General features: G+C 67.6%; 52 protein-coding genes and 1 pseudogene (1 of these 53 running past the window's edge). 23 read left to right on the forward strand and 30 right to left on the reverse strand.

Annotated features, from left to right (window positions below; translation table 11 throughout):
• A protein-coding gene (locus tag MVF96_RS22565; protein ID WP_068971451.1) for a hypothetical protein crosses the window boundary here: on the forward strand, positions 1–123 show its final stretch. 576 nt of this gene lie to the left of the window's left edge; the window shows 123 of its 699 coding nt (coding positions 577–699); its start codon lies beyond the left edge, outside the window; its stop codon occupies positions 121–123.
• A 14-nt stretch (positions 124–137) separates the two neighbouring features.
• Here MVF96_RS22565 and MVF96_RS22570 read toward each other — a convergent pair whose 3' ends face one another.
• The 3 genes from MVF96_RS22570 to rnhA form a co-directional block, all read right to left on the reverse strand.
• Complete coding sequence (locus tag MVF96_RS22570; protein WP_068971452.1) at positions 138–929, reverse strand: SDR family oxidoreductase; 792 nt, start codon at positions 927–929, stop codon at positions 138–140.
• Positions 930–1,006: 77 nt separating this feature from the next.
• Positions 1,007–1,918 (reverse strand): D-isomer specific 2-hydroxyacid dehydrogenase family protein, encoded by a 912-nt coding sequence (locus MVF96_RS22575; RefSeq protein WP_068971453.1) that lies wholly within the window; start codon positions 1,916–1,918, stop codon positions 1,007–1,009.
• Complete coding sequence (rnhA, locus tag MVF96_RS22580; protein WP_165629395.1) at positions 1,915–2,409, reverse strand: ribonuclease HI; 495 nt, start codon at positions 2,407–2,409, stop codon at positions 1,915–1,917. Before rnhA ends, MVF96_RS22575 begins: the two co-directional genes overlap by 4 nt.
• A gap of 59 nt (positions 2,410–2,468) precedes the next feature.
• Between rnhA and MVF96_RS22585 the strand changes: the two genes are divergently transcribed.
• From MVF96_RS22585 to MVF96_RS22600, 4 genes are all read left to right on the forward strand, one after another.
• Positions 2,469–3,236 (forward strand): methyltransferase domain-containing protein, encoded by a 768-nt coding sequence (locus MVF96_RS22585; RefSeq protein ID WP_065629432.1) that lies wholly within the window; start codon positions 2,469–2,471, stop codon positions 3,234–3,236.
• 116 nt (positions 3,237–3,352) lie between these two features.
• A complete protein-coding gene (locus tag MVF96_RS22590) occupies positions 3,353–4,642 on the forward strand; it encodes a DUF4185 domain-containing protein (RefSeq protein ID WP_247450574.1) in 1,290 nt (429 codons plus the stop codon).
• Positions 4,639–5,166 (forward strand): DUF1697 domain-containing protein, encoded by a 528-nt coding sequence (locus MVF96_RS22595; protein WP_247450575.1) that lies wholly within the window; start codon positions 4,639–4,641, stop codon positions 5,164–5,166. The genes MVF96_RS22590 and MVF96_RS22595 overlap by 4 nt, the downstream gene beginning before the upstream one ends.
• Before the next feature lie 107 nt (positions 5,167–5,273).
• Positions 5,274–5,447 carry a hypothetical protein gene (locus tag MVF96_RS22600; RefSeq protein ID WP_156036616.1) on the forward strand — a complete coding sequence of 58 codons (174 nt, stop codon included), beginning with the start codon at positions 5,274–5,276 and terminating at the stop codon, positions 5,445–5,447.
• 3 nt (positions 5,448–5,450) lie between these two features.
• Here MVF96_RS22600 and MVF96_RS22605 read toward each other — a convergent pair whose 3' ends face one another.
• From MVF96_RS22605 to MVF96_RS22620, 4 genes and pseudogenes are all read right to left on the reverse strand, one after another.
• Positions 5,451–5,927: a hypothetical protein gene (locus MVF96_RS22605; protein WP_065629435.1), complete on the reverse strand. Its 477-nt coding sequence runs from the start codon at positions 5,925–5,927 to the stop codon at positions 5,451–5,453.
• Positions 5,928–5,940: 13 nt separating this feature from the next.
• Positions 5,941–7,212: an acyl-CoA dehydrogenase family protein gene (locus MVF96_RS22610; RefSeq protein WP_058252783.1), complete on the reverse strand. Its 1,272-nt coding sequence runs from the start codon at positions 7,210–7,212 to the stop codon at positions 5,941–5,943.
• Between the two features lie 37 nt (positions 7,213–7,249).
• Positions 7,250–8,650, reverse strand: coding sequence for a phosphotransferase family protein (locus MVF96_RS22615; RefSeq protein WP_137811004.1), 1,401 nt, complete (start codon positions 8,648–8,650; stop codon positions 7,250–7,252).
• A 103-nt stretch (positions 8,651–8,753) separates the two neighbouring features.
• Positions 8,754–8,993: pseudogene (locus MVF96_RS22620) on the reverse strand (Cif family virulence factor); the annotation flags it as partial.
• On the opposite strand from MVF96_RS22620, the gene MVF96_RS22625 reads away from it, so the two are divergent.
• Positions 8,983–9,357: a LysR family transcriptional regulator substrate-binding protein gene (locus tag MVF96_RS22625; RefSeq protein ID WP_336280817.1), complete on the forward strand. Its 375-nt coding sequence runs from the start codon at positions 8,983–8,985 to the stop codon at positions 9,355–9,357. The pseudogene MVF96_RS22620 and the gene MVF96_RS22625 overlap by 11 nt on opposite strands.
• Positions 9,358–9,393: 36 nt before the next feature.
• Here MVF96_RS22625 and MVF96_RS22630 read toward each other — a convergent pair whose 3' ends face one another.
• Genes MVF96_RS22630 through MVF96_RS22640 form a run of 3 tightly spaced genes read right to left on the reverse strand, consistent with a single transcriptional unit; the run spans position 9,394 to position 11,249 of the window.
• Positions 9,394–10,191, reverse strand: coding sequence for a hypothetical protein (locus MVF96_RS22630; RefSeq protein WP_247450577.1), 798 nt, complete (start codon positions 10,189–10,191; stop codon positions 9,394–9,396).
• Positions 10,192–10,207: 16 nt separating this feature from the next.
• Entirely contained in the window at positions 10,208–10,633 is a 426-nt protein-coding gene (locus MVF96_RS22635) for a CoA-binding protein (RefSeq protein ID WP_058252786.1), read from the reverse strand.
• Between the two features lie 28 nt (positions 10,634–10,661).
• The gene (locus MVF96_RS22640) at positions 10,662–11,249 is read right to left on the reverse strand and encodes a TetR/AcrR family transcriptional regulator (RefSeq protein ID WP_247450578.1); all 588 of its coding nucleotides are present in this window, start codon (positions 11,247–11,249) and stop codon (positions 10,662–10,664) included.
• A 116-nt stretch (positions 11,250–11,365) separates the two neighbouring features.
• Here MVF96_RS22640 and MVF96_RS22645 point away from each other — a divergent pair, with 116 nt between their 5' ends.
• Together MVF96_RS22645 and MVF96_RS22650 are read left to right on the forward strand one after the other, a co-directional pair.
• Positions 11,366–12,499 carry a phosphotransferase family protein gene (locus MVF96_RS22645; RefSeq protein WP_247450580.1) on the forward strand — a complete coding sequence of 378 codons (1,134 nt, stop codon included), beginning with the start codon at positions 11,366–11,368 and terminating at the stop codon, positions 12,497–12,499.
• Between the two features lie 4 nt (positions 12,500–12,503).
• Positions 12,504–13,649: an Rv3169 family protein gene (locus MVF96_RS22650; RefSeq protein ID WP_068971667.1), complete on the forward strand. Its 1,146-nt coding sequence runs from the start codon at positions 12,504–12,506 to the stop codon at positions 13,647–13,649.
• A 7-nt stretch (positions 13,650–13,656) separates the two neighbouring features.
• Here MVF96_RS22650 and MVF96_RS22655 read toward each other — a convergent pair whose 3' ends face one another.
• The 4 genes from MVF96_RS22655 to MVF96_RS22670 are packed head-to-tail and all read right to left on the reverse strand — an operon-like array spanning position 13,657 to position 17,424.
• Positions 13,657–14,325, reverse strand: a complete 669-nt coding sequence (locus MVF96_RS22655) for a response regulator transcription factor (RefSeq protein ID WP_065629444.1) — start codon at positions 14,323–14,325, stop codon at positions 13,657–13,659.
• Positions 14,322–15,875 (reverse strand): sensor histidine kinase, encoded by a 1,554-nt coding sequence (locus tag MVF96_RS22660; RefSeq protein ID WP_418930409.1) that lies wholly within the window; start codon positions 15,873–15,875, stop codon positions 14,322–14,324. Before MVF96_RS22660 ends, MVF96_RS22655 begins: the two co-directional genes overlap by 4 nt.
• On the reverse strand, positions 15,856–16,263 hold the full coding sequence (locus MVF96_RS22665) for a hypothetical protein (protein WP_223258983.1): 408 nt from the start codon (positions 16,261–16,263) through the stop codon (positions 15,856–15,858). Before MVF96_RS22665 ends, MVF96_RS22660 begins: the two co-directional genes overlap by 20 nt.
• A gap of 57 nt (positions 16,264–16,320) precedes the next feature.
• Positions 16,321–17,424, reverse strand: coding sequence for an alpha/beta hydrolase (locus tag MVF96_RS22670; protein WP_137810262.1), 1,104 nt, complete (start codon positions 17,422–17,424; stop codon positions 16,321–16,323).
• A 153-nt stretch (positions 17,425–17,577) separates the two neighbouring features.
• Between MVF96_RS22670 and MVF96_RS22675 the strand changes: the two genes are divergently transcribed.
• Positions 17,578–18,147: a type 1 glutamine amidotransferase domain-containing protein gene (locus MVF96_RS22675; RefSeq protein WP_058252794.1), complete on the forward strand. Its 570-nt coding sequence runs from the start codon at positions 17,578–17,580 to the stop codon at positions 18,145–18,147.
• 17 nt (positions 18,148–18,164) lie between these two features.
• On the opposite strand, the gene MVF96_RS22680 is transcribed toward MVF96_RS22675, so the two are convergent.
• On the reverse strand, positions 18,165–18,776 hold the full coding sequence (locus MVF96_RS22680; protein WP_058252795.1) for a maleylpyruvate isomerase family mycothiol-dependent enzyme: 612 nt from the start codon (positions 18,774–18,776) through the stop codon (positions 18,165–18,167).
• A 1-nt stretch (position 18,777) separates the two neighbouring features.
• Positions 18,778–20,772 (reverse strand): OPT family oligopeptide transporter, encoded by a 1,995-nt coding sequence (locus tag MVF96_RS22685; protein WP_247450583.1) that lies wholly within the window; start codon positions 20,770–20,772, stop codon positions 18,778–18,780.
• 247 nt (positions 20,773–21,019) lie between these two features.
• On the opposite strand from MVF96_RS22685, the gene MVF96_RS22690 reads away from it, so the two are divergent.
• A complete protein-coding gene (locus MVF96_RS22690) occupies positions 21,020–21,658 on the forward strand; it encodes a TetR/AcrR family transcriptional regulator (RefSeq protein WP_247450584.1) in 639 nt (212 codons plus the stop codon).
• Here MVF96_RS22690 and MVF96_RS22695 read toward each other — a convergent pair whose 3' ends face one another.
• Positions 21,659–23,260 (reverse strand): GMC oxidoreductase, encoded by a 1,602-nt coding sequence (locus tag MVF96_RS22695; RefSeq protein WP_247450586.1) that lies wholly within the window; start codon positions 23,258–23,260, stop codon positions 21,659–21,661. It abuts the gene before it with no gap.
• Between the two features lie 433 nt (positions 23,261–23,693).
• Between MVF96_RS22695 and MVF96_RS22700 the strand changes: the two genes are divergently transcribed.
• Positions 23,694–24,530, forward strand: coding sequence for an SDR family oxidoreductase (locus MVF96_RS22700; protein WP_247450587.1), 837 nt, complete (start codon positions 23,694–23,696; stop codon positions 24,528–24,530).
• A gap of 19 nt (positions 24,531–24,549) precedes the next feature.
• On the opposite strand, the gene MVF96_RS22705 is transcribed toward MVF96_RS22700, so the two are convergent.
• Positions 24,550–24,972, reverse strand: a complete 423-nt coding sequence (locus tag MVF96_RS22705) for a DUF5313 domain-containing protein (protein WP_418930410.1) — start codon at positions 24,970–24,972, stop codon at positions 24,550–24,552.
• 55 nt (positions 24,973–25,027) lie between these two features.
• Between MVF96_RS22705 and MVF96_RS22710 the strand changes: the two genes are divergently transcribed.
• The 6 genes from MVF96_RS22710 (at position 25,028) to MVF96_RS22735 (ending at position 33,776) form a co-directional block, all read left to right on the forward strand.
• Entirely contained in the window at positions 25,028–25,522 is a 495-nt protein-coding gene (locus MVF96_RS22710; protein ID WP_065629451.1) for a MarR family winged helix-turn-helix transcriptional regulator, read from the forward strand.
• A 32-nt stretch (positions 25,523–25,554) separates the two neighbouring features.
• On the forward strand, positions 25,555–26,733 hold the full coding sequence (locus tag MVF96_RS22715) for a CaiB/BaiF CoA transferase family protein (RefSeq protein ID WP_247450589.1): 1,179 nt from the start codon (positions 25,555–25,557) through the stop codon (positions 26,731–26,733).
• Between the two features lie 73 nt (positions 26,734–26,806).
• Positions 26,807–28,339, forward strand: a complete 1,533-nt coding sequence (locus MVF96_RS22720; protein ID WP_247450590.1) for a catalase — start codon at positions 26,807–26,809, stop codon at positions 28,337–28,339.
• Between the two features lie 87 nt (positions 28,340–28,426).
• Positions 28,427–29,707, forward strand: a complete 1,281-nt coding sequence (locus tag MVF96_RS22725) for a competence/damage-inducible protein A (RefSeq protein ID WP_247450591.1) — start codon at positions 28,427–28,429, stop codon at positions 29,705–29,707.
• A gap of 164 nt (positions 29,708–29,871) precedes the next feature.
• Complete coding sequence (locus MVF96_RS22730) at positions 29,872–31,284, forward strand: 3' terminal RNA ribose 2'-O-methyltransferase Hen1 (RefSeq protein ID WP_247450592.1); 1,413 nt, start codon at positions 29,872–29,874, stop codon at positions 31,282–31,284.
• A complete protein-coding gene (locus MVF96_RS22735; RefSeq protein ID WP_058252805.1) occupies positions 31,281–33,776 on the forward strand; it encodes a polynucleotide kinase-phosphatase in 2,496 nt (831 codons plus the stop codon). The genes MVF96_RS22730 and MVF96_RS22735 overlap by 4 nt, the downstream gene beginning before the upstream one ends.
• Positions 33,777–33,786: 10 nt before the next feature.
• On the opposite strand, the gene MVF96_RS22740 is transcribed toward MVF96_RS22735, so the two are convergent.
• The 5 genes from MVF96_RS22740 to MVF96_RS22760 all read right to left on the reverse strand — a co-directional run bounded on the left by MVF96_RS22740 (position 33,787) and on the right by MVF96_RS22760 (position 41,856).
• On the reverse strand, positions 33,787–35,433 hold the full coding sequence (locus tag MVF96_RS22740) for an acyl-CoA synthetase (RefSeq protein WP_058252868.1): 1,647 nt from the start codon (positions 35,431–35,433) through the stop codon (positions 33,787–33,789).
• Between the two features lie 295 nt (positions 35,434–35,728).
• A complete protein-coding gene (locus MVF96_RS22745) occupies positions 35,729–37,426 on the reverse strand; it encodes an HNH endonuclease signature motif containing protein (protein WP_247450593.1) in 1,698 nt (565 codons plus the stop codon).
• 416 nt (positions 37,427–37,842) lie between these two features.
• The gene (locus MVF96_RS22750) at positions 37,843–38,919 is read right to left on the reverse strand and encodes an acyl-CoA dehydrogenase family protein (protein WP_078112575.1); all 1,077 of its coding nucleotides are present in this window, start codon (positions 38,917–38,919) and stop codon (positions 37,843–37,845) included.
• Positions 38,920–38,927: 8 nt separating this feature from the next.
• Positions 38,928–40,133: an acyl-CoA dehydrogenase family protein gene (locus tag MVF96_RS22755; RefSeq protein ID WP_078112574.1), complete on the reverse strand. Its 1,206-nt coding sequence runs from the start codon at positions 40,131–40,133 to the stop codon at positions 38,928–38,930.
• A gap of 46 nt (positions 40,134–40,179) precedes the next feature.
• Positions 40,180–41,856 (reverse strand): AMP-binding protein, encoded by a 1,677-nt coding sequence (locus tag MVF96_RS22760; protein ID WP_078112573.1) that lies wholly within the window; start codon positions 41,854–41,856, stop codon positions 40,180–40,182.
• A gap of 115 nt (positions 41,857–41,971) precedes the next feature.
• Between MVF96_RS22760 and MVF96_RS22765 the strand changes: the two genes are divergently transcribed.
• Entirely contained in the window at positions 41,972–43,291 is a 1,320-nt protein-coding gene (locus MVF96_RS22765) for an MFS transporter (RefSeq protein WP_247450594.1), read from the forward strand.
• A gap of 133 nt (positions 43,292–43,424) precedes the next feature.
• Positions 43,425–44,378: a DUF808 domain-containing protein gene (locus MVF96_RS22770; RefSeq protein ID WP_058252869.1), complete on the forward strand. Its 954-nt coding sequence runs from the start codon at positions 43,425–43,427 to the stop codon at positions 44,376–44,378.
• A 51-nt stretch (positions 44,379–44,429) separates the two neighbouring features.
• Here the strand turns inward: MVF96_RS22770 and MVF96_RS22775 are convergent, their stop codons facing one another.
• The 6 genes from MVF96_RS22775 to MVF96_RS22800 form a co-directional block, all read right to left on the reverse strand.
• The gene (locus tag MVF96_RS22775; RefSeq protein WP_247450595.1) at positions 44,430–45,212 is read right to left on the reverse strand and encodes a sulfite exporter TauE/SafE family protein; all 783 of its coding nucleotides are present in this window, start codon (positions 45,210–45,212) and stop codon (positions 44,430–44,432) included.
• A 175-nt stretch (positions 45,213–45,387) separates the two neighbouring features.
• Positions 45,388–46,494 (reverse strand): ABC transporter ATP-binding protein, encoded by a 1,107-nt coding sequence (locus MVF96_RS22780; protein WP_247450596.1) that lies wholly within the window; start codon positions 46,492–46,494, stop codon positions 45,388–45,390.
• Between the two features lie 40 nt (positions 46,495–46,534).
• Complete coding sequence (locus MVF96_RS22785) at positions 46,535–47,422, reverse strand: carbohydrate ABC transporter permease (RefSeq protein WP_247450597.1); 888 nt, start codon at positions 47,420–47,422, stop codon at positions 46,535–46,537.
• Positions 47,422–48,375 carry a carbohydrate ABC transporter permease gene (locus MVF96_RS22790; protein WP_058252870.1) on the reverse strand — a complete coding sequence of 318 codons (954 nt, stop codon included), beginning with the start codon at positions 48,373–48,375 and terminating at the stop codon, positions 47,422–47,424. The genes MVF96_RS22785 and MVF96_RS22790 overlap by 1 nt, the downstream gene beginning before the upstream one ends.
• 2 nt (positions 48,376–48,377) lie before the next feature.
• Positions 48,378–49,736 carry an ABC transporter substrate-binding protein gene (locus MVF96_RS22795; protein WP_247450599.1) on the reverse strand — a complete coding sequence of 453 codons (1,359 nt, stop codon included), beginning with the start codon at positions 49,734–49,736 and terminating at the stop codon, positions 48,378–48,380.
• Positions 49,733–50,773, reverse strand: coding sequence for a sugar-binding transcriptional regulator (locus tag MVF96_RS22800; protein WP_159371669.1), 1,041 nt, complete (start codon positions 50,771–50,773; stop codon positions 49,733–49,735). Before MVF96_RS22800 ends, MVF96_RS22795 begins: the two co-directional genes overlap by 4 nt.
• Before the next feature lie 150 nt (positions 50,774–50,923).
• Between MVF96_RS22800 and MVF96_RS22805 the strand changes: the two genes are divergently transcribed.
• The 4 genes from MVF96_RS22805 to MVF96_RS22820 all read left to right on the forward strand — a co-directional run bounded on the left by MVF96_RS22805 (position 50,924) and on the right by MVF96_RS22820 (position 55,736).
• The gene (locus MVF96_RS22805; RefSeq protein ID WP_247452161.1) at positions 50,924–51,979 is read left to right on the forward strand and encodes an NAD(P)-dependent alcohol dehydrogenase; all 1,056 of its coding nucleotides are present in this window, start codon (positions 50,924–50,926) and stop codon (positions 51,977–51,979) included.
• Positions 51,976–53,451, forward strand: a complete 1,476-nt coding sequence (locus MVF96_RS22810; RefSeq protein ID WP_247450600.1) for a mannitol dehydrogenase family protein — start codon at positions 51,976–51,978, stop codon at positions 53,449–53,451. The genes MVF96_RS22805 and MVF96_RS22810 overlap by 4 nt, the downstream gene beginning before the upstream one ends.
• Entirely contained in the window at positions 53,448–54,848 is a 1,401-nt protein-coding gene (gene xylB, locus MVF96_RS22815; RefSeq protein ID WP_247450602.1) for a xylulokinase, read from the forward strand. Before MVF96_RS22810 ends, xylB begins: the two co-directional genes overlap by 4 nt.
• A 93-nt stretch (positions 54,849–54,941) precedes the next feature.
• Positions 54,942–55,736, forward strand: coding sequence for a class I SAM-dependent methyltransferase (locus tag MVF96_RS22820; RefSeq protein WP_247450603.1), 795 nt, complete (start codon positions 54,942–54,944; stop codon positions 55,734–55,736).
• 438 nt (positions 55,737–56,174) lie between these two features.
• Here MVF96_RS22820 and MVF96_RS22825 read toward each other — a convergent pair whose 3' ends face one another.
• Positions 56,175–57,008, reverse strand: coding sequence for an aldo/keto reductase (locus tag MVF96_RS22825; RefSeq protein WP_068972157.1), 834 nt, complete (start codon positions 57,006–57,008; stop codon positions 56,175–56,177).
• Positions 57,009–57,027 lie beyond the last annotated feature (19 nt).

Genomic DNA, 57,027 nt, shown 5'->3' on the forward strand with positions numbered 1-57,027 from the left:
GAGAGGCAGGCCGCCTACAAGAAGGTCCGTGCCGAGCTCGACGGCATCATCGACGTTCCCCGGGTGGCGGCCGCACATCTCGAACAGCAGATCGCCGGCGCGCTGGAGCGCGGCTCGGACTGAACGTTCCGGGCCGATCAGAGGTCCGGGATCGGGAGATCCAGGTTGGGCGCGATGATCCCGCCGTCGACCTCGAGGATCTTGCCGGTGACATACGCACCGGCGGGCGACGCCAGGTAGAGCGCCGCCGCGGCGATGTCCTCCGGATCACCGAGGCGGTGCAACGGCGTGGAGGTCTCGACCTCGGTGCGCATCCCTTCGTCGCCGGCGACGATCTCCAGCGCCGAGGTCAGGATGGCGCCGGGAGCGATGCCGTTGACCCGGATCTTCGGGTTCAGATCCATCGCCGCGATGCGGGTGTAGTGCGCGAGAGCGGCTTTCGCGGTGCCGTAGGCGGCATAGGCGCGTCCGGGCACGCGGCCGACCGCGGAGGTGATGTTGATGATCGACCCCTGGCCCGTGGTCGCGAGGATCTGTTTGGCGCCGGCGACGACCAGCGCGTGCGCGTTGCCGACGTTGAAGTCGAAGGCGTCCCGCAGGTGCTTGGGACTGGTGTCGAACAACGGCCGCGGCATCGCACCGCCGACGTTGTTGACCACGGTGTCGAGGCGACCGAACTCATCGACCGCGGTCTGAGCGAGTGCCGCCGCGGCGTCGGGATCGGCGAGATCCACGGCGACGGCGTGCGCCCGTCGGCCGGCCGCACGGATGCGCTCGGCGACCTGAGCGAGGTCGGACTCACTGCGGGCCGCGATCACCACGTCGCCGCCTGCCTCGGCGAAGGCGACCGCGATCGCCGCCCCGAGTCCCCGGCTCGCGCCGGTCACGATGGCCACCTGGTCGTCTATCCGGAATCTGTCGAGAATCACCCGTCGACCATGCCACGGCGAGGCACAAAACGAGAACGTGTTCTAGAAATCGGCCGAAACCGGCAGGTCACCCGGGCTCAGTAGTCGCGGTTCGTGGTCACCACGGACAGGAGTTCCTCATCCGCGACGAATCGGCGCAGGTTTTCGGCGACCCACGGCGCGAGCTCACGCGTCAGACCCGACGCCGGGTTGGCGACGTGCGGGGTGATGATCACGTTCGGAAGCGACCAGAGCGGATGGTCGTCGGCGGGCGGTTCCGGATCGGTCACGTCGAGCGCCGCCCCCGCGATCTGCCCGTCGACCAGCGCGCGGTGCAGCGCCTCCTCGTCGACAAGGGGCCCGCGCGCGACGTTCACCACCCACGCGTGTGCGGGTAGTGCGGCGAGGCTCTCGGCGTTGATCATGTGCCGCGTCTCCGGCGTCGACGGCGCGGCCAGCACAACGTGGTCGAACGTCCCCCACAGCTGATCCAACTCATCCGACCGTCGGACCTCGTGCGCGCCGGGCACCTCGCGCCCGGACCGGTTCACCGCGACGACGCGAGCGCCACATGCCCGAAGACGCGGAGCGAGGGAGGCGCCGATCCCGCCGGCTCCGACGATGGCGACCGTGGAACCGTGCAGCGACCGGACCGCGGTGTCGATCCGCTCCTTGTCCCAGTGGCGCAGGACGGCGGTGTTGATCTGCCGGAGCCCGGCGAGGAGCAGAGCCAGTGCGTGTTCGGCGACGTTCTCGGCATAGAAGCCGGACGCATTGGTCCAGATCCGACGGTCGTCGAGTACGTCGGCGGCGACGAAATCCTCGATCCCCGCGGTCTTGAGGGCCACCCATTCGACGGCGTCCGGCAGTTCCGGGAACTCCCCGGGCGGCCCGATCCACACCAGCACCCGGGCGTCGTCGAGACCGACGATCCGGCCGCCCGCACCTTCGATCGCGGCGACCAGATGCTCGTCGCGGACGGGTTCGACGGCCACCGCCACCGGCGTCATCGGGCCACCGATCGAGCCGCGGTGGTCGCGAGTTCGTCGGCGATCTCGTTGAAGTGATCGCCGGCATGCCCCTTGACCCAGCGCCACTCCACCTGATGTCGCTTCTCCTCCTCGACCAGACGACGCCAGAGATCCGCGTTCTTGACCGGCTTGCGATCCTTGGTCTTCCAGCCGTTCGCCTGCCAACCGTTGACCCACTTCATGATGCCGTTGCGCACGTAGGTCGAATCGGTGTAGATGATGACGGTCGACGGCCTGGTCAGTGCCGCCAGGCCTTCGATGGCGGCCGTGAGCTCCATCTTGTTGTTCGTCGTATCCGGCTCCGACCCGGAGATCCGCTTCTCGGTGCCCTTGTATCGAAGCACCGCGCCCCAGCCACCCGGGCCCGGGTTGCCCAGGCAGGCACCGTCGGTCGAGATCTCGACGACGGCCGAGCCGGCCGCCGGATCTGCGGAGGAGCCGTCGATTGCCTGGTTCGCGGAAGCTGTCACGCAGGGAAGCCTACGGCAGCCGCGACCCCCGATCGCAGGCTCACGGTTAGGGTGGAGTCATGGTTGTGTGGGACCCGACACGCTATCTGCAGTTCGCTGACGTCCGTGCGCGTCCGTTTCTCGACCTCATCGCACAGATCCCGACCAACCCGCTGTCGGTGATCGACCTGGGTTGCGGACCGGGTCATCTCACCAAGCACCTTCGGGCACGCTGGCCGTCGGCGGAGATCCTGGGCATCGACGATTCGGCGGAGATGGTCGATCGCGCGATCCGCGACAACACGGATCCGCATGCCAACTACGACGCCGCCGACGTCTCGCAGTGGACGCCTCACCGGCCGGTCGACCTGATGATCTCCAACGCGATGTTCCAGTGGGTGCCCGACCACCTCGACGTCATCGACCGACTGCTCGACCACCTCACCGACGGAGGCGCGTTCGCTCTGCAGGTACCCAACAACACGGACTCCCCCACCCACTCCGCCCTCGCCGATCTCGCCGCGACCGAGCCGTACCTGGGGGCCTTCGGCGACCTGCGGGCGCTCCCTCGACTCGACGCCGAGATGTACCTCGAGTTCTTCGCCGACCGCGGTTACCACGCCGACGCCTGGGAAACGACCTACTTCCACGTGCTCGACGGCCAGGACCCGGTGTTCGACTGGATGTCGGGCACCGGCGCCCGCCCGTACATGCAGGCGCTGTCCGACGAACTCCGGGTGCAGTTCGTCGCCGATCTCAAGCAACGCCTCGCCGAGGCCTATCCCCGACGCGAATGGGGCACGGTCCTGCCCTTCCGCCGTACGTTCGCGGTGGCCACCCGCCGCTGATCCGCACCCCGTCGCCCCGAAGGGTCACGCACCAGCTTCGGTTCGGCATCGACGCTTCTCCCAGCTGACACTTCTGCAACACTGACACCACCTGTCATCTCCCAGGGGGTACATCCATGCGTCGACGCAGCCGGATTCGTCTGCGCCCGGTCCGCCGCGTGCTCGCAGCCGTCGCGATCGCCGCCCTCACGGGCGGCCTGCTCGCCGCTGGGTCCGCACCCGCCGAAGCCGCGGTCTGCAACGCCACCGGCATCACCGGGGGCGATGTCGGCAGCACCGGCAGTTCGGGCTCCAGCGAGCTCGGCTGGGGCAGTCTCGACTTCGGCAGCTATCGGGCGGATGGGAAGAAGCCGCAGGGACCGCTCCCGAAGCTCACCGGCGCCAGCAAGGCCATCTCCTGGGTGACCGGTCCCCGAAGTCCCGCCCGCACCGACACCCGTTTCGGCATCACCGCGACCGACGTCGGCGTGCCGTGGGACAACGGCTCCGGTCAGATCCTGATGGCCTTCGGTGACACCTGGGGCAGATGCGCGGGACAGATGGCCTGGAAGCACAACACGATGTTGCGCAGCGACGCGACTTCCGACCTCGCCAAAGGAATCCGTTTCCCGAACGCCGTACCCGGATCGGTCCGGTCGGGCGCCTCGGTGACACCGGCCCACCCGACGTGGGCGCAACCCATGTTCAACGCGGTCGGGGTGCGCAACATCGAGGTCGGGCGGATTCCCACCGGCGGGATCTCTATCAACGGCACGCAGTTCGTCAGTTTCATGTCGATCCACCGGTGGCTTGGCCCAGGCCGCTGGAACACCAACTATTCGGGAATCGCCGTGTCGCACAACAACGGTCAGACCTGGGCCGTCGACAACAACACCCTTCGCTGGAATGCCGACCTGACGATCCCGGGCGTCCCCCAGGTGACGCGTGGCCACAACCGGTTCCAGATGGGCGCCTTCCTTCGGAGTGGCGAGTACATCTATCAGTACGGCACCCCGAATGGGCGTTTCGGCTCTGCTCACGTGGCCCGTTTCCGCCCCGCCGACATCCTGAACCTCGACCGGTACCAGTACTTTCGCGGCGGCACGGGCTGGTCGTCGAATCCGGCCGAGGCCACGCCGATCGTCGCCGGCCCGGTCAGCGAGATGTCCGTGGCGTACAACGCATTCCTCGGCCGGTTCATCATGCTGACCGAGCGGTCGGGGACGATCGTGATGCGCACGTCGCCGTCACCCGTGGGTCCGTGGAGCGGCGAGCGGGTGCTCGTCTCGCACAAGCAGTCCAGCGGTCTGTACACGCCCTACATCCACCCTCGATCGTCGGGCAAGGACCTCTACTTCGTCGCCTCCCGGTGGGACGACTACAACGTGATGCTGGTTCGGACCGACCTGTCGAAGGTACGTTCGTGAGCCGGCGCATCGTGCTGATCCGCGCGGTGAACGTCGGCGGCGCGAAACTACCCATGGCCGAATTACGCGAGCTGGCAGCCGATCTCGGGGCAACGGAGGTCTCCACCTACATCGCGTCGGGGAACCTGATCTGTTCGCCGCCCGCCGACCCCGAGCGGTTCGACCGCGCGCTCGAGACCGCGCTGCAGGATCGCTACGGCTGGTTCCGGGAGGTCATCAGCCGCTCGCCCGAACAGGTCCGGGCCGCGCTCGAGGCGCATCCGTTCGACGTCGTCGACGACAAATACTCCTACGTCTACTTCCTGACCGGCGAACCGGCGCGCGACAAGGTGGCCGCGTTCCAACGCAAGGACTTCGGCGACGATGTGGTCCGCGTCCTCGGGTCCGACCTGCACATCCGCTACGCCGACGGGGCCGGACGATCGACCCTGACCGCACCGGTCATCGCGCGCGGCCTGGGTGTACAGGGCACCGGCCGCAACCTGCGGACCGTGCGCACACTGCTGGAACTCGCCGGCCCCTGAGTGTCGCCCGCTGGCCGGTCTTCCGACACGGGCGTAGCGCCGGAGAAGGAATCAGGACGAACCAAGCGAACCGCGAACGACACATTCGCGTCGAGAGGAGTCCGCACATGAGTCAACCGGTCCCGCCGCCCCCACCTCCGCCCGAGCCCGTGCCGGCGCCCGAGCCCATCCCGGAGCCGCCACCGGAGCCGCCGATTCCCGTTCCCACCCCGCCGCCGGCTCCCGACCCACAGCCGGCTCCCCCGCAGCCGGACCCGCCGCCACGGCCGACGGTGATCTGACCGTCAGCCGCGCGACAGCACTCGGGCGACACGGTCGAGGTCGGCGAGCTGTTCCTCGCGAGGTGCCTCCCACAGCTTCTTCGGCAGCTTCTCGAGGTCCTTGATCCCGGCTTCGGCTCGGTCGAGGGTTTCGGTCGCCTCCTCGCCACCGAGGTCCACCGATGCGATGAGCCGGTCGTCGAGTTCGAAGACCGCGTCGTCGAGGCGGTTGCGTGCCGCGACGAGTTCGTCGTCGTGCGGGATCGCCGGGTTGGCATGCACGTCGGCGATCGCGTATCGAATGCGCCGATGCAGCAGTGCTTCCCGGGTGTTGTCGGTGGCCCAGCTCTCCGGCGCCCGACCCGGTCGGCCGGGAATCAGGTCGGTGGATCGGGCGAAGGTGCGCACCCGTTTGTCCGAGTCGTACGCGAACCAGGCGGCGCCGCCGAGGATGAACAGGGCAACCACCACAGTGGCCACGATGATGATGACCGCGATCATGTGGTCAGCCTACTCAGGACGACTGCACTCCCTTGGGCGCCTTTCCCGACATGAAACCGAACAGGTATCCGGCGACGCGTCGCATCTGGATCTCGTCGGCACCTTCGGTGATCCGGTAGCGCCGATGGTGCCGGTAGATGTGCTCGAACGGCTCGTGCCGCGAGTATCCGCGTCCGCCGAACACCTGCATCGCCTGGTCGGCGGCATCGCAGCACAGCCGGTTCGCCTGGTAGTTGCACATGGAGACCTCGGCCGACGCGGCGAACGGCCCGTAGGTGTCCATCTTCCAGGCGGTTTCGCGGATCAGCGCCCGGATCATCGCGCACCGGGTGTGCAGGTCGACGAGCGGGAACTGGATAGCCTGGTTCGTCGAGAGCTTCTTGCCGAACGGCGCGCGCTCGTTGGCGTAGGCCACCGCACGGTCGACGCAGTACTGGGCGGCACCGAGACTGGAGGCCGCCTGCCGGATGCGGTTCTCGTTGAAGAAGTGCTGCACGACCTGCAGGCCGGCTCCCTCCGCCCCGAACACCGCGGAGTTCGGCACCCGGACGTCCCGCAGCGTGATGTGCGCGTGGTCGGTGGGCATGTTGAACGTCCAGAGATATTCCTCCACGGCGAAACCCGGATCCTGCGGGTCGACGAGGAACGCCGTGATGCCGCGGGCCTCGCCCGGTTCGCCGCTGGTGCGCGCGAAGATGATGTCGCGATGGGCGGCGTGGATACCGGTGTTCCACGTCTTCTCGCCGTTGATGATCCAGTCGTCGCCGTCGCGGACGGCGGTCGTCTCCATCCACGTGGCGTCGGAGCCGTGGTCGGGTTCGGTGATGCCGAAGGCGAAGAACTTCGTACCCGCGGCCAGGCCCTCCACCCATTCCTCCCGCTGCTCGGGGGTGCCGTACTCGAGCATGAGGAGCAGCCCGATGTTGTTGCCGACGATGGCGTGCTCGTTCTGCAGATCGCAGTGCAGCCCCAGACCTTTCGACGCCAGGTGCTCGCGGATGATCGCCATCGCCAGGTTCGATCCGTCCCGACCACCGAACTCGGACGGGAAGGGGTAGCGGAAGTGGCCGGCCGCATCCGCGCGTCGTCTCGCCTCTCCCAGAAGAGCTTCCCACTCCTTGTTCGGCAAACCACCACGCTCCCAGTCTGTTCGGGAGTCCTCGCGCCGATGGTCGAAGAAGCGGATGTTGTCGTCGGTCTGCTCGAGGGGAATGATCTCCGCCTCGATGAAGGCATCGAGTTCGGCAAGATAGTCGGTCAGCGACTCGGGCAGTGCGAAGTCCACGATGAACCCCTCTCGGTTGGGATCGGATGTCCGGCGGTCACGGGTGAGGGACCGCGAAGTACTTGGGGTTGGCGACCAGGAGTCGCGCCCGCACGTCGGCGACAACGGCGTCACGGACCTTCGGGTCGGTGCCGTCGAGTTCGCCGGAACGCAGGGCCTCGCACAGCGCGTGCTGATCAGTGACCCCGAGCGCACTCAGACGTTGCGCGCTCGCTTCGGCGTCCCGTGCACCGGTGAGCATCTGTCGACGCACGACGTCGACGACGTTGCCGGCCACTCTCGTATGGAAACGCACCTGCGGCGACAGGTCTGCCTGTACCGCGTCGGACCGCAGGAATTCGGTGAGCGCCTCGAGTAGTTCGACTGCAGTCGGTGAACCGTAGAGATCGTTGTCCGGTTCCTCGCCCGGCGCCTCGGCCAGCGGATCGGGTACCGGTCCCGGCGACACGAGACCCAGGTCGAGCAGTGCGTCGAACTCCTGCTCGGCACTTCGGCGTCCGATCGCGGCCAGTTCGACGGATCGTTCGACGCCATCGAGGTGCCGGGCGGCCTGCACCGCGCAGATCAGTCCCCACTTGACGGTGGCGTAGAGCTCCCACCAGCGCAGGGCTTGTTCGGTGGGACGCCAACCCGCCTCGCGCGCATAGGCGTCGAGGAGCGAGGTCCGGTCACCCATCCCGGCCACGGGCGTCGACCCTCCGAAACGCCACGCCTTCGCACATAGCCAACCGAGGTCCTCGACGGGATCGCCGAGGTGCACCAGTTCCCAATCCAGAACCGCAGCAACTCCTTCGGCGTCGACGAGCAGATTTCCCAGCCGGAAGTCGCCATGCACGAGCGTGTGCCGTGGTGACGGTTCGGGCCGGTTGTCCGTGAGCCACTGGGTGGCCAGCACCAGGCCGGCCGGCATCGCATCGAACTCGCGTGGGAACAGGTCCCGCAAACCGTCGATCGGATCGCCGAGATCACCGAGACCGGGCGTCTGTGCGACGTCTATCCGGTGGATACGTGCGAGGATCTCGCCGCACTGATCGACGAATCCGGCGCGCGCACCCTCGTAGGCATCGTCTCGCAGAATGCGCCGCGGGATGGATTCTCCGTCGATGAAATTCATTGCCAGATAGGGGAATCCCAGCGCGTTGTCGTCCTCGTCGAATCCGGCGTCGAGGATCTCCGGCACCGGCACCCCGGCGTCGGCGGCGGCACGCAGGACCTGCGCCTCGGCCCGCAGTCCGCCGTCGTCGGTTGCAGCGGGAACCGCGCGGATGATGATCGGCTCGACCTGCCCGGTTCCGTCGACGAGGGTGGCCGCGTACGTCGCCCTGCTCGCGCCCGCCGGCAGGAGTCTCGCGCCCTCGACCGAGAGCGTGCCGCCACGCTTGTCGGCGAGGCGGGACGCGATCTTCGCGGCGACACCGTCCGCTTCCGGTACTCCCACGCCCGATCCGTCCCTTCGCACCGTCGCCCGGCGGATGTAACCGCCACCACAGCGAAGCTAGCACGGGATCTGAATCCGGCCTCAGAAATCCAGGCCCGGAGTCTCAGGACTTCGGTGCCTGGAACTCCGGTTGGTCGATGATCCGCACCCACGATCCGTCGGCCTGCCGCGCCACCACCTGCGCGCGGGCGCCTGCACCATCACGGGGTGGAGTCGACGTGAGTGCGAGATCGTCCCCGAATACCAGGGTCGGCAACGGCGGTTCCGGCGCGAAGGTCGGCCGGTGCGCCAAGACCGATGCCCAGAGATCCCGGATCGCGGCCCGTCCGCGCGTGACCTCACCGCGCCGGCCCCGGGGCCGCACCGTCGATCTCGCCTCGCTGCGCGACCGATCGCTCATCTGCCTGCCCCGCGGCGCGGGTATCCGAAGCGTGTTCGACGCGGCGGCCTCGGTCGCCGGAGGAGCCATCCGACCCGCGATCGAGGCCTCGTCGCCGGACGCCATCATCGAGTTGGTCTGCAGCGGAATGGGAGTCGGCATTCTCAGCGAGTCGATCGCCGCGGCCGACGACCGCGTGGTCGGGGTGCCGATCCGGGATGTCGATGCCACCGCACATCTGGGATTGCTCTGGAGGCCGGGAAACTCCGCTGCTGCAGCACGGTTCGTCGAAATTGCCCGAGACGCGTTCGCGGTCGGTGACCGATGAACTCGAACTCGACCGATGGACTTCGATCGAAGTCCATCAGTCGAGTTGACGTTCGTCGGTCGGGTGGATCGGCCCGGGATCGGCGGGAGCCGAGGCCTCCAGCGACGGGGCGACCACGCTCGCGGGGTCGGTGGGCTTGCCCGCGATGAGGTCGCCGATGCTCAGACCCCAACGGCCCCAACGGTCGTCGAATCTCTTCGCGCGGGCCCGCGCTTTCTCCGTCTTCGCCGGTGCGTACCGCCGGCGCGCCCACGCCGAGTGCGGTCGGGCCAGCCGGATGGCACCGGCCCAGGCGAACACCGGGATGAAGACGCCGACGATGGCGGTGGAGAACTTGCCCTTGAGCACGCACAGGATCGCGCAGGCGACATTGATCGGCACGGTGGCCACCAGCGCGACGGGACCGATCTCCACGTCCGCGTCGTCGAGCGGGTTGAACCCGAGGACCGCCATGCCCAGCGCGGCCACAGTCAGCGCCACCACCTGAACCGAGAGCTGGCCCTCCGGTGACCAATACACGTCCTGAAGGCGCAGGATCAGTGCGAACTCGTCGAGCACCAGTGAGGCGCCGACACCGATCAACACCGCACTGATCTCCGCACCGGGCGACACCCCGTTGACACCCACCGAGAGGAAGGCGCCGACGATCGTCAGGATCAGACCGGGCACCATGTGGTGCACGTGCACGCCGTCTGAGACGTTGTTGCGGAAGGGCCCCTTGCCCGCCCGGATGAGTCGGGTGATCACCCGCGTGACGATGAACGTGATGACGAACGACGCGAACAGCAGGAACAGCGGCAGTCGCTGGTGCGTGAGCTCGTCGAGGAAGTTCACCGGGTCACCGTCGGCGTCAGCCGGGGACGATACCGGTGCGGCGCTGCTCGATGATCAGGCAGCGGTCCTCGACGTACAGCAGACCCGCATCCTCGGCGATCGCCCGCGCCTCCGCCGAGATGATCCCGAGCTGCAGCCAGAGCGCGGTCGCGCCGGCGGCGACGGCCGCCCGGGCGACGTCGGCGCACTCGGGTCCCGGGCGGAACACGTCGACGAGGCCGACCTGTTCCGGGATGTCGGCCAGGGTGCGGTACACCTTCTCCCCGACGATCTCGTCGGCCGCGGGATTCACCGGGATGATCCGCCAGCCACGGTTCTTCATGTACGCCGGCACCTCGTTGGCGGCCTTCGACGGATTGGCGCTGGCACCGACCACGGTGATCGCGTCGTAGGTGGACAGGATCTGCTCGACGACATCGTCGGTGTTGCTGGGGGCGGTCATCCCACGAGTGTAGGTGGATGCGGGCGAGTCATCGGAGAACTCCGTGCACGACGATCGCGCTCAGCTGATCGGCCCACGCGGTCTCGAAGTCGCGATTGTCGAGCAACAGCGCATGCAGCATCGCCGCCCCGCCGACTGCTTCGATGAGTCGGTCCGGGTCCACGTCGGGATGCACCTCGCCCCGGTCGACCGCGATCACGAGGCGGTCGCGCAGGGCGCCGAACACTTCCGCGAACCCGGCGTGCACACGTGCCGCCAGCTCGGGATCGGCGGCCATGTCCGAGATCAGCCCGGGTAACGCCGCGCGGGTCACAGGGCTCGCGAAGAGGTCGCGCGCCGCTCCGACCATCGTGCGGATGTCGGCGCCCACCTCTCCGCTGGACGGCGGGAGTCGTGTCATGCGGGCGAACGCCAGATCGTGCACCAACTCCGCCTTCCCCGACCAGCGGCGGTAGAGCGCGGTCTTCGTCGTCCCCGCACGGTCGGCGATCGCGGCCATCGTGAGTTTGCGGTATCCGACATCGACGAGCAGTTCGGCTGCGGCGTCGAGTACCGCGGAGTCGATACGCAGGTCGCGCGGCCGCCCCGAGACCGCTTCTCCCGTCTCAGTACTCATCGCTTGCCAACTCTCGCACAGAGATTTCCCGAAGTCGCTGCGGACCGCACGACCGTTCTGCTGTCATAACGCTACTCACCGTAGCGAATCCGCCGGTATCGATCACAGGGGGTGCCATGGCCACCGAGCCAGCCGTCGAGCAGATCGACCATCTGCAACGTTCCAGCCGCGACAACGCCTCGGTCCCCGAGACGCTCGCGCGCTGGCTGTCCGAGCAGGACGACACATCCGATGTCGTACCGGAGGTCACGGTCGCAGCCTCCGGAGACAGCAACGGCATGTCGTCGGAGACGATCCCCGTCTCCGTGTCGTGGCCCGGCGAGCCCACCCGGCACTGGGTGATGCGGATGGCGCCGTCGAACACCGACGTCCCCGTGTTCCGTTCCTATCGAATGGATCACCAGTACGAGACGATGCGCTTGGTCGCCCGGCTCAGCGACGTCCCGGTCCCGGTAGTGCACCACCTCGAGCCGACCGGCTCGCTGCTGGGAGCCCCGTTCTTACTCATGGACCGGTGCGAGGGCGAAGTCCCACCCGATGTCATGCCGTACACGTTCGGCGACAACTGGTTCGGGGACGCCGCCGAGTACGATCGCCGGCGGGCCCAGGAGTCCGCGGTCGGCGTGATCGCCGCCCTGCACTCGATCCCCGACGCGGCCCGGCACTTCGACTTCCTCGCCGACGACCTGCCCGCCGGTGACACCCCCCTTGCTCGTCTGCTCGCCTGGTTGCGGGACTGGTACGACTTCTCGGTCGAGGGGATCGGGCGCTCTCCTCTCGTCGAGCGGGCGCTCGCCTGGCTCGCGGACAACTTCCCCGACGATGCCACGAACGCCGAACCGGTGCTGTCCTGGGGAGATTCGCGCATCGGGAACATGATGTTCGTCGACTTCACCCCGACGGCGGTGCTCGACTGGGAGATGGCGCGCACCGGTCCCCGCGAACTGGACATCGCCTGGGTGATATTCGCACACCGGGTCTTCCAGGAGCTCGCGACGATGGCCGGCCTTCCCGGGCTGCCGGACCTGCTCCGCGAGAACGACGTCCGCGACACCTACCGCGAACTCACCGGAGTCGAGTTGGGCGACCTGCGCTGGTTCTACGTCCATGCCGCGGTCCAGTGGTGCTGTGTCTTCATGCGGACCGGCGCCCGCCGCGTGCACTTCGGCGAACTCGAACGTCCCGACGACGTCGACGGCACCCTGTTCTACCACCGACCACTGCTCGAACGACTCCTCGAGGAGGACTGACCGCATGAGCCGACACGGCTTGGGCCCGATGGACGAGTACCCCATTCATCAACTACCGCAGCCGATTGCATGGCCGGGCAACAGCGACCGCAACTTCTATGACCGCGCGTACCTCAACGCCCACGACCGCAGCGGCACCATCTTTCTCATCACCGGGATCGGTTACTACCCCAACCTGGGTGTGAAGGACGCGTTCGTGCTGATCCGGCGGCGGAACCCGGACGGCACCGACACCCAGACCGCGGTGCACCTCAGCGACGCGATCGACGACAACCGGCTCGAGCAGCGCGTCGGCAACTATCGGCTGAGCATCGAGAACCCGCTGCGCGCGCTGCACCTGACGCTGGACGAGACCGAGGGCATCGCCCTGGATCTCCACTGGGAGGGCCTGTTCGACGCACTGCTCGAACAGCCGCACGTGATGAGGCAAGGCGCAAAGGTCACCCTCGACGCGCAGCGGTTCGCGCAGGTCGGCAGCTGGCGTGGTTCTATCACCGTCGATGGCGAGGACATCGTCGTCGACCCGTCGACCTGGATCGGCACCCGCGACCGTTCGTGGGGAATCCGGCCGGTCGGCGAGCCCGAGCCCGCGGGGCGGCCGGCGGATCCACCGTTCGAGGGCATGTGGTGGCTGTACGTCCCCATGGCCTTCGACGACTTCCAGCTCGTCCTCATCCTCCAGGAGGACCCCGACGGCTACCGCACACTCAACGACTGCTCGCGCGTGTGGAAAGACGGCCGCGTCGAACAACTGGGCTGGCCGAACGTCTCGGTCCATTACGCACCGGGCACCCGGGTACCCACCGGTGCAACGATTTCCACGACCGGGGCAGGGGGTTCCTCGGTGACGCTGCAGGTGGAGTCCCTGCTGCCCGTTCCCATTCATGTGGGCGGCGGTTACGGCGGTGACCCCGACTGGACCCACGGCGTCTGGCGCGGAACGGACTTCACCGAACGCCGCACCTACGACATGACCAGTGCCGAGATCGTCGGTCGCATGCCGTTCGGCGTGATCGATCACGTCGGACGCGCCGAATGCCGGGAGTCCGACGGCACCACCCGCACCGGTTGGGGACTCTTCGAGCACGGGGCACTCGGCCGGCACGACCCCTCCGGGTTCGCCGACTGGCTCAGTGTCGCACCGGAGTGAGGAGCGACTAGTTCGACGCGCGTAGCCGATACCCCATGCCGCGCACCGTCTCCAATCGGTGAGAACCGATCTTGTTCCGCAGGGCGCGCACGTAGACGTCGACCACATTCGACGCCGGGTCGAAGTCGTAACCCCAGACGTGGCCGAGGATCTGTTCGCGCGAGAGCACCTGATCGGGGTGACGCAGGAACACCTCCAGTAGTGCGAACTCGCGCGCGGTGAGGTCGAACGTCTCCGCACCCACCCGGGCGCGCCTGGACTTCAGATCCAACCGAAGATCCCCGGCGGACAACAGGTTCTCCGACGCGACGGCCGAGTCGTCGACGAGTCGTAGCCGGATGCGGGCGAGCAGTTCGGCGAACTGGAAGGGCTTGGTCATGTAGTCGTTGGCACCGCCCTCGAGGCCGTTCACCGTGTCGCTCACGCTGTCCCGGGCGGTGAGTACCACGACCGGCGTCGTGATCCCCTCGCCGCGCATGGAATACAGGACATCGAAGCCATCCATCGCCGGGAGACCGATGTCGAGGACGACCATGTCGAAACCGCCGCTGCGCACGGCCTCGAGCGCCGACAAGCCGTCGGACACGTGCTCGGTGCTGTACCCGGCCGCACGCAGTCCGTTGCCGATGAACGAGGCGATCCGCGCGTCGTCCTCGGCGATCAGAACCCGGCTCATCGCCGCTCTCCTTCTGCTGGCACCGACGGCGCTGCATCGGTGTAGGGGGTCGTGTCGGGAACCGGGACGTCGATGCCGAACGTGGCGCCGTGCCCGGGAATGCTACGTACCCAGGCGATTCCGTGATGGGCGTCGGCGATGGCCCGCACGATCGCCAGTCCCAGCCCGGCGCCGGCCGCGTGCTGAGGCGCCGACGCCGACTGCCCGCGCTGGAACCGCTCGAAGATCCGCGCCGCGTCCTCCTGCTCGACCCCCGGACCGTCGTCGGTGATCCAGATCGACAGGTGTCGCTGCGCTCCGACGCCGGCGAAGCGTGAGCCCAGCTGGATGACGGAACCGGCATGGGTGTGCCGAACCGCGTTGGAGGCGTACTGCAGCATCGCCTGGGTGATCCGGTCGTGATCCACCACGCACGGGCCCTCGGCGACCTCCATGAGCAACCACTGCCGGTCACCGAGCGGTTGCACCTTGGACTCGATGTCGAGCATCAGCTGAGCCGCGTCGGTCGGCCTGGCCACCACGAAGTCGGGTTGCTCCGACTTCGCCAGCACGAGCAGATCGCCGACGATGCGGCCCATCCGCCCCAGCTCGCTGTCCACGAGATCGAGGGTCTTGCGCCTCTCCTCCGGATCGTCGGGCAGCAACTCGAGATGGCCGCGCACGACCGTGATCGGGGTCCGCAGTTCATGTCCGGCGTCGTCGACGAACTGCCGCTGCGTCGTGTAGGCATCCTCGATACGGTCCAGCATCGCGTTGAAGGTCTGGGCCAGCGCGGCCACGTCATCGCGTCCGATGACCGGGACCCGTGCGGTGAGGTCGTTCTCGCTGATCTCCGCGGCGACCATCCGCACACTGCGGACCGGCGCCAGGATCCGGCCCGCGACCAGATACGCCACGCCGGTGGTGACGATCATCCCGGCCAGGCCGACGATCGCCAGCACCCGCATCGTGCGGTCGACCAGTTCCCGGCCCGGGTCGGTGTAGATGCCGACGATGAAGGTTCCCGGCTGCGACGCGCCCGACGCCGGGTCGGCCGAGCCGCCACCGACGGGCGTCAGATCCACCTTGCCCCAGCGGATCTCACCGTGTGCGGTCATCAAGACCCCGGCCGCCCCGCTCTGCGCCCGCAGTTCGTCGAGGACGCGACGCCCCTCGCCCGGGGCCGGCCAGGCGTTGCCCGGCAGTTCGAGGATCTCGGTGTCGCCGACGACGCCGGCCATGACCTCGCCCTCACCGGCCGACTGCCGCGACAGGAACACCTCGAGCAGTCGCGACACCGAGGTGAACGGTTCCGTCGTCGTCGGATCGACCCCCTCGGACGCGAACGTCCGGAACTCGCTCGCCTCCTGCGCGACGTAGTTGTTCACCCGGGTGTCGACGTCACGGAGCAACAGGTTGCGCGTCACCACGAACACCACCACCAGCAGCAGGAACGTGGTGAGCATGATCCAGGCCGTGATGCGCCAACGCGCCGAGAGCGCGGGGCGCTGACGCACACCCGCACTCTCGGCTGGTCTCGCTGTCGCGTCGTCAGTCGTCCTGGCCGTCATCGATGTCATCGTCCCAGTCGTCGTCCTGGCCGTCCCAGTCGTCGTTGTCGTCCCGGCCGTTGTCGTCCCAGTCGTCGTCACAGTCGTCGTCGCGATGGGCCGCGTTGACGTCGCACCAGTCGTCGTCGTCGGAACCCAGGTTCGGCGGGACGGCCCGCTGCACCGGCGCGCCGGCCGGGACCCGGGGAACCGGGGCCGCGGCCGGGGTCGGCACCTGCGGCGACTGCGCGGGAGCAGTCTTGGCCTCCGGCGTCTGGGACACATCCACGGACACGGCGTCGGAGGCCAGGCTGGGCTCGGGCGAACGGATGAGGAAGAAGCTGGCGGTCATGACGGCAACCGCGAGCGCACCGAGGGCGATGGTGGCGAGTACTCGTGAGAAGTTCATGTCAACGACTCTGGCGGACGCCGGTGAGCCGTCCATGAGTCGAAGATGAAGGTTTTTTCATCTACGAACTGCGTGCACCGACGTCAAGAACTCGTCGATGCGGGGCCACGTCTGCTCGACCGCAGCGGACCCGGCGATCAATCCCAGATGGCTGGTCTCCACCGTGGTGAACTCGACGCGCGGCGCCCCGGAGAGCAGCCCCACCCCGTGGTGGGCGGCGGCCCAGCTGACGATCGCGTCGCGGTGACTGCCGAACAGCGCGACCGGTACCGCGACCTCGGCGAGGTCGACAACCCGTCCGCCGAAGTCGAGCACCCCGTCGGCGAGTTCCCCGCGCATGATGAAGTTCTCCCACATCTGCTCGGACACCTTGCCTGGATAGCCGGGCATCGTCTCCTGGAAACGGTCGATGGCCTTCATCCGGGTCAGCGCGTCGGTGTCGTCGGCGTTGCGCAGGATGTAGCCCGGCTTCTTGAGTTCGCGCTGCCAGGCCGTGCCCCGATAGGCGAGGCGGACCAGCGGCGCGGGGATCCCGCCGAGCGCTCGCAGCGCCATCGTCACCGGCGCGGTGCCGACCGGTTTCATCAGCGTCTTGACCAGCGGATACGGCGGGACTTTGGAGTAATCGAGAGGCGTCCCGACCGCGACGACCGACGCCACCGGCAGGTCTGGGTTCGCGGCAGCGGTCAACAGGCTGATCGTCCCGCCGATACTCCACGCGAGCAGATCGACTGCTGAGGAATCCCGCGACGTTCCGGCGGCCGGGTCGTCGGCGCTGCCGTAGAAGTCTGCGACGGTCGCAGCGACGGCCCCGGGGACGATGTCGTCGAAGAAGTCGGCGAACCCGAGGTGCCGGTCGGCGCGGGTCATGTCGCCGAAGTCGAGCACGTACGGAACCCGGCCGGTCGACAGGAGAAACTGCACCACCGACAGCCCGTCGGCGAGGTCGTAGCACGATGTGGACACCGCGAGCGGCGGGATCAGCAGCACCGGCCGCCGTCCCGTGCCGACGGCTGCGATCACCTCGTCGTCGGTGCCGTACCGCCGCAGCGTGCGGTGCGGTACGTCGGCGATCACCGTGTGCGGCGTCTCGTGGGACTCGCCGATCTGTCCACCACGTGCCAGATGGACCAGCGTCGCGACGCCGTCGAAACCACCCACCACTACCTCCCAGCCGTCGTCCGGGGACATTCAACACACCCCGCCCGGGTCATGCCCGGGCGGGGTGTGACCGTTTGGTGCACGACGCCCGCGGGTACCGGATCCGACGAGGCGCCGATGCCGTAGTCGGCGCGTACAAGGAGGTACACGGCCATGGCCGAAGAACTGAACGGCACCACCATCGCTTTCCTGGTCGCCCAGGAGGGCGCCGAGCAGGTCGAACTCACCGAACCGTGGAAGTCGGTCGAGGCGTGCGGCGGCAAGCCCGTCCTGGTGTCCACCGACTCCGGCACGGTGCAGGCGTTCAACCACCTCGACAAGGCCGACACCTTCCCCGTCGACACCCCTCTCGAGGACGCCCGCGTGATGGACTTCGACGCGCTGGTCCTGCCGGGCGGTGTCGCGAACCCGGATTTCCTGCGAACCTCGGAGCCCGCCGTCCGCTTCGTGCGCAGCTTCTTCGATGCCGGCAAGCCGGTCGCGGCCATCTGCCACGCGCCCTGGACCCTGATCGAGGCCGACGTTGTCCGCGGCCGCACCCTCACGTCGTTCCCGAGTGTGCGCACCGACGTCATCAACGCCGGCGGCACCTGGGTCGACGAGGAGGTCGTGACATGCCGCGACGGGGACAACGTGCTGATCACCAGCCGCAAGCCCGACGACCTCGCCGCCTTCAACGCCGCGATCGTCGCCGAGTTCGCGCGCACGAACGTCGCGAGCTGACCGCCCCGTCGGGGACGTCAAACGACGGACAACGGTGCAGATTCCCTGCCGGTCAGGGTGAGCAACGCCTGCTCGCCCTGACCGGTGAGCAGTGCGGTGGCGGCCGCCGTCGACAGCGCTGACGCCAGCACCTCGGCCGGCAGCGGGAGATCGGAACCGATCGCCCGCGAGATGTCGAGACCGTGCACCGCGAGTTCGAAGGTCCGGGTGGGCAGGTAATCGGACAGCATGATGCCGCCGAACGGCGTCGTCAGGGGCCGATCCCCCGTTCCCGCAAGGGCGTCGACGGCCTGTGCGCGCCGCTCCCGGACCCCGGCGCGCGGATCGTTCCCCAGGGACAGCCCGGCGTCCACTCCTCGCTGTCGGACCGACGCGGGGTCTCCGTAACCGCGGATCGATGCGAAATAGGCCGCGGTCGAGGTCAATTCGACATCACCACCGGGCTCGGCCAGGTAGGTGACGACCGTCGTCAGCGATCTGCTCGCGTGTCCGACGAGCGATCGCAACGACCATTCGCCGAGACCGGGTCCGTCCCAGCGATCGTCGGCGATCAGGTCCACCAACCGCGTCAGATGCTCGGCACCGGCCGTGAAGTCGTCGATCGCACGTGTCAGTGTTCCCTCTGCCATCTCAGTCCTTCGGAGTGCCGGCGGTCGTCGACGACGTCCCGCTCGCGGTCGCTATCTTGCGGACACGGTCGTAGAGGAGGGCGATGGTCGCGGCGAACACGATGACGCCGAGGATCTGTGCCCAGGTCCCGAAGCCGTCGCCGACGATCGCCAGCGCCGAGTCGTCGCCCGTGGCCGCCACGATGCCGGCGAAGACCACGCCGAAGAGCGCCTCGCCGACGATCAGGCCGGTGGCCAGCAGGACACCCATCCGCTTCTTGTGTTCCACTGCGCCGCCGCTGCGTTCGGCCCAGCGGTTGTAGTAGTGACCGATGAAGGCGCCGATCGGGATGATCAGGACCACCGACATCGGAAGGTACATGCCCATCCCGACAGCCAGCGGCGGCAGCCGGAAACGCCCTGCGCGATCGAGGAGTTCGTCTATCACGATCACCACCGCGCCGATCAGGGCACCGATTCCGACGAGTCCCCAGTTCAGGTCCGCCCCCAGTACCCCTTGCGCGAGGGTCGTCAGCAGACCCGCCTGCGGCGCCGCGAGCGCGTCCTCGGTGGCACCCGGCGCGCCGACGAACCCGAAGGCCTCGTACATCAGCTGCAGGATCGGCGGGATCACGGCCGACCCGAACAGCACGCCGATGATCAGCGCCACCTGCTGTTTCCACGGTGTCGCCCCGACGAGTTGACCGGTCTTGAGGTCCTGCAGGTTGTCATTGGAGATGGTCGCGACGCCGAAGACGACCGCGGCCGTGAACAACGTGTAGGCGATGAGCGCGTCGGTCTGCGAGTCGTCCGCCGGCCCGAAGGTCAGCTTCACGAGCAGTGCGGCGATGAGAACCACCAGGATGCCCACGCCGGAGATGGGGCTGTTCGACGACCCGATCAGGCCCGCCATGTACCCGCACACCGACGCGACCGCCAGTCCGATGACGAACACGAAGACGATGCTGACCACGATGATCCCGGTGGCACTGCCCTCCAGAACCGTGTCGCGCACGAAGTCCCACAACAGGATTCCGATCGGGATGAGCAGCACGAGGATGCTGCCGCCGACGATGTTGATCGGCATGTCCCGCTCGGTGATGTCGACCGTGAACCCCTCCCGACGCGATCGCGAGGAGACCATGGCCGCCCGGATTCCCCGCACGATCGGACCGATGACCTTGATCAGCGTCCAGACGGCCGCGATGGCGATCGCCCCGGCCCCGATGAGTCGCACGTCGTTGGCGAAGATCGAGCTGACGGCGTCGCCGAAATCCTCCCCCGCCGTGCGCCCCTGGGTCTCGATGGGCAGCAGTACGACGTAGGAGATCACCACCCCGACGAGCATGGCGATGCCCACGGTGATCCCGACGAGATGGCCGATGCCGATCAGCGACATCGACAACCCGGCACTGAACAACGTTCCGCCCGTGCCGATCCTGATCGTCGTCGAGATCGAATCGCTGAGGACCTGGAGTTTGGTGAGCAGGGCGAAACCGGCCGACGCGAGCGAACCGATGACGATCGTGCGCAGGCCGGCCTTGTTCTCCGCGGCACCGCCCGCGGAATCGCCGACCTTTAGTACCTCTGCTGCCGCAACGCCTTCCGGGTAGGGCAGGTCGGAGCCGGTGACCAGCGCGCGTCGTAGCGGGATCGAGTACATGACGCCGAGGATTCCGCCGATCGCGCACACCGCCACCGTGATCCAGTACGGGAAGCCCGTCCACCATCCGATGATGACCAGACCGGGTATGACGAAGATGATCGCCGACAGCGTGCCGGCGGCGGACGCGATCGTCTGGACGATGTTGTTCTCGACCACCGAGTGGTTGGCGAAGTACCGCAGAATGCTCATCGAGATGACGGCGGCCGGGATCGCGGTGGCGAACGTGAGGCCCACCTTGAGTCCGAGGTACACGTTGGCGGCCGTGAAGACCAGCGTGATGATGCCACCGAGGACGGCACCTCGGAGCGTCAGTTCTCGCAGGTTCGCCGTGGCCGGAGGCGCAGTCGCCATCTGGTCCCTCCCAACAGTCGGGTCCTGCGACCGGCGGTCGGTCGGACGGTGGATCATCCGGGCATTCGTCGATCCACCTTAGGCCCGGATGACCACTCGCGCTGCGACTTCCCGCGCAGCCGGGGTCGGTTCGCGTGTCGCGTCGACGCACCTCCGTACGGCACTGACCGCTTTGCGGTGTTTCGGCGAGTCGGACACGGCCACCATCCCGGCGTCTCGATCGGCGACGGTAGGGCATCATCGATCCATGAGCGAAGGGAAGACGGAGCAGTCTGCCCGCACCCGTGCGCTGCTCATCGAGGCGGCCGAGAAACTGATTGCCCTGAACGGGGTCGCGGCCGTGTCCAGTCGCCAGATCAGCAAGGCGGCCGGTCAGGGCAACAACTATGCCGTCGGCCATCACTTCGGTTCCAAGGACGATCTCCTCCGCGCCACCCTGACGTCGCACAACGTCCCGATCGAGCGGCTTCGCCAGAAATGCCTGTCGGAGGTCGGACCCGACCCCGGGGTCCGCGACTGGCTCCGCTGCCTCGTCGGGCCCGAGGTCGAGTACCTCGCACAGATCGGTGCGCCGAGCTACTTCGCCCGGTTCTTCGCCCAGGTGTCGAGCGATCCGTCCGCGACCGCCCTGCTCTACGAGGAGACCGCGCGATCGGAGGTCCTCATGACGATCCTCGACCGGTTCTACGCCACCTTGCCGACCTTCCCCGACGACGTGCTCGAGGTGCGCAACAACCTGACGCGCCACATGATCGTCAACGCGCTCGCCGACATCGAACGGGCCGCCGAGGGCGGCGGGACTCGAACAGCCCCATGGCAGCACGAGCGCGACCTGGTCGTCGATGCGCTGACCGGGATGTGGCTCGCGCCGGCCGCCTCCCGGTGATCAGATGACCGTGCCGACATCCCGGGCGACGATCCGGTCGAGAGCGCGCTCGGCGACCGCCGCGATGGTCATCGACGGATTGCAGGCCGCGGTGTTGCCCGGCATGAGTGCGCCGTCGATGACGTAGAGCCCGCGCTGGCCGTGGACGCGTCCCTCGAGGTCGCACACCGCACCCATGTTGGCCCCGCCGAGCGCGTGCCAGGTCGAGGGGAACACCGCATTGGTGTCGGTCAGGACGGCGTCGGGTCCGGCGATCCGGCGCACGGTCCGGTCGATGTGCTTGGTCTGGATCTCCGAATCGCCCTCGTGTGGCCAGCGGATCACCGAGTCTCCGATCGCCGAGTCGTAGGAGATGACGCCACGTCCCGAGCTCACCCCGAAGCCGACCATCATCGTGGTCCCGGCGTACACGGGTAGTGGCGGCAGCGATGCCTGGATGACGGTGAACGCGCTCTTCGGATCACTCCAGTTGGGGCTGCCGAAGACCACCGGTCCGCCCTGTACCGTCCCGAAGTCGATACTGGGGCTGGTCCAGGTGTAGATCCGGTCGGCGTTGGTGCCCCATCCGTGCCCCACCCCGTCGGGCAGGCCCGGCACGGTTCCGGTCGCGCGCGCCTTCACCAACAGCTTGGTCGTGTTCACGCTGCCCGCCGACAGGATGAGTGTCCCTGCGATCAGTTCGTTGTGCTCCAACACTTTCCCGGACTCGTCGGTGCGTTCGACCTCGAGGGACCATCGGCCGTCGGGTCGGCGGGAGACCTGCCGCACGGTGTGCAGGGTTCGGACCTGAACCCGCCCGGTCGCCTCGGCCTCGCGGATATAGGTGACGTCGACGCTGTGCTTGCCACCGTTGTTCACGCCGATGGCGCCGTCGCCGTTGGTGTAGGCGGGCTTCATCTCGCCACGCAGCTCGGCCGCGGCATACCCCCAGTCGATCGGCATCGGGATCTTCTGCAGCGGAAGGCCCTCGGCCCGAACTCGTTTCGCGAACTGTCGCGGTGCCAGGTATTGCGGGGAACGCACCACCGAATCGGGCGCCACCGCGACCTTCAGCATACGCGCGACCCGCGGGTAGTGCACACGGTTCATCAGTTGCCAGTCGAGCGCGTTCGGGAAGTGCTCGTTGAACACCGCCTCGCTCGGTTGCAGTGTCATGCCCTGGTAGACAAGGGAACCACCGCCGAGGCCGGCCGGGGAGAGTGCGGTCATGTTGACGCCCGCGACCGACTCGAACAGTCCCACATAGGGTTCGACGCTCAGCGGCTTGCCGAAGAGGTTCGGGGTCGACTCGTGCCACAGGATCCGCTTGTCCGGACTCGACGCACGCGGGAAGGTTTCCGAGTTCGGACCCGTCGGCCACCGCCGACCCCGCTCGAGCAACAGGACCGGCACGCCGGCTTGCGCGAGCCGGAGGGCCGCGACGCCACCGCCGAATCCCGAGCCGACGATCACCACCCGATGCTCTTCGCGTGTCCGCCGGATACGTCGCGATGGATCTCCCGACGCCGGTCCGGCTCCGGTGACGGCCGCGGCCGCCGAACCCGCCGCGGTCATCGCCGCCGCTCGCAGGAAGGTACGTCTCGTCGGTGATATCCCGGTCATGGTTCTCCTGTCGTTCGGCGCGAGATGGCGCCGGGTGCTTGGTGATTCGGCAGCTCGAGAGACGGTGGAGACCGTGGTCGCGGGTCGAGGACGCCGCGTGGGACGGACCGGGGCGTGGCCGTCGCGACACAGGATTTGTCATGGACGACCTGTGTGTCAAGGGCCACTTCGGTAACCAGTGGTGATCGGGGACATCGCCGACGCAAACCTTGACAAGCCCTTCAGTCATGTGACTGAATCGTCGCGGGCGTGGGTAGGGCCGCCATCGGTGTACGGCTGATGCGCGGGCGTGAGTGCGGCGCGCCGCGCTCGCGTGGACCTGGTCGGGATCGTGACCGAGTGCCGAAGAGCGAAGAGAGGACGGGGAGTTCGCCGAGCAGGCGGCAACGGAACGCTAGGATGACGCGACCATGTGTCGCGGGCGGGGAGTTGCATGTCTGATCATCTGCAGGGCAAGACCATCATCATCACCGGCGCCGGAGGCGGTTTCGGCAAGGTGATCGCGGAGATGTGCGCGGCACAGGGCGCTCACATCGTCGGTGTGGACATCGACGCCGACGGGCTCACCGTGGTCGCCGACGGCATCACCGCCACCGGCGGGTCGGCTGTCGCACACGTCGCCGACGTCACCGACATGGACCAGATGAAGGGCGCCGCGGCGGCGGCCGTCGACCGGTTCGGTGCGATCGACGTGATCGTCAACAACGCCGGGGTGATGCCGCTGGCGTTCTTCGCCGACCACGAGCGGGCCTGGGAGAAGTGGCACCGGGCCATCGACATCAACATCAAGGGCGTCGTGAACGGCATCTCGGCGGTGTACGACCAGATGGTCGCGCAGGGCCGGGGTCAGGTGGTCAACATCGCGTCGATCTACGGCAACGGCGGCTTCGAGGGCTCGGGTGTCTACAGCGCGACCAAGGCCGCCGTGACGATGCTGTCGGACTCCTTACGCATCGAGGCCAAGGGCAAGATCAAGGTGACGACGGTCAAACCGACCGGCGTGGCCGGCACCAACCTGGCGAGCTGGATCGTCAACGACCGCGCGATCCGCGGGATCGTCGGGCAACGTGCGGCGTCGTACCGCGAGCACATCACGGAGCTGATGCAGGGCACGCTGCCCGACGAGCTCGTCGACGTCGACTCGGTGAAGTACTGGCTGATCACCCCGGAGGATCTCGCCCGGGCGGTCGTGCATGTCATCGACCAGCCGTGGGGCATCAGTCTGTCCGACGTGACGGTCCGGGCCAGCGGCGAGGACTACCTGTACTGAACGTGAGCGCCGTCTCGGCCTAGTTCGACGGGCGGCGTCGTTCACCGCGGTACTTGCGGTGGTACTCGTCGTAGAGGTCCGAGTTCTTCTCTCGTTCGAGCTTGTTCACCAGGTCGGGATCGAGTCCGTGCTGGACGAGCCGGTGACGGCGGTAGACCCGGTTCAACGCGATCGAGAAGAAGAGGTAGGCCAGCAGGATCGGCATGGTCATCGTGATCCGGACGCCCCAGTCGGCCGGGACGAACAGCATCGGGGTCAGCACGATGATGCACGGCACCGCCCAGCGGACCACCATGCGTACCGACGCACCCGGGCCGGCCAGGTCGTTGGTCACCCAGCCGAGCATCGATTTCGGCAGACGCGCCCAGTAGGCGTACGTCACGTACTCCCAGGCATTCGGCTTGGTGCGCGGTTCAGAGGTCACCTGTCGATCGTGCACCACGTGCGGGAGTCGTCCGACGTCGCCTCCCCCACCCCGGCTGGGTAACCTGACCGGCATGGGTTCGGAGATGACCGCGTCGGCCGACGACCCCACCGGCCCGGATCCGATCAGCGGCCTCGAGGCCGAACTCACCGATTTCTGGCGACGGGGCCGGGTGCGCACCCGGTTGCGCGCCCGCGCCATCGACCCGCGGCTGGACCCGTCGTGCTACCCGCTCATCACCGTGCTGGCCCGGCACCATTCGATGCCGATGTCGGATCTGGTCACCGCCGTCGGCATGGAGAAGTCGACGGTGACGCGGCAGATCGACGCGATCGTGCGGCTCGGGCTCGCCGAGCGGCACCCGGACCCGCGCGATGCCCGCGCCCGCGTGGTCACCCTCACCGATCACGGTCGCGAACGTGTCGACGCCGTGCTCGCCTCGGCGGTCACCGATTGGCGTGCTCGGCTGGCCCAATGGGACCCCGACGACATCCGGACGCTCACGTATCTGCTGCATCGCCTCACCGAGGCCACCAACGATCCCGAGGCCGGCGAGGGGTCTCGTTGACCGGGCGTGGCACCGTCGGCGATCCTTGGCCGGTGACTCCGGACGAAGGACTCCTGCCCCTCGAGGGCATCACCGTGGTGGCGCTCGAACAGGCGGTCGCCGCACCGCTGGCCACCCGACACCTCGCCGATCTCGGCGCCCGGGTCATCAAGGTGGAACGGGTCGGTGACGGGGACTTCGCGAGGCAGTACGACGCGGCGGTGCGCGGCGGCGCCGCCTCGCACTTCGTGTGGCTCAACCGCGGCAAGGAGTCGGTCGCCCTCGACCTCAAGAGCGAGGACGGACGCCAGGCGATCCGAACCCTGATCGCCGGCGCGGACGTCTTCATCCAGAACCTCGCTCCCGGGGCGGCCGCCCGGCTCGGCCTCGCCGCCGACGATCTGCGCGCCGACCATCCCGAGCTCGTCGTCGTCGACATGTCCGGATACGGCGACGCCGGACCGTATCGCGACCGCAAGGCCTACGACATGCTGGTGCAGGCCGAGGCCGGGCTGATCTCGGTGACCGGGACGCCCGACGAGATGTCCAAGACGGGTATCCCGACCTCCGACATCGCAGCCGGTATGTACGCACTGACCTCCGTACTGTCGGCGCTGTTCCGACGCGCCACCACCGGAGTCGGCGCGCGCGTCTCGGTGGCCATGTTCGACGCCACGGTCGAATGGATGGGCCACCCGATGTACATGCGCCTGTACGGTGGCCGGCAGATCGCCCGTGCCGGGCTCGGCCATGCGGCGATCGTGCCCTACGACAAGTACCCGACCGCCGACGGCGACATCCTCATCGGCGTCCAGAACGACCGCGGCTGGGACATGCTCACCCGCGTGGCCCTCGAGCGCCCGGATCTGGCCGACGACCCCCGCTATCGCACCAACATCGAGCGGGTCTCCCGGCGAGCCGAGGTCGACGCCGCGATCGGCGCCGAGACCAAACGGTTCACCACCGACGAGCTCGACCGTCGCCTCGCCGACGCGGGCATTCCCGCGGCCGAGATCCGCGACCTCGAAGGCGTCGTCGCGCATCCGCAGCTGAGTGAGCGCGACCGCTGGCGCGAGGTGGACACCGAGGTCGGCCCGGTACGGGCGCTGCTTCCGCCGCTGACCTTCGACGACGTCGAACTCGCGATGGGTCCGGTACCGGCGCTCGGACAGCACACCGAGGCGGTGTTGCGGGAATTCGGGATCGGCGTCCCGCCGACCCCGTCGGCGTAGGATCGGCGGAACGGACCTGCAGCCCTCGGGTCCCGTTGTTCATGCCCGGATACGACGACCTCTCGGAGGCGATATGTCCGACGATTCTCTGTTCACCACCCGGGATTCGGGAGCACCCGCGGGGAGTGACGAACACTCTCTGACGGTTGGCGCCGGCGGCCCGATCGTCCTGCACGATCACTACCTGATCGAGCAGATGGCCCAGTTCAATCGCGAGCGCATCCCCGAACGCCAGCCGCATGCGAAGGGCAGCGGCGCTTTCGGCACTTTCGAGACGACGCAAGACGTCTCGGCCTACACCTGTGCCGCACTGTTCCAACCCGGCGTGAAAACCGAGATGGTGGCCCGGTTCTCGACCGTTGCCGGCGAGCGCGGCAGCCCCGACACCTGGCGTGACCCGCGTGGTTTCGCACTGAAGTTCTACACCGACGAAGGCATCTACGACATGGTCGGCAACAACACGCCGGTCTTCTTCGTCAAGGACCCGATGAAGTTCCAGCACTTCATCCGTTCGCAGAAACGCCGTCAGGACAACAATCTTCGCGACCACGACATGCAGTGGGACTTCTGGACGCTCTCGCCGGAGTCGGCGCATCAGGTGACCTGGCTGATGGGCGATCGGGGGATTCCCAAGACCTGGCGCCACATGAACGGATACAGCTCGCACACCTACCTGTGGGTCAATTCCGAAGGTGTCAAGCACTGGGTCAAATACCATTTCAAGTCCGACCAGGGAGTCGAGCACCTCACCCAGCACGAGGCCGACCAGATGGCTTCTGCGGACACCGATTTCCACACCCGGGACCTGTTCGAGAACATCGCGTCGGGCAACCATCCGAGCTGGACCCTCAAGGTGCAGCTCATGCCCTTCGACGACGCGGTGAGCTACCGCTTCAACCCGTTCGACCTGACGAAGGTGTGGCCGCACGGCGACTACCCGCTCATCGAGGTCGGCAAGATGACCCTGCACACCAATCCGGTCGATCACCACACGCAGATCGAGCAGGCCGCGTTCGAGCCGAACAACGTCGTGCCGGGTATCGGTTTCAGCCCCGACCGCATGCTGCTCGCGCGCGTGTTCTCCTATGCCGACGCCCATCGCCACCGGATCGGCGGCAACTACAAGCAGATCCCGGTGAACGCGCCGAAGAACGACGTGCATTCGTACTCCAAGGACGGGGCGATGCGCATCCACAACGTCCCCGACCCGGTCTACGCACCCAATTCCAAGGGCGGCCCGTCGGCGCTGTATCCCGGCCAGGGCGAACCGCAGTGGGCGGCGAACGGGGAGATCCTGCGCAGCGCCTACGTCGACCATCCCGAGGACGACGACTGGGGTCAAGCGGGGACGATGGTCCGGGAGGTCTTCGACGACGAGCAGCGTGAACGTTTCGTGGACAACGTCGTCGGGCACCTCCTCAACGGTGTCTCCGAACCGATCCTCCAGCGGGCGTTCGAATACTGGCATCGCGTCGACCCCGACATCGGTGCGCGGATCAAGTCCGGTGTGACCGAGAAGCAGGACGAATCCGATCCGAAGGCCGATGACCAGGCCAACCCCGCCCGGTCGTCCGCCCAGGAGAAGGCCAAGGCCGAGAAGGCCTGACATTCTCCTCGCAGTTCGCACCGAACCGTGGAACGCGCCCTCTGACGGGGGCGCGTTCTGCGTCGGTGGCCTACTAGGCTCGATGGCGTGAGTGTGCGCGCAGGCATCGTGGTCACCGGAACCGAAGTCCTCACCGGCCGGATCACCGACCAGAACGGGCCCTGGCTGTCCGAGGAACTCCTCGAACTCGGGGTGGACGTCGCCCACATCACGATCTGCGGCGACCGGCCCGCCGACCTCACCGCGCAACTGCGCTTCCTCGCCGAGCAGCAGGTGGATCTGATCGTCACCAGCGGCGGGCTCGGCCCCACCGCCGACGACCTCACCGTCGCCACCGTCGCCGAGTTCTGCGGCCGCGAACTACTCCTCGATCCCGGACTCGAGGAGCACATCGCCGCGATCATCCAGCGTTGGCGCGGGATCGGATTCGACGTCGATTCCGGCCCGACGAGGGCGGGTATCCGCAAGCAGGCCCTGGTACCGGTGGGGGCGGTTCCGGTACCACCGACCGGCACCGCGCCGGGTGTCGTCATCCCCGCTGCCGCCGGCGTGCCGACGATCGTCGTCCTGCCCGGCCCGCCCTCGGAGCTCCAGGCGATGTGGCCGACCGCGATCGCCACGGCTGCCGTCGCCGACGTCCTGTCCCGCGCCGACGATCTGCGGCAGGCGACCATCCGCGCCTACGGTCTCCTCGAAGCGGAACTCGCCGAGACACTGCGATCGGCGGAGACCGCGATCCCCGCCTTCGGGCAACTCGAGATCACCACGTGCCTGCGGCGAGGCGAACTCGACATGGTCACCCGATTCGCCGCAGCTGATGCGTCGGTCTACGACTCCCTCCTCGACCTCCTCGTCGAACATCATGGGCGGCAGATCTTCTCGACCGACGGTTCCACGATCGACGATCTCCTGGTCGCCGCCTTGGACGGGCGACTGATCGCGACCGCCGAATCGTGCACCGGCGGACTCGTCGCGGCGCGGCTCACCGACCGGCCCGGCTCGTCGGCGTACGTGATGGGCGGCGTGGTCTCGTACTCCAACGACGCCAAGTCGGATCTGCTCGACGTCCCGGCCGAGCTCATCGCCACGCACGGAGCCGTCAGCGAGGAGGTCGCCGCCGCGATGGCCGAGGGTGCGCTCGCACGGTTCGGAACCGATGTCGCGGTGTCGACCACCGGAGTGGCCGGTCCCGGTGGCGGCACCGAGACAAAACCGGTGGGCACCGTGTGCTTCGGGGTGGCTCTACGAGACCGGCCCACGGTCACCGTCACCCGCAGATTCCCCGGTGGCCGCGATCGTGTCCGGTCGCTGACCACCACTGCCGCACTGCATCTCGTCGTACGCGCGCTCAGCGACGCCTCCGCCTGACACGACCCTGCGGTGGTTTAGTGCAGCGATCCTCGGCTCCTCAAACCCGCAAGAGGCGACGCTCCATTGCTCCCTGAGGTGCGAGGAGCGCAAGCGACGAGCCTCGAAGGGCCGCCGCCCAGAAATCTGTTTCCCGGCAATGCGCAGTAGGTCAGACTGTCCTGATGCTGTTGACCATCTCGGCCGAACGTTCATCCACGCTCGAGACCCCGAGCGATCTGGGCTTTCTGCTGCACAAGCATCCGGAGAAGGTGCAGCCCTTCGACGTGTACGGCGGAACGGCGCACGTCTTCTACCCCGAGGTCACCGATGTTCGCTGCACAGCCGCGCTCCTGGTGGAGGTCGACCCGGTTGCGTTGGTGCGAGGACGATCCGGGACGCGCGACGGGTTCGCGTTGGGCCAGTACGTGAACGATCGGCCCTACGTCGCCTCGTCGTTGCTGGCAGTGGCGATGGGAAAGGTCTTCCGGTCTGCGCTCCATGGGCGCTGCGCGAGTCGCCAAGAGCTTGCGGACTCGAAGTTGGATCTGACGATCACCCTACCGGTGGTCCCGGGCGATCCCTCCCTGTTGTGCCGCCTTTTCGAACCCATGGGTTGGACTGTCACCGCCGAGGCCATCGAGCTGGATGCCACGCGACCCGATTGGGGTGATGCGCCGCTCGTGTCCCTGGCCCTCGTCGGATCGCTTCGTCTGGCCGCGGCACTCAATCACCTCTACGTCTTGCTGCCGGTACTCGACGATGCCAAACATTATTGGGTCGGTGACGACGAGGTGGACAAGCTCGTCCGCGCCGGATCGGGATGGTTGGCCGGCCATCCGGAGCGGGAGCTGATCACCCATCGCTACCTGGCCCACCAGCGCGGGCTGAAAGATGCTGCCACACAACGGTTGGTCGAACTGGACGACCGGCCGGTCGAGGACGCCGCGGAAGACGACGATCCCGATGTCTCGCGCCCGCTGGTGCGGACAAGGCACGACGCGGTTCTGGACGTCGTGCGCGAGTACCGACCGGCGACGATCGTCGACCTCGGATGTGGGTCGGGAGCTCTGCTCGGTGCGTTGCTCGAATTGCGCGGCGTGACACGGGTGATCGGCACAGATGTGTCCGACTCGTCCCTGTCGAAGGCGGCCAATCGGCTGCATGTCGACCGGATGACCGAGCGTCAATCCGAGCGCCTCACATTGTTGCTGTCGTCGCTGCAGTATGAGGACGATCGCCTCGAAGGCCTCGATCTGGCAATTCTCATGGAGGTCATCGAACACATCGATCCAGCACGGCTCCCGGCGGTCGTCGACAACGTCTTCGGGACGATGCGGCCCCGCCGCATCGTCGTCACGACACCCAACAGCGAGTACAACGTGCGGTACCCGGCTCTGGTCGACGGCGGCTTTCGACACCCGGACCACCGTTTCGAGTGGACGCGCCGGGAATTCGAGACCTGGGCCGGTGCGGTGTGTGAATCCTACGGCTATGTCGTCGATTTCAGACCGGTGGGCGAGCACGACGACGCGATCGGGCCGCCGACGCAGATGGCTGTGTTTGCACAACTGTCGACGGGACGGGCAAACGCATGACCGAGCTCAGTATTCCGGAACTGTCCCTGGTCGTCCTGATCGGTACGACGGGTTCCGGCAAGTCGACCTTCGCGGCCGGCCACTTTCTTCCGACGGAAGTCGTGTCCAGTGACGACTGCCGAGCGATGGTCTCGGATGACCCCAATGAACAGGGCGCGACGTCGGATGCGTTCGATGTGCTCGAGTACATCGTCGGCAAGCGACTCGACCGCGGCCGGCTCACCGTCGTCGATGCCACCAATGTGCAGGCGTCCGCGCGTAAGTCGTTGTTGGCGCTGGCCAAGGAGCACGATGTCCTCCCGGTGGCGATCGTCCTCGACGTTCCGGTCGCACTGGCGCTGGAGCGCAACGCCGCTCGGCCGGATCGGGACTTCGGCGCGCACGTCGTGAAGCGTCAGCATGACCAGCTACGAAGGTCGCTACGCAGCCTCAAACGGGAAGGGTTCCGCACGATCCACGTCCTGGATTCTGTCGAAGCCGTTTCATCGGCGTCGATCGTGCGGACGCGTCTGTTCAACGACCGCCGAGACGAGCGCGGCCCGTTCGATGTGATCGGCGACGTACATGGTTGCCGCGACGAGCTCGTGGCGTTGCTCGAGCGATTGGGATATGCGGTCGTCCGCGACGACGAGGGACGCTGCGTGGACGCCGCGCACCGGGATGGCCGCCGAGCAGTCTTCGTCGGCGATCTCGTCGACCGCGGTCCGGACTCCGCGGGCGTGCTGCGCCTGGTGATGGGCATGGTGGCTGCCGGCAATGCGCTGTGTGTGTCGGGCAATCACGAGGCGAAACTCGTGCGTGCTCTTGGCCGTAAAGACGTCAAGCCCACACACGGCCTGCAGGAGACACTGGATCAGCTGGCCGCAGAGGACACTGAGTTCGTCGCCGAGGTGCGGCGATTCTGCGATGGTCTCGTCGCGCACTACGTACTCGACGACGGCAGGCTGGTGGTCGCGCACGCGGGATTGGCCGAGAAGTATCACGGCCGGGCGTCCGGGCGGGTGCGGGCGTTCGCACTATACGGCGACACGAGCGGCGAGACCGACGAGTTCGGTCTGCCGATCCGTTACCCGTGGGCGACTGAATATCGAGGCGCGGCAACAGTGTTGTATGGACATACTCCGGTGCCCGAGACCGAGTGGGTCAACAACACCATGTGCCTGGACACGGGATGTGTCTTCGGCGGCAGCCTCACGGCACTGCGCTACCCCGAGCGCGAGGTGGTGTCCGAACAGGCACGAGCGACGTATTACGAACCCGTCCGTCCGCTGGTCCCGCCGCCGCGCCGCCCCGAGGTGCTGACCCTGACCGACGTCCTCGGTCAGCGCGTGGTCGACACCCATCACATGGGTCGGGTGTCCTTGCGAGACGAGACCGCCGCCGGCGCCTTGGAGGTGATGAGCAGATTCGCGATTCCGCCGGCCGAGCTGCTCTACTTGCCGCCGACGATGTCGCCGGTGGACAGCTCGTCGCGCGATGGACTGCTGGAGCACCCGGATGAGGCGTTCGGATTCTACGCGAAGCACTCGATCGGCCGGGTGGTCTGCGAAGAGAAGCACATGGGGTCCCGTGGGATCGTCCGGGTGGCGCGCGACGGGTCCGGCTGCATCCATTCGCGGACCGGACGCGCCTTCTTCTCCGACGAACGGCAGACGGAACTGCTGTCGCGGATCGCCGATGCCGTGACCCGCGCCGGTGTGTGGACGGACCTCGACGCGACCTGGATACTCGTCGACGCTGAACTGCTGCCGTGGACTGCGAAGGCGGAGGCCATGATTCGCAGCCAGTACGCCCGGGTCGGCGCCGCGGCGACGCACGCACTGCCGGCGGCGGTCGACGTACTGGCGGTCGCAGCCGCGCGCGGAATCGATGTCGATGATCTGCTCACCAGGGTGCGGTCGCGCGCCGCCAACGCCGACCGCTTCGTCGACTCCTATCGTCACCACGTGCAACCGATCGACACTCCGTTGGGAATCCAGGTGGCGCCCTTCCAACTTCTCGCCACGGATGCCGCGACGTATGAGACCCGCGATCACGAGTGGCACCTCGGCATTGCGGATCGCCTGGTCGCCTCCGACCCGGAGTTGTTCCGGCCCACCCGACGCCTCGTCGTGGAGACAGCCGATGCATCGTCGCGCGCAGCAGGCGTCAGCTGGTGGGAGGACCTCACCGCGAGCGGCGGCGAGGGAATGGTCGTCAAGCCGCTCGACAATCTCGTCCGCGGACCGAAGGGCCTCGTCCAGCCGGGGCTCAAAGTCCGCGGTCGTGAGTATCTGCGAATCATCTACGGCCCCGACTACACCGAAGCGGCGACCCTCGCCCGGCTCAAGAACCGCAACCTCCGATTGAAACGGTCGATGGCGCTGCGCGAGTACGCCCTAGGGCTCGAGGCGCTGCGTCGAGCAGTGGCAGGAGAGCCGACGTGGCGCATTCACCAATGCGTGTTCGGCGTCCTCGCGATGGAGTCGGAGGCCGTGGACCCGCGGCTGTAACCGCTGCGGGTCAGAGCGGGCCGGTCGGGAGGTGCCGGCGGACGAGCTTGCCGGTGGGGTTGCGAGGCAGGTCTTCGACGAAGACGACGTCGCGGGGCACCTTGTACCGGGCGAGGTGCTTCTTGGCGTGCGCCTTGATGTCCTCAGGCGTGGGGTTCGCATGTTCGGCGGCGACGATGAAGGCGCGCAGACGTTTTCCGTATTCGTCGTCGTCGACGCCGATGACCGCCACGTCGTCGATGTCGGGATGCTCGCCGAGCAGGTTCTCCACCTCGAGCGGGTAGACGTTCTCGCCGCCGGAGACGATCATGTCGTCGTCGCGGCCGTCGATGTGGAGGAGCCCGTGCTCGTCGAACCGGGCCATGTCGCCGGTGGACATGTAACCGTCGATGATCTCCTTGTTGCGGCCGTCGGTGTACCCCTCGAACGGGGCGCCGTTGCGCACGAACAGCCTGCCGCGCACGTTGGTCCCGGAGATCCGGTTGCCCTTGTCGTCGAAGAGCGCGAGTCGGCTCGTGACCGGTGCGCGGCCCACCGTCCCCGGTGCCAGACGCAGCTCCTTCGGTTGCGCGACCGTGGCGATCGCGACCTCGGTGGAGCCGTAGAGGTTGTAGAGCACGTCACCGAACGTGTCCTGAATGGCTTCCGAAAGTGTCGGCGACAGAGCCGAACCCGCGAGCACGACGATCTTCAGCGACGACACGTCGTACTTGCCGATGACGTCGGGACCCAGGGCGACCATGCGGTGCAGCATGGTCGGGACGGCGACCAGCACCTCCGCCTTGTGCTCGGCGATCGCGGCGAGGGTCTTCTCCGCGTCGAACCGACGCATCACCACGGTCTTGTTGCCCAGCGCCGTCCCCACCCCCCACAATGCGAAACCGGTGGAGTGGAAGATCGGCGAGACGATCACCATGGCGCTGCGCTGCGGCAACGAGATCCGGTCCAGCAGAAGCGCACTGGCGAACGGTGACATCTTGGATCGCTGGGCGCCCTTGGGCAGTCCGGTCGTGCCGCTGGTGAGGATGACGAGTCCACCCCACGCGGCTGGTTCGGGCGGAGTCGACGTATCGCCGGTGGCTGCGATGTCGTCGAGGGTCTGGACGCCGTCGCCGACGGGGCGGTTGCCGTCGATCCAGGTGACGATGCGCAGGGTGTCGGCGGGGAGGGAGTCGGCGAGGTCGGTGAACTCCTCGTCGTAGAGCATCGCCACGATCTTCTCGCGTTCGGCGACCTCGGCGAACTGGGTCTTGCCGAAGCCGGTGTTCATCATGGCCAGGCGGAACCCGGCCTTGCCCGCGGCGCTCATGGTGGTGAGCAGACCCCGGTGGTCCCGCGCGATGACGCCGATGACCGATCCCGGCTTGATGCCGGACGCGAGCAGGTGGTTGGCGAGTGCGTTGGCGTGCGCATTGAGTTCACCGAAGGTGAGCTCGCCGTGCTCGTCGGCGACGGCTCCGGCCTCGGGATACTCGTCGGCACCGTGTGCCACAGCCGCCGCACACGGACCGATGATCTTGGCCCGCTTGACCGTGGTCAGCAGCTCCTTGGGTTTCGTCGGATCCACGAGACCCGATCGCCGCAGGACCTTGAACGCCCCAAAGGCATCCTGCGCCGATTCCACCACCGTGCCGACCGCACCGGTCACCGAGACCATGTCCACCCCACCTTCCGCGGCTGGGCCGCGTCGTCGCTCTCTTCCGGTTCGCTGCGCGCCCGACGCACCCTGGTCACCGTCGTCACCAGCCGTGCCACAGGTGCAGGATATGCCGACCATGCCGACCGATGTCCGTTTCACCCGAATCGGTTGTCACACTGATCAGTTCACCGCATTTCGCACTCAGGTCACCGTTCGCCGTCCCGATGGGGTCGACCGAACGGCGATCTCGTGGCGACAGGCTACCAAGTCTGACAACTCGCGTCATCAGATTGGAGCCCCACGTGCTCTCGGGTCAGTACGGCGGTGGGTCGATGCGGTCGAGTTCTTCGCGGGCTCGTTTGTTTCGGGCGCGTTCTTGTCGCCGGCGGGCCAGTTTGGCGTCCAGTCGGCTGTGTGTGCGCTCCGGGTTGTCGGAGGCGATGACCCGTGGTGTGGGTGGGGCTTGGGCGGCTTGCTCGAACCGGATCCGCCGAAGGTTCGGGAAGGTGTCTTCCAGCGTCTCGGCGTCGCCGGGCAGAGTGACCCCTTCGGGCGTTTCGTATTCGGTGACCAGGCGACCGTCGTCGTCGCGGTACTGCACATCAACCCAGTCCCCGTGGGTCTTGAAGAGGTGACCGGGGCGGCATTTGGTGTTGAGGTTCTCACTCGACGTCGCCCCACCCCGGGCGGGGTCGGTGTGGTCGTACTCGGTGACATGGTCGAGATCGCACGCGAATGCCGAACGGGTACAGCCGGGTTCGGTGCAATACCCGTCCCGCACCCGCACGAAATCAGCACACGACGCGGTGGGCCGATACCCGTTGCCGGGATGGGTCGCCGGATACACCACCGCCACACCCGCGGCGGTGACATCGGTCGAGTCGCCGAAGTGGGTTGCGGTGGAATGCTTCTCGCTGTCGGCTCGGGTGTCCTCGGCTGGTGCCGGGCCGTGCGCACTCCGCCGCTGGTCATCGTCATTGGTGCTGCCGGCCACATAGATGGGCGCGGTGCGGGCGGGGGTGACCGGGGACAGCGTGGCGTCCGGGCGGGCGGCGAGGTCACGGACGTGTTCGTCGCTGATGATGCCGTGTTCGTCGAGGAACCCGACCCCGGGTGCCCCGGCCAGGGTCGCGGCATCGGTCACCACATGGATCACGATCTCGGCGCGGACCGCGTCGAGGACGCTCTGTGGGTCTGGGATGTCGGCAGTGCACGGCTGTTCATCGTCGCACTGGCAGTCGAAGCTGGTGCGGGTCAGCAGCGCGAACATCGCATCGGATCGTCGTATCCCCTGGGTGCGGGCATCCCGCTTGCAGACCGTGTCGGCGAGGATGGCGACGGCTTTGGCCGAGATCCGCACGTTTTCCGCCGACATCACGGCGGTGAGTTCGGCGGTGCCGTCGGGCAGTTCGTGGCTCCATACCCCACGTTGGTCCATGGCGTCTTGGCGGCGTTGGCGTACCGCGTCGGGGTCGTGGCGAAAGACGAGGCGGTCGACCATGTCCCGCAGGCGGGCCCGATCCCACACACCTGTTCGGCGACGCACCGTGTCGGCGATCTCGGCATCCAACGCGGGGGTGATCGGGTCGTCGGTGGGGATCAGTTCGGTGCGGGAGATGATCAGCCGGATCTGCCACTGCGACAGGACCCCGTCACGCAGGGTGTCGGCAACCTCGGGGAGCCGGTCGCGAGGCGCGATGGCCTCATCGATGAGGGTTTCGGCATGCCGTCGCGACACCCCGGCCTGGCGGGCGATGCGGGCCGCGCAGTCAGCATGGCCGTCCATGACGAACCCGGACGCGCTGGTGGTGATCAGGCGGTCGGTCATCGCTGCGATCGTCTGATACTGGTGCCAGGCGAGGTAGGACTCGCCGCGCCGGGTGGCGTCGAGGCCGGCCATCAACATGACCATGTCGGTCTCTGCGGCGTGGGCAGGATCGACCCCGGCGACGAACTCGCCCGGTAGATCGGTCCACGCCTTCACCACGCCCCCCGACGCCTGTCCACTCACCCGCTGCGACCAGGTGATCCGTTGAAAAACAATGTAAACCCGGCCACCGACAATTCCGGTTGAGTCTCTACAGGAGTGACATCGTTGTCGACGAAATGGGCTCTGGGCGTTGCGGTGTGGTGCCGTCCGGGTTGGCGGCGGCTGAGTTCGTCGGGTTGCCAGGTGGTTTCGACACGGCGACTCGCCTAGCGGCTCGTTGCCGGCTCAACCAGCGGGGGTGGGCGACTCGCCTAACGGCTCGTTGCCGGCTCAACCAGCGGAGGTGTGCCAGCTCAACCAGCGCGGGGAGGGGCACCTCGCTCCGCTCGGGGCCGGCTCAACCCAGCGACGGATTTCGCGGCTGCGCGCCGAGCGCTCCGCAGGTCAGCGACGACGAGTAGGTCGAACGCGCCGATCCGGAACCACTCCGCCGGCGCTCACACCGACGCCGCGCGGGCCCGTCCGAGCATGGCGCGCGCGACGGTGTCGACGTGCACGTCGTCGTCCTGGAACAACAGCTGGTCGGTCTTGGCCCGCCGGAAGTGGTGATGCAGCGGGTGCTCCCACGTGAACCCGATCCCGCCGTGGATCTGGATGGCCTCCTCCGCGGCGTACATGGCGGCCCGCGAGGCCAGCACGCGAGCCGACGCGGCCCGCTCGGCCAGATCCGCGTCGTCGAAGCGGTCGACATCCGCGGCGTCGAGGACCGTCGCCTCGGCGAGCTCGGTGGCAACGAGCATGTCGACGAGGCGGTGTTTGAGCGCCTGAAACGATCCGATCGTGCGACCGAACTGCTGACGCGTCTTCGCGTAGTCCACCGTCATCTCGAGGCACCGGCGGGCGATACCCACCTGCTCGGCAGCCAGGGCGATCATCAGCAGCGACCGAACCCGGCGCAGCCGCTCCTCGAGATACGGGCCCGACACCCGGGTCGCCTCGACACCGGTGAACTCGACAGTCGCGAACTCTCGTGTGAGATCCAGGCTTTCACGCTGGTGGCGGCCGATGCCGGCAGCGCCACCGTCGACGACGGCGAGTTCCACACCGGACGCGGTGTGCGCGACGACCACGAGCACGTCGGCCGACGCCGCGTCGAGGACGACGTCCTGCCGTCCGTTCAGGACAAGCGTTCCCTCATCGGTGACCTCCGCACCGATCGACGAGGAGACCACGGCGGGGCCGCAGACGAGCGCGGCGCGCCGCTCCCCGGACGCGATGGCCGGCAGGTGTGCCCGTCGCCCCTCGTCGTCGGCGGCATGGAGCAGGGTGAGGCCGGCCATGATCACCGACGAGAGGTACGGCGAGGAACCGAGACAGCGACCGTGGGCGGTCATCACGACCGACGCGTCCTTCACCCCGTACCCGGCCCCGCCCAGATCCTCCGGAAACGGGATCTCGGTCAGTCCGAGTTCCCGAATCGACGGCCAGACATCCTGCGCCGGAGCGTGTTCCGACCACGCATCGGTGAGGGCGGCTTGCAGATCGCGCTGCTCCACGGTGAGTTCGATGGGCATGTGTACTCCTAGAGGGGTTCGCGCGGCAGTCCGAGGCCGCGTTCGCCGATGATGTTCCGTTGGATCTCGTCCGAGCCGCCCGCGATGCGGTACCCGGGTGCGCCGAGCAGATGCTCCGACCATGCGAACGTGTCGGGCTCGCCGGTGTCGGCGACGATCCGGTCGCCGAGGAACGACGCCGCGGCGTCGCCGACGCGCTTCAGGTTCTGCGTCCACACGAGTTTGCCGATGGAGCCCTCGACGCCCGGCACGGCACCCGCCCGTTCACGTTCGGCGTAGCGCGCCACCATGAGCGCCGCCGCCCGCTCGTAGATCGCGGCATCGCCGAGACGTTGCCGGGCCAGCGGGTCGTCGGACAGTCCGAGACGGTCGACGAGGCGGGCGAGGTCGACGCTGTTGCCGCCGGCACTGACGATCCCGGCGCTCGAGTTCCGCTCGAAACCGAGTGTGGTGAGCGCGACCTTCCATCCGTCGCCCTCGGCACCGACCCGCAGGGCGTCGGGCAGTTCGACGTCGGAGAGGAAGACCTCGTTGAACGTCGACCCACCGGACATCTGTCGGATCGGCCGCACCTCCACGCCGGGCGTGTCCATCGGGACCATGAATGCGGTCATGCCCTTGTGTTTCGGCGCCGACCGGTCGGACCGGGCGATGAGCAGACCCCACTCGGAGAACTGCGCGCCAGAACTCCACACCTTCTGGCCGTTGATCCGCCAGGTGTCCCCACTCCGAACGGCTTTCGTCGACAAGCCGGCCAGGTCCGAACCCGCCCCGGGCTCGGAGAACAGTTGGCAGCACAGCTCGTCCGCGCGCAGGAAGGGGCGGACGAACCGCTCCCGCTGCTCGTCGGTCCCGAGTGCGTGCAGGGTCGGCGCCACCAGTTCGACTGTCACCAGGACGTTCTCGTGCCGGTCGGGGGCCTGGTACCCGCGTTCGAGGTTCACGTAGACGCGTTCGTGGCCCGCGGTGAGACCCGGCCCGCCCCAGTCCGGGCCCCAGGTGATCGCGCCGAAGCCTGCGTCCACGCGTCGGGCCTGCCACGCGCGCGCCGCGTCGATCAGCGCACGTTCCTCGTCGTGTGTCCGATTGTGGAAGATGGCGTAGGTCGGGTCGTGCTCCTGTGCAGCCCGGGCCGGGAGTTCGGCGTCGAGCCAGGTCCGCGCCTGTTCTTCGTAGTCATCGAGCGTGATCGCGCCCGGTGCGGTCGTCGTCATTCTCGTCGTTCCTGTCCTGCTCGGTCGTGCTGTCCTGCTGGATTTCTCACCGTTCGTGCGCCGCGGAGATGGTCACGGCCTGCATCTGCGGCGGTGTGGTGTTGCGGTCGCGGGTCCAGTCGCGGAGGGCGAACTTCTGGATCTTCCCGCTGGCCGTCTTCGGCAGGGAGTCGACGACGAACACGCTCTCCGGGACCTTCTGCATCGCCATTCCTCTCGCGGACAGGAACTCTCGAACCTCCTCGAGGGTGAGGTCGACGGCGTCCCGGGTGACCACGAAGGCGCACCCCCGCTCCCCGGTTCGGGCGTCCGGCCCGGCGACGACCGCGATCTCGGCGACCGCGGGATGCTCACTCAGTTCGTTCTCCACGTCGTGGGTGCTGATCTTCTCGCCGGACCGATTGATGATGTCCTTGATCCGGCCGACGATGTGGATTCCACCGTCGGCATCGAAGTAGGCGAGATCACCGCTGCGGAAGAATCCGTCGGCGGTGAAGGCCTCGTCGTTGAGCGATGCGTCGAGGTATCCGAGGAAGGTGTCGGGCCCGCGCCACAGCACCTCACCGACGACGCCGGTCGCAGCGATACCCCCGGCGCCGTCGGACACGATGACCTCGGTCGGGGCGAGCACGCGGCCATCGGTCCCGGTACGCAGGCGGGGTTCGTCGGAGCGATTGGCGGACGTCACCGACGGCCCCTCGGTGGCGCCGTACATCCGCGTCACGGTGCCCAGCACCTCGGTGGATCTGGTCACCAGCGAGTCCGGGATGTCGGCACCCCCGCAGATGATGTAGCGCACCGACGGTGTGCGTACGCCACGCGCGACGGCCGCGTCCAAAAGGCCACGTAGGAACGGGGTCGCGAAGATCATGAAGCTGGCGCGCTCCTCGAGCACCCTCGTCAGTGCGACCTCCGGGTCCCACGCGTCCTGGAGCACCACCGGCGCACCGAGGAGGAAGGGCAGGGTGAGGGCGCAGTTCACGCCCGTCACATGCGTCACCGGCGACGGGTTGAACACGACGTCGCGCTCGTTGAGTCCGAACGTGTCGATCATCGACATGTTCTCGAACACGAGGGTGTTGTGACTGTGCAACGCGCCCTTCGGATCCGCGGTGGTCCCCGATGTGTACAGCAGCAGGCACACGTCGTCGGGATCGGCGGGCGGCAGCGCGCGCACCGCCTCGATCATCTCCGGCGTCGCGGACGCGATCAGATCGGCGAGTCCGACGGTCTGGCCGTCGGTTGCCCGGCCGTCAGTCGTGACGACCAGGTCCAGTTCCGGAAGTCGTTGTCGGAGAGTTGCATACATCGCGACGTGATCGAATCCTCGGTGTGTTCCGGGAACGAAGGCGACCTTGGTGCCCGCCTGGCCGAGAATGAACCCGACCTCGCGTTCCCGGTAGATCGGCACGATCGGGTTGGCGACACCACGGACCCGATGGATCGCATGGAAGACGACGACCGCCTCGGCCGAGTTGGGGAGCTGGAACGACACCACGTCGCCCGGCTGCACACCGCGGTCGTGGAGCGCCGCGGCCAAGCGCAGGGATTCCCGTTCCACGTCGGCGAAGGTCAGCCGCCGGTCGCCGTCGATGACCGCGACCGTGTCGGGATACCGCGCGGCTGCCCGCTCGAGGAAGTGATCGACCGTCTGGTCTCGCCAATGTCCCGCCGCCCGGTAGCGCACGGCGAGATCGGGACGTGGAGAGTGCGTGGGACGCATGATGATTCCTCCGGATGCTCTTGCCGATTGCTCGTGACGCGTTCTACAGTAACCCACGTCTCACTAAATATGTACATATTAGTGCTCCCCGAGTCCATTCCCAGAAAGAGACCTCATGGCATCCCAGGATCGACGGAGTCGGCGAGCGGTCGTCGCGGCCGGCATCGGAACGGTGGTCGAGTACTACGACCTGACGGTGTACGCGTACCTCGCGGTCGTGGTCAGCCCGCTGTTCTTCCCCAGCGATGACCCGACCGCCTCGCTGCTGTCCAGCCTCGCCGTCTTCGCGTCGGCATATCTGATGCGGCCGATCGGCGGCATCTTCTTCGGACGTCTCGGCGACCGCTTCGGCCGCAAGCGTGCGCTCCTGGTGTCGGTGATCCTGATGGGTGTGGGCACCACGCTCATGGCCCTGCTGCCCACTTACGCCGCGGTCGGGGTCCTCGCACCGATCCTGCTGGTCATCGCCCGGTTGCTCCAGGGCTTCTCGGCGGGCGGTGAGCTCGGCGGCGCGCTGACCTACGTCTACGAGATCGTCGGACCGAAGCGTCGCGGTCTGGGCGGATCGATCGTCGCACTGGGCTCGAACAGCGGCTTCGCCCTGGCTGCGATCGTCGTCGCGACCACCTCGGCACTGACCTCCGAGGCCCAGATGGACAGTTGGGGCTGGCGCATCCCGTTCGTCGCCGGCCTACCGCTGCTGGTCCTCTGCCTGTGGCTGCGAACCCGCATCGAGGACTCGCCCGAGTTCACCAAGACCGCCGAACGGCGCGAACTGCCGAAGGCGCCGCTCCGAGAGCTGTTGCGCAGCCAACCCGCCCAGGTCCTGCAGGTCCTCGGGTTGGGTATCGCCCAGAACGCGACCGGGTACATGGTGCTCACCTACATCGGCATCCACCTCGTCCGCGAGGGTGGATACAGTCAGACCGCAGTCACCTGGACCGCCGCCGGCGTTATCGTCTTCATCGCATCGTGTATGCCATTGGCGGGAACCCTGGTGGACCGCTTCGGAAGTCGGCCCGTCCTCATCGCCGGACTGCTCACCGCCGCAACTCTCGCCTACCCCGCGATGGCTCTGATGACCGGTCACGGCCTGGCGGTGGCCGCCATCGCCTTCGCGGTGTTCGCATTGTGCACCCCACTGATCCAGGTCGCCACCGCGCCGCTGTTCCCGTCGCTGTTCGACACGAAGGTTCGTCTGACCGGTGTCGCCCTCGGCTTCAACCTGTCGACGGTCCTGGCCGGCGGGACCGCCGCCTACATCGCCACGTGGCTCATCGACCGCACCGGCAACTCGCTCTCCCCCGCCTACTTCCTCATCGGTTCGAGCGCGATCGGTCTGCTCACGCTGATGACGATCCGACGGAAGCGCCGCGGACTCGGCGAGGCCGGTGACGCTGCCGACGACACCCCGGCCGTTCCCGCGCGTACCTGACCCGACCCGGCGTCATCCGGCGCCCGACAACCGAATCCGACGAAACGGACGCGGACCGCCTCTGCACAGTGTGGTCCGCGTCCGTTTCGGCATACTGTTCGAGAACTCAGTCCCTCGAACCCCGGAGGTTCACGTGGCCAGTGGTCTCGTCGCCCTGCTCGATGACATCGTGACCCTCACCCGGGCGGCCGCCGCATCTCTCGACGACATCGGCGCGGCGGCCGGCAAGGCCAGCGTCAAGGCGGCGGGAGTCGTGGTCGACGACACCGCGGTCACACCTCGCTATGTCCACGGGTTCACGCCCGACCGCGAGTTGCCGATCGTGCGCAAGATCGCCCTGGGCTCGATCCGCAACAAGTTGCTGATCATCCTGCCGGTGGCGATGATCCTCAGCCAGTTCCTTCCGCAGGCGCTTCCCTACCTGCTGATCGCCGGCGGCCTGTTCCTCTGCTTCGAGGGCGCCGAGAAGGTCTGGGAGGCGATCGGCGGCGGCCACCACGCCGAGGAGCAGACCGCCGGTCAAGCCGGTCCGGAGTTCGAGAAGACGATGGTCAGCGGCGCGATCCGCACCGACCTGATCCTGTCCGCCGAGATCATGGTCATCTCGTTGTCCTCCGTCGAGTCCGAACCGTTCTGGACCCGTCTCGCGGTCCTCGTGGTCGTCGCCTTCCTGATCACCGCGCTCGTCTACGGCGTCGTCGCCGTCATCGTGAAGATGGACGACGTCGGGCTGGCACTGGCGCAGCGCGAGTCGCCGACGGTGCAGAAGATCGGCCGCGGTCTGGTCCGCGCCATGCCCAAGATCATGTCGACGCTGACGGTCGTCGGTATCGCGGCCATGCTCTGGGTGGGCGGCCACATCCTGATCGTCAACGTCGGCGAGGCCGGCTTCCATTGGCCCGCCGATCGGCTCCACGACGTCGAGCACTGGTTCGAAGAGCTTGTCCACGGCGGCTTCGGCGCCGTGCTGTCCTGGACGGCCGGCACCGTGCTCTCCGCCGTCGTCGGCCTCGTGGTCGGTGCCATCATCGTGGCGATCCTGCACGTCATCCCGCGGCGCAAGAAGGACACCGCCGCCGCGCACTGACCCGAGGCCCGTCGACTGGGCATCGATTCACGTCGACCGTGCACCCCGGGATCACGCGAGCAGTCGCCAGAGACCGATGAGCCCGACGACGACGATCACCCCGCGAAGCGCGCGGGGGGAGAGGCGCCGTCCATACCTGGCGCCGAGGAAACCGCCGATGAGCGAGCCGACGGCGATGGCCGCCGCGGTCCACCAATCGATCCGGTCGAACGCGACCAGCGTGTACGTGACAGCGGCGACGACGTTGACCACCAGGGACAGCAGGTTCTTCGCCGCGTTCAGCCGTTGCAGGTGGTCCGGTACGACCACCCCCAGAATGCCCATCAAGAGGATGCCCTGCGCGGCGGTGAAGTAACCGCCGTAGACACCGACAGCGAATGTCCCGATGGTCATCGCCGCGACCCGCAGGGGACCGAGATGCGATGGCGTGAGGTCTCCGCCGAGAGAAGTGCGGGTGCCCACCCATCTCTGGATGTAGGGCTGGGCGACGACGAGGATCAGCGCGGCGACGAGCAGAATCGGGACCACGGTCTCGAACACCGTCTCCGGCAGATGGAGCAGAAGCCAGCAGCCGGCGATCGCACCGGTGAACGACCCCGGAATCTGCCACCGGAGTCGCGGCCACTGGCCCTCGAGTTCACGCCGGTATCCCCACGTTCCGGACACCCCGCCGGCGACGAGGCCGATCGCGTTGGACATCGTCGCGGTGACCGGCGGGACGCCGAACGCGACCAGCGTCGGGAACGTGATGAGGGTTCCGCTGCCCACGAGGGCGTTGATCGCGCCCGCCCCGACGCCGGCGACGAGTACGACGACTAGTTCCCAGATGGTCACAGTCTCCGAGGGTGCCCTTCGAGATCTACGCCGGGTGCACCGGGGTGGTTTCGACAGGGCTCAACCAGCGGAGAACACGGCTCAACCAGCGGAGAACAGGGCTCGACCAGCGGAGAACAGGGCTCAGCCAGCGGAGAACCTCGCGACGCGAAACGGTGCCCAGTCGACGGGTCGGTCAGTTGAGGCGGTCTCCACTCGACGGGTCGAACAGGTGCACCGCGCTGTCGGACTGGCGCAGGCGAATGCCCTCGCCCCGCTTGGCCGGTGAGCGTTCGGCAGACCGCGCGACCATCACCATCGGATCGCCGTCGAGGTTGCGGACCGAGTCGTCGGCGAGGTTGGCGTAGATGTAGGTCTCGCTACCGAGTTCCTCGAGGAGAGCGACGTCGGCGTTGAGTCCGGTGCCACCGTCGGACAACGCGAGGTGTTCCGGACGGATGCCCACGACCACGGACTCCAGACCGGAACGACGCAGCGCGGCCTGCGCTTCGGCGTCGATGTCCACGGCGGCGCCCGACACGGTGATCACACCGTCGACGACCGGCGCCACGAAGAGGTTCATCCCCGGCGAGCCGATGAACCCGGCGACGAATGCGTTGACCGGGCGGTCGTACAGTTCCGTCGGCGTGGAGAACTGCTGCAGCACACCGTTCTTGAGGACAGCGACACGATCCCCCATCGTCATCGCCTCGACCTGGTCGTGGGTGACATAGACGGTCGTGGTGCCCAGACGCCGCTGCAGGGCCGCGATCTGGGTACGGGTCTGAACGCGGAGTTTGGCGTCGAGGTTCGACAGCGGTTCGTCCATGCAGAAGACCTGCGGTTCGCGAACGATGGCCCGCCCCATGGCGACACGCTGCCGCTGGCCACCCGACAGCTTCGCCGGCTTGCGGTCGAGGAAGTCGGTCAGGTCGAGCAACCGCGCGGCCTCGGCGACCTTGCGCTTGCGCTCGTCGGCGGGCACGCCGCGCATCTTCAACGCGAAACCCATGTTCTCCCCGACGGTCTTGTTGGGGTACAGCGCGTAGTTCTGGAAGACCATCGCGATGTCGCGGTCCTTGGGCGCGACGCCGACCATGTTGTCGCCACCGATCCGGATCTGACCCGAGTCGATCTCTTCGAGCCCGGCGAGCATGCGCAGGGCGGTGGACTTGCCCGAGCCCGACGGTCCGACGAGGACCACGAACTCACCGTCGTCGATGTCCAGGTTCAGTGAGTCGACGGCGAGTTTGTCCGCGCCGGGGTAGACGCAGCAGGCCTTGTCGTAGGTGATGGAAGCCATGATGTTCTCCGGTTTCTACAAGTTGTTGGGGGGATGCGGACTACTTGATCGCGCCGAACGACAGGCCGCGGACGAGCTTGTTCTGGGCGATCCAGCCGCAGATGACGACCGGCAGCGCGGCGAGCACGGATGCGGCGGACAGCTGCGCCCAGTACAGGCCCTGGCCGGACATGAAACCGGTCAGGAACACCGGCATCGTCTGCGCGTTGACCGCGGTCATGTTGACGGCGAAGAAGAACTCGTTCCACGAGAAGATCACGCAGATCAGTGCTGTCGCTGCGATTCCCGGCGAGATCAGCGGCAGGATCACTTCACGCACCGACGTCCACAGACTCGCGCCGTCGATGCTGGCGGCCTCGAGGAGTTCGCCGGGGACCTCGAGGAAGAACGACCGCATCATCCACACGGCGATCGGGAGGTTCATCGCGGTGTAGAGGACGATCAGGGTCCAGATGTTGTCGAGCATCCCGATCTCGCCGACGATCACGTACAGCGGGATGATCGCGGCGACGATCGGCAGCATCTTGGTGCTGATGAAGAAGAACAGCGCGTCCTTGGTCTTGCGTACCGGGCGCAGCGACAGCGCGAACGCCGCGGGCACGCCCAGGAGCAGCACCAGGATCGTCGACACGATCGTCGCGAACAAGGAATTCAACAGGGGTGTCGCGATTCCCGCGTCGAAGACGTCTCGGAACTGCTGCAGCGTGGGCTCGAAGAAGAAGGTCGGCGGGTTCGTCGCGGCGTCGCTCTCCTGCTTGAACGCGGTCAGCACCATCCAGAGCACGGGGAAGAAGAACCCGATCGCGAGAATCCAGGTCACCGCGGTCAGCGCCGCCTGCCGCGGACGGCGCCGACGGCGGATCTCGGTGCCGGACTTGTCTTCTGTATTGCCCGCCGACGCATGGTCGGAGCGAATGTCGGTGGTCATCAGGCCGGCTCCTCTGTTCCGGAGAATGATTTGAAGATCAGTCGCAGGGCGAGCGTGGCGACGACGATCGTGCCGATCACCGTCACGACACCCATCGCCGCGGCCTGGCCGATGTCGAAGCCGAGGAACGCGCGCTGGTAGATGTAGTACGACAGATTCGAACTGGAGACACCCGGACCACCGGAGGTCATCATGTACACCGCGTCGAAGGTGTTCACCAGGTAGATGGCCCCGAGCACCGCACCCAGTTCGATGAACCGGCGCAGATGCGGGAGTGTGAGTTCCCGGAAGAGCCGGAAGCTCGTGGCGCCGTCGACGCGTGCCGCTTCCTGGATGTCACGGGGCATCGACTGCAGGCCCGCGAGGATCAGCAGCATCATGAACGGCGTCCACTGCCAGACCAATTCGGCCATCACGCTCATCAGCGGGAACTCCGACAGCCAGTCGGTCTCGATACCGAACGGACTCAGCGCCCAGTTGACGAGTCCGTTGGTCGGCGAGAGCAAGCTCGTCTTCCACAGCAGCGCAGCCGCCACCGGGGTCACCAGGAACGGCGTGATGAGCAGTGTCCGAACCACGCCCCGGCCCAAAAACTTCCGGTCGAGCAGAAGGGCGAACATCAGACCGAGGAGCACCGAGATGAGCACCGTGCCGACGATCAGCAGGATCGTGTTGACCGTCACCCGCCAGAACTGACTGTCGCCGAAGACCGCGACATAGTTGTCGAGACCGACGAACGCACGCGAATCCGGACGTACCAGGTTCCATGACTGGGTGGAGTAGTACAGCGTGAACACGAACGGGATCTGCGTGACCACGATCAAGAAGATCAGGGCCGGCAGGAGCGGGCCGCGACGCCGCCAGCCCTCGGCGCGCGTGACGTGATCACGCGAGGACGTCAGCGGTGCCTTCGGGGTCGTGTCGGGTGGTGGAGTGGAGACTGCGGTGGCCATGATCACTGCTCCCTTTGGTAGGACTTGCCGACGACCTGGGCGTACTCCTGTGCCTGGGCGAGCGCGTCGTCGACACTGATCTGACCGGCGATGGCTGCCGAGATCTGTTGACTCACCCGGGTTCCGAGGTCTTGGAACTCCGGGATCGCGAGGAACTGGACGCCGGTGTAGGGCACCGGCTCGAGGGTCGGCTTCAACTGGTTCGCTGCGCGCATCGCGCTCAGTGTCTGCTCGGCGAACGGCGCGGCGAGTTCCTTGTAGGCCGGCAGTTCATACGTGGACAGGCGGCTGCCCGGTGGGACGTGACTGGGCCCCAGGGACTCCGAGACGTACTCGATGTAGCTCTTGCTGGTCATCCACCGGATGAACTTCCACGCCTCGTCCTGGTGCTCGCTGCTGGTGGGGATGCCGAGCGACCAGGTGTAGAGCCAGCCGTTGTCTCCCTTGGCCATACTGGGCGCCGGCAGGTAGCCGACGTCCCCGGCGATCGACGAGGTGTCCGGGCTCTCGAGCACCGACACCGCCGAGGTCGCGTCGTACCACATCGCGACCTGGCCCTGCGACAACAGGTTTCCGCACTCCTGGAAACCCGACGACGCGGCGCCGGCCTCGCCGTGGTTCCGGACGGTGTCGACGTAGAACTTCACCGCCGCGGCGACCTCCGGACTGTCGAGCTGCGCGTTCCAGTACTCGTCGTACCAGCGGCCGCCGAAGGCGTTGATCACCGTGTTGAGCGGGGCGAGCACCTCACCCCAGCCGGGCTTGCCGCGCAAGCAGATGCCCGCGGTGCGCTCGTTGTCGAGCTTGGCCGCCGCCTCCGCGACCTGTGGCCACGTCGGTTGGGCCGGCAACGACACCCCCGCCTCGGCGAAGAGCTTCTTGTTGTACATCAGGAACGACGACTCGCCGTAGAAGGGCGCCGAGTACATCGAACCATCGTGAGACAGAGCCGTTTTCAGCGTCGGGATGAAGTCGTCGGCGTCGTACTCGGGATCCGCATCCATGTACGGGCTCAGATTCACGAGCCAGCCGTACTCGCCCCACATCGGGGTCTCGTAGTTGCTGATCATCACGACGTCGAACTCACCGCCGCCGGTGGCCACCGATGCGGTGATCTTGGCCCGCGCCTCGTTCTCGGAGAGGGTCACGAATCGCACCGTGACGCCGGGATTCTGCTCCTCGAACTGCGTGGACAGCTTGACCGCGTCCTGCATCTGCGAGTTGGAGACCATCGCGACGGTGATCTCGCGACCACCGCCGCCGGTGAGTGAACCGGCGCCGGAGCAGCCGGTCAGCACCAGCGTCACGGTCGCGATGATCGCACCCAGCGCCCATCGCACTCGGTGTCGGGAGAACATCATTGTTCGCCTTTCTCTTGCACCACCAGCCATTCGGCGGTGGCGAGGTCGGTGACGAGAATGGTGGCGTAGCCACCGCGCAGTGCACCGAGGATGGATTCGCGACGGTGTGTGCCACCGGACACGAGGATCGATGTCGGGCAGGCCCGGACCGCGTCGAGCGACACCGAGACGGTCCGATCGACGAGACTGGAGGGCACCGCGACGCCGTGCGCGTCGTAGAAGCGTCCGCCGATCTCTCCGACCGCGCCGAGTTCCAGGAGTTCGTCGAGGACGACGGCATCGATGAACGAGCCCTCGAACAACGTGGTCGACGTCGACACCGACCCGACGCCGAAGAGCATCACCTGTGCACCGCGCGCCGCCGAGAGCGCCTGCGACAGAATCGAATCACGGTTCACGGCGGTGACCGTCTCCGGGTCGACATAGAGCGGTGCGACCAGCCGCAGCGGACGGGCATGAAGACGTTCGGAGAACCGGGACAGCGCATGGTCGACGCCGGTGTGGTACTCCACCGAGGTCATCGAGCCGTCCATCTGCACGACCCGCTGACACGACGCCGATGCGGCCATGGCGTCGGCGACAGCCACCTGCTCCGGCCCCCAGGTGAATCCGAAGGTGTCGGTCGCCTGGATGCGGCGGGTGAGCACCGAGGCCCCGGCGCGGCCGAGCGCGGCGTTGCCGGTGGTGGTGCCGTCGGCCACCTCGTCGATGATGAGCACCTCGTCGAGACCCAGGGTCTCTTCCACCGCGCGTTCGAGATCGGTGTGGATCGAGGCCGAGAGGTGCGCCGGCGCAGCCACGGACACGCGGACGAGGCCTTGCGCCCGGGCTCGCGCCACCAGCCGACCGGCGGTCGGCCGCGAGACGCCCAGGCGTGATGCGATCTCGGCCTGGGTGAGCCCCTCGAGGTGGTACATCGTCGCGGCGCGGACGAGAAGACGCAGGTCCTGGCCGGAGTCGGGAGTTCCGCGCGAGGCCGCGCGGACTGTCGAGACGGACGGCTCGCCGTCGTCGCTCGTCGACTTCCGAGGTGCCATGGTCGCGTGCCCCGTCCCTGTCGTCGCCGTCGCCCGTTGAGCCAACGACGGTGAGCATCTGCTCACTGGCGGTCAATGTGCTCAATAAGCTAGCATCCGGGTGTGACCCACGCAACAGCCGATCGCCCCATAGCGGACGTTCCCGACGCGATGCGCGCCGCCGTCCTGCATCCCGATCTCTCGGTGACCACCGAAAGTCGCAGGTCGCCGGACCCGGAGCCCGGTGACGTCACGGTGGCCGTGCGCGCGGTGGGGGTCTGCGGGTCCGACACCCACTACTTTCGTCACGGACGGATCGGCGAGTACGTGGTCCGCGAACCGCTCGTCCTCGGTCACGAGGCGGCCGGGGTCGTCGTCGCCGTCGGGGAAGGGGTGGACCCGGGCCGGGTCGGCGAGCGGGTGTCCATCGAACCGCAGCGTCCCGACCCGACCACAGCGGAGAGCAGACGCGGTGACTACCACCTGTGCCCACACATGCGGTTCTACGCGACGCCTCCGGTGGACGGCGCCTTCGCCGAATTCGTGACCATCGGAGCCGATTTCGCCCATCCCGTGCCACCCGAGGTCTCCGACGAGGCCGCCGCCCTGTTCGAGCCGCTCTCCGTGGGCATCGCCGCGATGCGCAAAGCCGAGGTGTCGGTGGGCGGCTCGGTCCTGATCGCCGGCGCGGGTCCGATCGGCCTGATGGTGGCGCAGGTCGCCCGGGCGTCCGGTCTCGCACGCATCGTCGTCAGTGAGCCCGATGAGCAGCGACGTTCTCGCGCACTCGAATTCGGTGCCACCACGGTGATCGAGCCCGGAACCGGGAGCGAACCCGTCGACGCCTTCGTCGATGCCAGCGGTGTCGCGGGTGCGGTCCGGGATGGACTGGCCCGGGTGCGTCCCGGCGGGCGCGTCGTCCTCGTCGGGATGGGCGCCGACTCGATGGAACTGCCGGTGTCGCTCATCCAGAACCGCGAACTGGTGCTGACCGGGGTGTTCCGCTATGCCAACACCTGGCCGACGGCTCTCGCGCTGGTCCGGAGCGGCGCCGTCGACCTCGATGCGATGGTCACCGCCCGGTTCGGACTCGACCAACTCACGGATGCACTGAATTCCGATCGCACACCCGGCACCATCAAAGCTGTGGTCTACCCGTCTCTTTCGAGATACCTGCCCGGGCCCGCCGATACCGCCCCGAACGAGACGGAAGGAACTCGTCGATGAGCACACCCCTGAACAACGAGACGATGTCGGGCCTCGCCGGCGTGGACGTCCCGACGTACGACCGTTCGGGCGTCACCCCCGGGATCGTGCACTTCGGTGTGGGTGCGTTCCACCGTGCACACCAGGCGATGTACCTCGACCGTCTCCTCGCGACCGACGCGTCGGCGAGCGGGTGGGGCATCTGCGGGGTCGGCGTCCGTACGGCCGACGCCGCGATGCGCGACGCCCTGGGGCCGCAGGACGGACTGTTCACACTCACCCTCAAACACCCCGACGGCGCCGTCGAGACCTCGGTGATCGGATCGATCGTCGAATACCTCTACGCTCCAGACGATCCTGAGAAAGTCATCGAGCGGCTCAGCGACCCGGCGACACGCATCGTCTCGCTGACGGTGACCGAGGGCGGCTACAACTTCTCACCGTCGACCGGCGAGTTCGACGCCACGAACCCGGACATCGTCGCCGACCTTGAGACCAGTGCGCCGCCGCGCACCGTCTTCGGACTGGTGACCGAGGCACTCGCGCGGCGCCGGGACCGCGGTGTCCCGTCGTTCACGGTCATGTCGTGCGACAACATCCAGGGCAACGGGCACATGGCACGATCGACCTTCCTCGCCTATGCGCAGCTGCGCGATCCGGAACTGGCCGCGTGGATCGAATCCAACACCCGGTTCCCGAACTCGATGGTGGACCGCATCACCCCGGCCACACCGCCCGAGTTGGCCGCCGAGGTCGCCGATCGCACCGGTGTCGACGACAACTGGCCGGTGGTCGCCGAGCCCTTCACGCAGTGGGTGCTCGAGGACGAGTTCTCGATGGGACGCCCCGCACTGGAGCAGGTGGGAGTCCAGGTCGTCGACGACGTCACCCCGTACGAGCTGATGAAGTTGCGACTGCTCAACGCCGGTCACCAGGCGCTGTGCTACTTCGGATATCTGCTCGGGTACCGCTACGTCCACGACGCGTCGTCCGACCCGGACATCCGGAACCTGCTGCACCGCTACATGACCGAAGAAGGCGCAACCACCCTCCGTCCGCTTCCCGGCGTCGACGTCGAGGAGTACATCGACACCCTCCTCGAACGTTTCGCCAACCCGGCGATCGGTGACACCATCGCGCGACTGTGTCAGGACTCCTCCGACCGCATCCCGAAGTGGCTGGTCCCGGTGATCCGCGAGCGCCTCGAACAGGGCCGGCGAAGCGACCTCGCCGCTGCGGTCGTGGCGAGCTGGACCCGCTACGCCGAGGGCACCGACGAGGCGGGGGAACCGATCGACGTCGTCGACCCCCTTGCGGCCGAACTCGTTCCGCGAGCGCAACGGTCCCGCACCGACCCGCTGGCCTTCGTCGCCGACCCCGAGCTGTTCGGTACCCTCGCCCAGGATCCGCTGTTCACCACTCCGTATCTGTCGGCGCTGGATTCGTTGCGCAGCAAGGGAACCCGCGCGACACTGATCGACCTGCTCGCATGACGACGCTGGTCGCCGGGATCGATTCGTCGACCCAGTCATGCAAGGTGGTCGTCTGTGACGCCGACACCGGGCAGGTGGTGCGCACCGGGCACGCTGCGCACCCCGCCGGTACCGAGGTACACCCGGATCACTGGTGGGACGCACTGTGCACTGCGGTCGCCGCCGCGGGCGGCTTCGACGACGTCTCCGCGGTGTCCGTGGCGGGCCAGCAGCACGGCATGGTCTGTCTGGACGGGAACGGCCGGGTGGTCCGGGAAGCATTGCTGTGGAACGACACCCGATCCGCACCGAGCGCTGCTGCTCTCGTCGACGAGTTCGGCGGATCCGAGCAGTGGGCACGCTCTGTCGGGGTGGTGCCGGTGGCTTCCATCACCGCGACCAAACTCCGCTGGCTGGCCGACCACGAACCGGCGCACGCCGACGCCACGGCTGCGATCTGCCTTCCGCACGATTGGCTGACCTGGCGACTGCGCGACAGTCACGACCTCGCCGAGCTGACGACCGACCGCAGCGACGCCTCCGGCACCGGCTATTTCAGCGCGGCGACCGGCGAGTACCGAACCGATCTGCTCGACGCCGCGTTCCGCGGCCGTCGACCACTTCTGCCCCGGGTCCTCGGCCCCGCGGAACGGGCCGGCGTCACGCCGACCGGCGTCGTCGTGGGCGCCGGCGCGGGCGACAACGCCGCAGCCGCACTGGGACTGCACGCCGGCCCCGGGGATGCCGTTGTCTCCCTGGGCACGTCGGGCGTGGTCAGCGCCGTCGGCGACGTGGCGCCGAATGATCCGTCGGGTCTGGTGGCCGGGTTCGCGGACGCGACCGGGCGTCACCTGCCACTGGTCTGCACCCTGAACGGCGCCCCGGTGCTGGCGTCGACCGCGTCGATGCTCGGCGTGGACCTGGCCGAGTTCGCGCGGTTGGCCATGTCGGCTGAGCCCGGCGCGGGTGGCGTCACGATGGTGCCCTACTTCGCCGGCGAGCGCTCGCCGAACCTCCCCGACGCGACCGGCACGCTGACGGGGCTGACCGCGGCCAACTTCACCCCGGCCGCGATCGCCCGCGCGGCCGTCGAGGGCCTGGTCTCGTCTCTGGTGTTCTGCCGCGAACGAATCGAACAGCAGGGCATCGACGTCGAGCGCGTGCTGCTCACCGGCGGTGGCGCGAAGTCGGCTGCGGTGCGCCACATCGCACCGGGTCTGTTCGGCGGCGAGGTCGTCGTCCCCGCCGACGGCGAACACGTGGCGCTCGGTGCGGCGCGACAGGCCGCGTGGGCCCTGACCGGTGAACTGCCCGCGTGGGAGACATCGACCCAGACACTCACCGGGACGCCCACGCCCGAGGTGTACGCGCACTACCGGGAGGCCTCGCTCATGGTGGAACGCGAGGCGGGGCGGTAGGACTGCGGCGGCCCGGATACGCCGAACGTCCGGCAGCCGTGCGCACTTGCCGGGACAATGGCCCGGGGTCGGTACACAACCGAGGAGTGAGCGATGGTCGATTGGGACGGTGACCGGTACGCGGACGTGAGCGCCTTGCAGCGCATGGTCGCCGAGGAGTCGATCGGCGACCTCGAACTCACCGGGACCGAACGCCTGCTGGACATCGGGTGCGGCGACGGCTTCATCACGATGCTGCTCGCCGACCGGCTGCCGTCGGGCTCGGTCGTCGGCGTCGACGCCTCGCGCCGGATGATCGAACGCGCGCTGCTCCGGGTCCCGGCGGACCTGCTGCGCGTCCAGTTCCACGTCGACGACGTGCTTGCCCTGCCCTTCGACGACGACTTCGACATCGTGGTGTCGTTCAACGCGCTGCACTGGGTGCACGACCAGAGGGCAGCGCTGCAAGGAATCGCTCGCAGTCTCGTCGACGGCGGTCGGGCGGTGCTACAGATGGTGTGCGCCACCGAGAGACCGAGCATCGAGGACGTGGCGATGGAGGTCGCGGCGCAACCGGAGCGAAAGCGCTACTTCGAGGGCTTCGACGCGCCCTACGTCCACGTCGAACCGGCGCGATTCGGGGACCTCGCCACCGACGCCGGTTTCATCGCGGACGACCTGACGGTGAAAGACCTGAACTGGCAGTTCGATTCGGTCGACGACTTCCGAGCCTGGTTCGCGGTCGGGGCGTCGGATTGGACGAGCCGCCTACCGGACAGCGCAGTCGACGACTTCGTCGACACGGTCATCGATCGCTACACCGACGTCGTCGGCGAACCCGCACTGTTCCGGTTCAGCCAATTGCGCGCATCGCTGTCGAAACCTGCTCGCTCAGAGAACCTTTGCTGACCTTCCGGGCACCCCCGTCCCCTGATCCGAGAGAACGACAGCCCCAATGGTCCTTGAGGTGCGAGGAGCGATAGCGCCGCCCCCCGCTCCCTGAGGTGCGACGAGCGATAGCGCCGCCACCCCCCGCTCCCTGAGGTGCGAGGAGCGATAGCGCCGCCACCCCCGCTCCCTGAGGTGCGAGGAGCGATAGCGACGAGCCACGAAGGGCCTGGTGAGGCACCTTGCGAGGCCCTTCGAGGCTCGCTTCGCTCGCACCTCAGGGAACAGAAGGGTCACCGCTCGCACCTCAGGGAACAGAAGGGTCACCGCTCGCACCTCAGGGAACAGAAGGGTCACCGCTCGCACCTCAGGGAACAGAAGAGGTCACCGCTCGCACCTCAGGGAACAGAAGAGGTCACCGCTCGCACCTCAGGGGAGCACAGTCGACGGGGGGGTGAATCACTCCGGCACGTAGTTGAAGGTGTCCGGATCGGGCCCGATGCGCTCGTCGCTGTTGAGGCGGTCGATCTGGGCGACCTCGTCGTCGGACAGTTCGAAGTCGAACAGTGCGAAGTTCTCCTCGACGCGCGAGCGGGTCACCGACTTCGGGAAGACGATGTCGCCGCGCTGGATGTGCCACCGCAGGGTGACCTGCGCGGGCGAGCGGTCCTTGGACTTGGCGATCTCGGTGATTACCGGGTCGTCGGTCACCTTGCCCTGGGCGATCGGGGACCATGCCTCGGTCGCGATGCCGTGCTCGGAGTTGAACGCGCGCAACGGGTTCTGCGACAGATACGGGTGCACCTCGATCTGGTTCACCGCGGGTACGACGTCGGTCTCGTCGAAGAGACGCTGTAGATGCGCCTGCTGGAAGTTCGACACGCCGATCGCTCGCGCCTTGCCGTCGGCGTAGGCCTTCTCGAGCGCCTTCCAGGTCTGGACGTAATCGCCCACCTCCGGCAGTGGCCAGTGGATCAGGAAGAGGTCGATCTGCTCGACGCCGAGGTCGGCAAGGGTCCCGTCGAGCGCCTTCAGGGCGTCGTCGTAGTCGTGGAAGCCGTTGTTCAGCTTGCTGGTGATGAAGATGTCGTCGCGCGGAATGCCCGAATCGCGGACCGCTTCGCCGACGCCCTTCTCGTTGCCGTACATCTCTGCGGTGTCGATGTGGCGGTATCCGACCTCGAATGCGGTCAGAGTTGCTTCACGCGTGTCCTCCGGCGGAACCTGGAAGACTCCGAAACCCAACTGCGGGATGGTGATTCCGTTGTTCAGTGTGATGTTCGGGACTGCCATGAGCACTTGTCCTCTCTCT

It is taken from the genome of Gordonia hongkongensis (assembly GCF_023078355.1).
Classification (GTDB): domain Bacteria; phylum Actinomycetota; class Actinomycetes; order Mycobacteriales; family Mycobacteriaceae; genus Gordonia; species Gordonia hongkongensis.

Coding starts and splice junctions, on each gene's coding strand:
- MVF96_RS22575 (WP_068971453.1), bottom strand. CDS start 1,918: ATGACGCCGGTGGCGGTGGCCGTCGAACCCGTCCGCGACGAGCATCTG.
- MVF96_RS22585 (WP_065629432.1), top strand. CDS start 2,469: ATGGTTGTGTGGGACCCGACACGCTATCTGCAGTTCGCTGACGTCCGT.
- MVF96_RS22590 (WP_247450574.1), top strand. CDS start 3,353: ATGCGTCGACGCAGCCGGATTCGTCTGCGCCCGGTCCGCCGCGTGCTC.
- MVF96_RS22600 (WP_156036616.1), top strand. CDS start 5,274: ATGAGTCAACCGGTCCCGCCGCCCCCACCTCCGCCCGAGCCCGTGCCG.
- MVF96_RS22605 (WP_065629435.1), bottom strand. CDS start 5,927: ATGATCGCGGTCATCATCATCGTGGCCACTGTGGTGGTTGCCCTGTTC.
- MVF96_RS22635 (WP_058252786.1), bottom strand. CDS start 10,633: ATGACCGCCCCCAGCAACACCGACGATGTCGTCGAGCAGATCCTGTCC.
- MVF96_RS22640 (WP_247450578.1), bottom strand. CDS start 11,249: ATGAGTACTGAGACGGGAGAAGCGGTCTCGGGGCGGCCGCGCGACCTG.
- MVF96_RS22645 (WP_247450580.1), top strand. CDS start 11,366: ATGGCCACCGAGCCAGCCGTCGAGCAGATCGACCATCTGCAACGTTCC.
- MVF96_RS22650 (WP_068971667.1), top strand. CDS start 12,504: ATGAGCCGACACGGCTTGGGCCCGATGGACGAGTACCCCATTCATCAA.
- MVF96_RS22655 (WP_065629444.1), bottom strand. CDS start 14,325: ATGAGCCGGGTTCTGATCGCCGAGGACGACGCGCGGATCGCCTCGTTC.
- MVF96_RS22660 (WP_418930409.1), bottom strand. CDS start 15,875: ATGACGGCCAGGACGACTGACGACGCGACAGCGAGACCAGCCGAGAGT.
- MVF96_RS22665 (WP_223258983.1), bottom strand. CDS start 16,263: ATGAACTTCTCACGAGTACTCGCCACCATCGCCCTCGGTGCGCTCGCG.
- MVF96_RS22675 (WP_058252794.1), top strand. CDS start 17,578: ATGGCCGAAGAACTGAACGGCACCACCATCGCTTTCCTGGTCGCCCAG.
- MVF96_RS22680 (WP_058252795.1), bottom strand. CDS start 18,776: ATGGCAGAGGGAACACTGACACGTGCGATCGACGACTTCACGGCCGGT.
- MVF96_RS22685 (WP_247450583.1), bottom strand. CDS start 20,772: ATGGCGACTGCGCCTCCGGCCACGGCGAACCTGCGAGAACTGACGCTC.
- MVF96_RS22690 (WP_247450584.1), top strand. CDS start 21,020: ATGAGCGAAGGGAAGACGGAGCAGTCTGCCCGCACCCGTGCGCTGCTC.
- MVF96_RS22695 (WP_247450586.1), bottom strand. CDS start 23,260: ATGACCGGGATATCACCGACGAGACGTACCTTCCTGCGAGCGGCGGCG.
- MVF96_RS22700 (WP_247450587.1), top strand. CDS start 23,694: ATGTCTGATCATCTGCAGGGCAAGACCATCATCATCACCGGCGCCGGA.
- MVF96_RS22710 (WP_065629451.1), top strand. CDS start 25,028: ATGGGTTCGGAGATGACCGCGTCGGCCGACGACCCCACCGGCCCGGAT.
- MVF96_RS22720 (WP_247450590.1), top strand. CDS start 26,807: ATGTCCGACGATTCTCTGTTCACCACCCGGGATTCGGGAGCACCCGCG.
- MVF96_RS22730 (WP_247450592.1), top strand. CDS start 29,872: ATGCTGTTGACCATCTCGGCCGAACGTTCATCCACGCTCGAGACCCCG.
- MVF96_RS22735 (WP_058252805.1), top strand. CDS start 31,281: ATGACCGAGCTCAGTATTCCGGAACTGTCCCTGGTCGTCCTGATCGGT.
- MVF96_RS22740 (WP_058252868.1), bottom strand. CDS start 35,433: ATGGTCTCGGTGACCGGTGCGGTCGGCACGGTGGTGGAATCGGCGCAG.
- MVF96_RS22750 (WP_078112575.1), bottom strand. CDS start 38,919: ATGCCCATCGAACTCACCGTGGAGCAGCGCGATCTGCAAGCCGCCCTC.
- MVF96_RS22755 (WP_078112574.1), bottom strand. CDS start 40,133: ATGACGACGACCGCACCGGGCGCGATCACGCTCGATGACTACGAAGAA.
- MVF96_RS22760 (WP_078112573.1), bottom strand. CDS start 41,856: ATGCGTCCCACGCACTCTCCACGTCCCGATCTCGCCGTGCGCTACCGG.
- MVF96_RS22765 (WP_247450594.1), top strand. CDS start 41,972: ATGGCATCCCAGGATCGACGGAGTCGGCGAGCGGTCGTCGCGGCCGGC.
- MVF96_RS22780 (WP_247450596.1), bottom strand. CDS start 46,494: ATGGCTTCCATCACCTACGACAAGGCCTGCTGCGTCTACCCCGGCGCG.
- MVF96_RS22785 (WP_247450597.1), bottom strand. CDS start 47,422: ATGACCACCGACATTCGCTCCGACCATGCGTCGGCGGGCAATACAGAA.
- MVF96_RS22790 (WP_058252870.1), bottom strand. CDS start 48,375: ATGGCCACCGCAGTCTCCACTCCACCACCCGACACGACCCCGAAGGCA.
- MVF96_RS22795 (WP_247450599.1), bottom strand. CDS start 49,736: ATGATGTTCTCCCGACACCGAGTGCGATGGGCGCTGGGTGCGATCATC.
- MVF96_RS22800 (WP_159371669.1), bottom strand. CDS start 50,773: ATGGCACCTCGGAAGTCGACGAGCGACGACGGCGAGCCGTCCGTCTCG.
- MVF96_RS22805 (WP_247452161.1), top strand. CDS start 50,924: ATGCGCGCCGCCGTCCTGCATCCCGATCTCTCGGTGACCACCGAAAGT.
- MVF96_RS22810 (WP_247450600.1), top strand. CDS start 51,976: ATGAGCACACCCCTGAACAACGAGACGATGTCGGGCCTCGCCGGCGTG.
- xylB (WP_247450602.1), top strand. CDS start 53,448: ATGACGACGCTGGTCGCCGGGATCGATTCGTCGACCCAGTCATGCAAG.
- MVF96_RS22820 (WP_247450603.1), top strand. CDS start 54,942: ATGGTCGATTGGGACGGTGACCGGTACGCGGACGTGAGCGCCTTGCAG.
- MVF96_RS22825 (WP_068972157.1), bottom strand. CDS start 57,008: ATGGCAGTCCCGAACATCACACTGAACAACGGAATCACCATCCCGCAG.